General features: G+C 33.8%; 61 protein-coding genes. 50 read left to right on the forward strand and 11 right to left on the reverse strand.

The window, feature by feature from the left end:
* Nucleotides 1–70 precede the first annotated feature (70 nt).
* The 10 genes from IJ258_RS03860 to IJ258_RS03905 all read left to right on the forward strand — a co-directional run bounded on the left by IJ258_RS03860 (nucleotide 71) and on the right by IJ258_RS03905 (nucleotide 7705).
* Complete coding sequence (locus IJ258_RS03860) at nucleotides 71–1117, forward strand: hypothetical protein (protein WP_292803175.1); 1047 nt, start codon at nucleotides 71–73, stop codon at nucleotides 1115–1117.
* A gap of 218 nt (nucleotides 1118–1335) precedes the next feature.
* The gene (locus IJ258_RS03865; RefSeq protein ID WP_292803177.1) at nucleotides 1336–2565 is read left to right on the forward strand and encodes an AAA family ATPase; all 1230 of its coding nucleotides are present in this window, start codon (nucleotides 1336–1338) and stop codon (nucleotides 2563–2565) included.
* Complete coding sequence (locus IJ258_RS03870) at nucleotides 2566–3096, forward strand: DUF4276 family protein (RefSeq protein ID WP_292803180.1); 531 nt, start codon at nucleotides 2566–2568, stop codon at nucleotides 3094–3096.
* A 919-nt stretch (nucleotides 3097–4015) separates the two neighbouring features.
* Entirely contained in the window at nucleotides 4016–4252 is a 237-nt protein-coding gene (locus IJ258_RS03875) for a hypothetical protein (protein WP_292803183.1), read from the forward strand.
* Nucleotides 4236–4538 carry a type II toxin-antitoxin system RelE/ParE family toxin gene (locus IJ258_RS03880; RefSeq protein WP_292803186.1) on the forward strand — a complete coding sequence of 101 codons (303 nt, stop codon included), beginning with the start codon at nucleotides 4236–4238 and terminating at the stop codon, nucleotides 4536–4538. Before IJ258_RS03875 ends, IJ258_RS03880 begins: the two co-directional genes overlap by 17 nt.
* 485 nt (nucleotides 4539–5023) lie before the next feature.
* Nucleotides 5024–5446, forward strand: a complete 423-nt coding sequence (locus IJ258_RS03885; RefSeq protein WP_292803189.1) for a hypothetical protein — start codon at nucleotides 5024–5026, stop codon at nucleotides 5444–5446.
* 46 nt (nucleotides 5447–5492) lie between these two features.
* On the forward strand, nucleotides 5493–6212 hold the full coding sequence (locus IJ258_RS03890) for a hypothetical protein (protein WP_292803192.1): 720 nt from the start codon (nucleotides 5493–5495) through the stop codon (nucleotides 6210–6212).
* Between the two features lie 57 nt (nucleotides 6213–6269).
* Nucleotides 6270–6974 (forward strand): hypothetical protein, encoded by a 705-nt coding sequence (locus tag IJ258_RS03895; protein ID WP_292803195.1) that lies wholly within the window; start codon nucleotides 6270–6272, stop codon nucleotides 6972–6974.
* Nucleotides 6975–7083: 109 nt separating this feature from the next.
* A complete protein-coding gene (locus IJ258_RS03900; RefSeq protein ID WP_292803198.1) occupies nucleotides 7084–7551 on the forward strand; it encodes a hypothetical protein in 468 nt (155 codons plus the stop codon).
* Nucleotides 7538–7705 (forward strand): hypothetical protein, encoded by a 168-nt coding sequence (locus IJ258_RS03905; RefSeq protein WP_292803201.1) that lies wholly within the window; start codon nucleotides 7538–7540, stop codon nucleotides 7703–7705. Before IJ258_RS03900 ends, IJ258_RS03905 begins: the two co-directional genes overlap by 14 nt.
* A gap of 117 nt (nucleotides 7706–7822) precedes the next feature.
* On the opposite strand, the gene IJ258_RS03910 is transcribed toward IJ258_RS03905, so the two are convergent.
* The gene (locus IJ258_RS03910) at nucleotides 7823–8236 is read right to left on the reverse strand and encodes a DUF1232 domain-containing protein (RefSeq protein WP_292803204.1); all 414 of its coding nucleotides are present in this window, start codon (nucleotides 8234–8236) and stop codon (nucleotides 7823–7825) included.
* 82 nt (nucleotides 8237–8318) lie between these two features.
* On the opposite strand from IJ258_RS03910, the gene IJ258_RS03915 reads away from it, so the two are divergent.
* The 5 genes from IJ258_RS03915 to IJ258_RS03935 all read left to right on the forward strand — a co-directional run bounded on the left by IJ258_RS03915 (nucleotide 8319) and on the right by IJ258_RS03935 (nucleotide 13580).
* On the forward strand, nucleotides 8319–10925 hold the full coding sequence (locus tag IJ258_RS03915) for a hypothetical protein (protein WP_292803207.1): 2607 nt from the start codon (nucleotides 8319–8321) through the stop codon (nucleotides 10923–10925).
* 125 nt (nucleotides 10926–11050) lie between these two features.
* Entirely contained in the window at nucleotides 11051–12217 is a 1167-nt protein-coding gene (locus IJ258_RS03920) for a cold shock domain-containing protein (RefSeq protein ID WP_292803210.1), read from the forward strand.
* A gap of 1 nt (nucleotide 12218) precedes the next feature.
* The gene (locus IJ258_RS03925; RefSeq protein ID WP_292803213.1) at nucleotides 12219–12362 is read left to right on the forward strand and encodes a hypothetical protein; all 144 of its coding nucleotides are present in this window, start codon (nucleotides 12219–12221) and stop codon (nucleotides 12360–12362) included.
* A 10-nt stretch (nucleotides 12363–12372) separates the two neighbouring features.
* Entirely contained in the window at nucleotides 12373–13290 is a 918-nt protein-coding gene (locus tag IJ258_RS03930) for an SseB family protein (protein WP_292803216.1), read from the forward strand.
* Nucleotides 13287–13580 carry a hypothetical protein gene (locus tag IJ258_RS03935; protein WP_292803219.1) on the forward strand — a complete coding sequence of 98 codons (294 nt, stop codon included), beginning with the start codon at nucleotides 13287–13289 and terminating at the stop codon, nucleotides 13578–13580. Before IJ258_RS03930 ends, IJ258_RS03935 begins: the two co-directional genes overlap by 4 nt.
* Nucleotides 13581–13606: 26 nt before the next feature.
* Here the strand turns inward: IJ258_RS03935 and IJ258_RS03940 are convergent, their stop codons facing one another.
* Nucleotides 13607–13912: a MarR family transcriptional regulator gene (locus tag IJ258_RS03940; RefSeq protein WP_292803222.1), complete on the reverse strand. Its 306-nt coding sequence runs from the start codon at nucleotides 13910–13912 to the stop codon at nucleotides 13607–13609.
* A 134-nt stretch (nucleotides 13913–14046) separates the two neighbouring features.
* Between IJ258_RS03940 and IJ258_RS03945 the strand changes: the two genes are divergently transcribed.
* The 7 genes from IJ258_RS03945 to IJ258_RS03975 all read left to right on the forward strand — a co-directional run bounded on the left by IJ258_RS03945 (nucleotide 14047) and on the right by IJ258_RS03975 (nucleotide 21159).
* Nucleotides 14047–14928 carry an SseB family protein gene (locus IJ258_RS03945; RefSeq protein ID WP_292803224.1) on the forward strand — a complete coding sequence of 294 codons (882 nt, stop codon included), beginning with the start codon at nucleotides 14047–14049 and terminating at the stop codon, nucleotides 14926–14928.
* Between the two features lie 89 nt (nucleotides 14929–15017).
* On the forward strand, nucleotides 15018–16472 hold the full coding sequence (locus tag IJ258_RS03950) for an AAA family ATPase (protein ID WP_292803226.1): 1455 nt from the start codon (nucleotides 15018–15020) through the stop codon (nucleotides 16470–16472).
* 2 nt (nucleotides 16473–16474) lie between these two features.
* Nucleotides 16475–17458 (forward strand): hypothetical protein, encoded by a 984-nt coding sequence (locus tag IJ258_RS03955; RefSeq protein WP_292803228.1) that lies wholly within the window; start codon nucleotides 16475–16477, stop codon nucleotides 17456–17458.
* 60 nt (nucleotides 17459–17518) lie between these two features.
* Nucleotides 17519–19096, forward strand: coding sequence for a helicase C-terminal domain-containing protein (locus tag IJ258_RS03960; RefSeq protein WP_292803230.1), 1578 nt, complete (start codon nucleotides 17519–17521; stop codon nucleotides 19094–19096).
* Complete coding sequence (locus IJ258_RS03965) at nucleotides 19089–19994, forward strand: SseB family protein (protein ID WP_292803233.1); 906 nt, start codon at nucleotides 19089–19091, stop codon at nucleotides 19992–19994. Before IJ258_RS03960 ends, IJ258_RS03965 begins: the two co-directional genes overlap by 8 nt.
* Nucleotides 19995–20253: 259 nt before the next feature.
* Nucleotides 20254–20826: a hypothetical protein gene (locus tag IJ258_RS03970; protein WP_292803236.1), complete on the forward strand. Its 573-nt coding sequence runs from the start codon at nucleotides 20254–20256 to the stop codon at nucleotides 20824–20826.
* A gap of 9 nt (nucleotides 20827–20835) precedes the next feature.
* Nucleotides 20836–21159, forward strand: a complete 324-nt coding sequence (locus IJ258_RS03975; RefSeq protein WP_292803241.1) for a zinc ribbon domain-containing protein — start codon at nucleotides 20836–20838, stop codon at nucleotides 21157–21159.
* Between the two features lie 13 nt (nucleotides 21160–21172).
* Here IJ258_RS03975 and IJ258_RS03980 read toward each other — a convergent pair whose 3' ends face one another.
* Nucleotides 21173–22552, reverse strand: coding sequence for a 2,3-diphosphoglycerate synthetase (locus IJ258_RS03980; RefSeq protein WP_292803244.1), 1380 nt, complete (start codon nucleotides 22550–22552; stop codon nucleotides 21173–21175).
* A 43-nt stretch (nucleotides 22553–22595) separates the two neighbouring features.
* On the opposite strand from IJ258_RS03980, the gene IJ258_RS03985 reads away from it, so the two are divergent.
* The 12 genes from IJ258_RS03985 (at nucleotide 22596) to hdrA (IJ258_RS04040) (ending at nucleotide 36647) form a co-directional block, all read left to right on the forward strand.
* Complete coding sequence (locus tag IJ258_RS03985; protein WP_292803247.1) at nucleotides 22596–23306, forward strand: UPF0280 family protein; 711 nt, start codon at nucleotides 22596–22598, stop codon at nucleotides 23304–23306.
* Nucleotides 23307–23438: 132 nt separating this feature from the next.
* Complete coding sequence (locus IJ258_RS03990) at nucleotides 23439–23726, forward strand: UPF0058 family protein (protein WP_292803250.1); 288 nt, start codon at nucleotides 23439–23441, stop codon at nucleotides 23724–23726.
* 155 nt (nucleotides 23727–23881) lie between these two features.
* Entirely contained in the window at nucleotides 23882–24652 is a 771-nt protein-coding gene (gene comA / locus IJ258_RS03995; RefSeq protein ID WP_292803252.1) for a phosphosulfolactate synthase, read from the forward strand.
* Nucleotides 24653–24707: 55 nt separating this feature from the next.
* Nucleotides 24708–25958, forward strand: a complete 1251-nt coding sequence (locus IJ258_RS04000) for a methanogenesis marker 16 metalloprotein (protein WP_292803255.1) — start codon at nucleotides 24708–24710, stop codon at nucleotides 25956–25958.
* An 8-nt stretch (nucleotides 25959–25966) separates the two neighbouring features.
* On the forward strand, nucleotides 25967–26569 hold the full coding sequence (gene hdrC, locus IJ258_RS04005) for a ferredoxin:CoB-CoM heterodisulfide reductase subunit HdrC (protein ID WP_292803258.1): 603 nt from the start codon (nucleotides 25967–25969) through the stop codon (nucleotides 26567–26569).
* Nucleotides 26563–27507: a ferredoxin:CoB-CoM heterodisulfide reductase subunit HdrB gene (gene hdrB, locus IJ258_RS04010; RefSeq protein ID WP_292803399.1), complete on the forward strand. Its 945-nt coding sequence runs from the start codon at nucleotides 26563–26565 to the stop codon at nucleotides 27505–27507. The genes hdrC (IJ258_RS04005) and hdrB (IJ258_RS04010) overlap by 7 nt, the downstream gene beginning before the upstream one ends.
* Complete coding sequence (gene hdrA, locus IJ258_RS04015; RefSeq protein WP_292803261.1) at nucleotides 27504–29813, forward strand: ferredoxin:CoB-CoM heterodisulfide reductase subunit HdrA; 2310 nt, start codon at nucleotides 27504–27506, stop codon at nucleotides 29811–29813. Before hdrB (IJ258_RS04010) ends, hdrA (IJ258_RS04015) begins: the two co-directional genes overlap by 4 nt.
* A gap of 276 nt (nucleotides 29814–30089) precedes the next feature.
* Nucleotides 30090–31100 carry a DUF169 domain-containing protein gene (locus IJ258_RS04020; RefSeq protein ID WP_292803264.1) on the forward strand — a complete coding sequence of 337 codons (1011 nt, stop codon included), beginning with the start codon at nucleotides 30090–30092 and terminating at the stop codon, nucleotides 31098–31100.
* 422 nt (nucleotides 31101–31522) lie between these two features.
* Nucleotides 31523–32776, forward strand: a complete 1254-nt coding sequence (locus tag IJ258_RS04025; protein ID WP_292803267.1) for a methanogenesis marker 16 metalloprotein — start codon at nucleotides 31523–31525, stop codon at nucleotides 32774–32776.
* A 15-nt stretch (nucleotides 32777–32791) separates the two neighbouring features.
* A complete protein-coding gene (hdrC, locus tag IJ258_RS04030) occupies nucleotides 32792–33403 on the forward strand; it encodes a ferredoxin:CoB-CoM heterodisulfide reductase subunit HdrC (protein WP_292803270.1) in 612 nt (203 codons plus the stop codon).
* Nucleotides 33400–34341 (forward strand): ferredoxin:CoB-CoM heterodisulfide reductase subunit HdrB, encoded by a 942-nt coding sequence (gene hdrB / locus IJ258_RS04035; RefSeq protein WP_292803273.1) that lies wholly within the window; start codon nucleotides 33400–33402, stop codon nucleotides 34339–34341. The genes hdrC (IJ258_RS04030) and hdrB (IJ258_RS04035) overlap by 4 nt, the downstream gene beginning before the upstream one ends.
* Nucleotides 34338–36647, forward strand: a complete 2310-nt coding sequence (gene hdrA, locus IJ258_RS04040) for a ferredoxin:CoB-CoM heterodisulfide reductase subunit HdrA (protein WP_292803276.1) — start codon at nucleotides 34338–34340, stop codon at nucleotides 36645–36647. The genes hdrB (IJ258_RS04035) and hdrA (IJ258_RS04040) overlap by 4 nt, the downstream gene beginning before the upstream one ends.
* Before the next feature lie 306 nt (nucleotides 36648–36953).
* On the opposite strand, the gene IJ258_RS04045 is transcribed toward hdrA (IJ258_RS04040), so the two are convergent.
* The 3 genes from IJ258_RS04045 to comD form a co-directional block, all read right to left on the reverse strand.
* A complete protein-coding gene (locus IJ258_RS04045) occupies nucleotides 36954–37214 on the reverse strand; it encodes a MarR family transcriptional regulator (RefSeq protein ID WP_292803279.1) in 261 nt (86 codons plus the stop codon).
* 120 nt (nucleotides 37215–37334) lie between these two features.
* Nucleotides 37335–37874: a sulfopyruvate decarboxylase subunit beta gene (comE, locus tag IJ258_RS04050; protein WP_292803282.1), complete on the reverse strand. Its 540-nt coding sequence runs from the start codon at nucleotides 37872–37874 to the stop codon at nucleotides 37335–37337.
* Nucleotides 37875–37878: 4 nt separating this feature from the next.
* Nucleotides 37879–38370, reverse strand: a complete 492-nt coding sequence (gene comD, locus IJ258_RS04055) for a sulfopyruvate decarboxylase subunit alpha (protein ID WP_292803285.1) — start codon at nucleotides 38368–38370, stop codon at nucleotides 37879–37881.
* 184 nt (nucleotides 38371–38554) lie between these two features.
* Here comD and cofH point away from each other — a divergent pair, with 184 nt between their 5' ends.
* Both cofH and IJ258_RS04065 read left to right on the forward strand, forming a co-directional pair.
* Complete coding sequence (gene cofH / locus IJ258_RS04060) at nucleotides 38555–39697, forward strand: 5-amino-6-(D-ribitylamino)uracil--L-tyrosine 4-hydroxyphenyl transferase CofH (RefSeq protein ID WP_292803288.1); 1143 nt, start codon at nucleotides 38555–38557, stop codon at nucleotides 39695–39697.
* Nucleotides 39698–39712: 15 nt separating this feature from the next.
* Complete coding sequence (locus IJ258_RS04065; RefSeq protein WP_292803291.1) at nucleotides 39713–40288, forward strand: thymidylate kinase; 576 nt, start codon at nucleotides 39713–39715, stop codon at nucleotides 40286–40288.
* Here the strand turns inward: IJ258_RS04065 and IJ258_RS04070 are convergent.
* Together IJ258_RS04070 and priS are read right to left on the reverse strand one after the other, a co-directional pair.
* Nucleotides 40283–40540, reverse strand: a complete 258-nt coding sequence (locus tag IJ258_RS04070; RefSeq protein WP_292803294.1) for a hypothetical protein — start codon at nucleotides 40538–40540, stop codon at nucleotides 40283–40285. The genes IJ258_RS04065 and IJ258_RS04070 overlap by 6 nt on opposite strands.
* Nucleotides 40541–40543: 3 nt before the next feature.
* Complete coding sequence (gene priS / locus IJ258_RS04075; RefSeq protein WP_292803297.1) at nucleotides 40544–41521, reverse strand: DNA primase catalytic subunit PriS; 978 nt, start codon at nucleotides 41519–41521, stop codon at nucleotides 40544–40546.
* 95 nt (nucleotides 41522–41616) lie between these two features.
* Between priS and IJ258_RS04080 the strand changes: the two genes are divergently transcribed.
* Complete coding sequence (locus IJ258_RS04080; RefSeq protein WP_292803299.1) at nucleotides 41617–42132, forward strand: hypothetical protein; 516 nt, start codon at nucleotides 41617–41619, stop codon at nucleotides 42130–42132.
* Here the strand turns inward: IJ258_RS04080 and priL are convergent.
* Entirely contained in the window at nucleotides 42122–43453 is a 1332-nt protein-coding gene (gene priL, locus IJ258_RS04085) for a DNA primase large subunit PriL (protein ID WP_292803302.1), read from the reverse strand. The genes IJ258_RS04080 and priL overlap by 11 nt on opposite strands.
* A 708-nt stretch (nucleotides 43454–44161) precedes the next feature.
* Here priL and metG point away from each other — a divergent pair.
* From metG to IJ258_RS04110, 5 genes are read left to right on the forward strand one after another with little or no spacing between them, the layout of a single operon-like run.
* Nucleotides 44162–46150, forward strand: coding sequence for a methionine--tRNA ligase (gene metG / locus IJ258_RS04090; RefSeq protein ID WP_292803305.1), 1989 nt, complete (start codon nucleotides 44162–44164; stop codon nucleotides 46148–46150).
* 11 nt (nucleotides 46151–46161) lie between these two features.
* Entirely contained in the window at nucleotides 46162–47739 is a 1578-nt protein-coding gene (locus IJ258_RS04095; protein ID WP_292803308.1) for a DUF530 domain-containing protein, read from the forward strand.
* Between the two features lie 4 nt (nucleotides 47740–47743).
* Nucleotides 47744–48208 (forward strand): hypothetical protein, encoded by a 465-nt coding sequence (locus IJ258_RS04100; RefSeq protein WP_292803312.1) that lies wholly within the window; start codon nucleotides 47744–47746, stop codon nucleotides 48206–48208.
* Nucleotides 48209–48244: 36 nt separating this feature from the next.
* On the forward strand, nucleotides 48245–49258 hold the full coding sequence (locus IJ258_RS04105) for a glycosyltransferase 4 family protein (protein WP_292803315.1): 1014 nt from the start codon (nucleotides 48245–48247) through the stop codon (nucleotides 49256–49258).
* Nucleotides 49259–49266: 8 nt separating this feature from the next.
* Complete coding sequence (locus IJ258_RS04110) at nucleotides 49267–49938, forward strand: 2,5-diamino-6-(ribosylamino)-4(3H)-pyrimidinone 5'-phosphate reductase (RefSeq protein WP_292803318.1); 672 nt, start codon at nucleotides 49267–49269, stop codon at nucleotides 49936–49938.
* Here IJ258_RS04110 and IJ258_RS04115 read toward each other — a convergent pair.
* A complete protein-coding gene (locus IJ258_RS04115) occupies nucleotides 49917–50810 on the reverse strand; it encodes a hypothetical protein (protein WP_292803321.1) in 894 nt (297 codons plus the stop codon). The two genes, IJ258_RS04110 and IJ258_RS04115, sit on opposite strands and share 22 nt — an antisense overlap.
* Nucleotides 50811–50842: 32 nt before the next feature.
* Here IJ258_RS04115 and IJ258_RS04120 point away from each other — a divergent pair, with 32 nt between their 5' ends.
* From IJ258_RS04120 to IJ258_RS04145, 6 genes are all read left to right on the forward strand, one after another.
* A complete protein-coding gene (locus IJ258_RS04120; RefSeq protein WP_292803324.1) occupies nucleotides 50843–51421 on the forward strand; it encodes a flavin reductase family protein in 579 nt (192 codons plus the stop codon).
* A 52-nt stretch (nucleotides 51422–51473) separates the two neighbouring features.
* Nucleotides 51474–51815 (forward strand): hypothetical protein, encoded by a 342-nt coding sequence (locus tag IJ258_RS04125; RefSeq protein WP_292803327.1) that lies wholly within the window; start codon nucleotides 51474–51476, stop codon nucleotides 51813–51815.
* Between the two features lie 98 nt (nucleotides 51816–51913).
* A complete protein-coding gene (locus IJ258_RS04130) occupies nucleotides 51914–52363 on the forward strand; it encodes a flavodoxin (RefSeq protein WP_292803330.1) in 450 nt (149 codons plus the stop codon).
* Nucleotides 52364–52369: 6 nt separating this feature from the next.
* Nucleotides 52370–52843, forward strand: coding sequence for a MarR family winged helix-turn-helix transcriptional regulator (locus tag IJ258_RS04135; protein ID WP_292803333.1), 474 nt, complete (start codon nucleotides 52370–52372; stop codon nucleotides 52841–52843).
* Nucleotides 52836–54227, forward strand: a complete 1392-nt coding sequence (locus IJ258_RS04140) for an MATE family efflux transporter (protein ID WP_292803336.1) — start codon at nucleotides 52836–52838, stop codon at nucleotides 54225–54227. Before IJ258_RS04135 ends, IJ258_RS04140 begins: the two co-directional genes overlap by 8 nt.
* Before the next feature lie 46 nt (nucleotides 54228–54273).
* On the forward strand, nucleotides 54274–54714 hold the full coding sequence (locus IJ258_RS04145) for a hypothetical protein (protein ID WP_292803339.1): 441 nt from the start codon (nucleotides 54274–54276) through the stop codon (nucleotides 54712–54714).
* On the opposite strand, the gene IJ258_RS04150 is transcribed toward IJ258_RS04145, so the two are convergent.
* Complete coding sequence (locus IJ258_RS04150; RefSeq protein WP_292803343.1) at nucleotides 54711–55757, reverse strand: tRNA-dihydrouridine synthase; 1047 nt, start codon at nucleotides 55755–55757, stop codon at nucleotides 54711–54713. The two genes, IJ258_RS04145 and IJ258_RS04150, sit on opposite strands and share 4 nt — an antisense overlap.
* A gap of 40 nt (nucleotides 55758–55797) precedes the next feature.
* Here IJ258_RS04150 and IJ258_RS04155 point away from each other — a divergent pair, with 40 nt between their 5' ends.
* A complete protein-coding gene (locus tag IJ258_RS04155; RefSeq protein WP_292803346.1) occupies nucleotides 55798–56274 on the forward strand; it encodes a GNAT family N-acetyltransferase in 477 nt (158 codons plus the stop codon).
* A 369-nt stretch (nucleotides 56275–56643) separates the two neighbouring features.
* Entirely contained in the window at nucleotides 56644–57198 is a 555-nt protein-coding gene (locus IJ258_RS04160) for a manganese efflux pump MntP family protein (RefSeq protein ID WP_292803349.1), read from the forward strand.
* The last annotated feature ends 473 nt before the right edge of the window (nucleotides 57199–57671 follow it).

The following is a 57671-nucleotide window of genomic DNA, read 5'->3' on the forward strand; positions in this document are numbered from 1 at the left end:
TCTTCATTCATTTTTATTTTTAATTTAAATCATCTGTTTTTATTAATATCTTGTTTTAAATATTTTTATCATGTATGGTGAAGATTTAGTTTTAATTAGTTCGTTTCATAGGTTTATGGGTCATTCCAGAAATTCCGTTAAGGCATATAATAGTGCATTTAACAAGTACAGGTCTTTTCACAATATGTCTTTGACATCTCTTCTGGCGGAGGCAATCAAAGAGCAGGATGATCATGTTCCTCAAAATCGATTGAAGTTGTATGATCGTTTGATGGGTTTTAGACAGTTTTTGATTGACAATCACACTGGAAAAACCATATCTTCGAATTTGTCTAAAATCAAGACTTTTTATAAGTATAATCATGTGAAATTGCCGGTTATTCCTCCAATCAATACTAAAAATATCCGTAAGAATCCTTGCATTTCATATGATGACCTGTTAACCAAATCTGAAATTAAAAAGGCTTTAAAGGTTGCTGATGATAATGTTGGCATGTGGATTTATGTCATGCTTTCAAGCGGATCATCCAGAAGTGAATCCAAAGGACTGACAAATAAAACATTTTATGAGGGTACATTCGAATACCATAAAAAGGACAGTTTCAGGGATGCTTTGAGGTTTCTTTCAAAAAAGGATAATGTAGTTTGCACCTGTAGTTTGATTCGAAAAAAGACCGGCAGGCCATTTTATACTTTTCTTGGTCCTGAAGCGGTGCAGTTCATCTCAAAAGTCAAACTAAAAAATAAGGATTTTAATTTGGATAATTCTTTGCTTGAGGGCAGTTTGGATTATGTTGGTCGTAAGTTCCGTTTCATCAATGATTATCTGGATTTGGGTTATGCCGGTGGCTACAGACGGTTCCGTCCCCATATGCTTAGGAAGTTCAATGCAACATACCTGAATCATGAAGGGGTTAAATCTGATCTGCTTGATATGGAAAGCGTTGACACTTTGCATGGAAGGGGCAAGGACTCGACAAGGGAGTCCTATTTTAAGGACAATCCGAATGTTTTGAAATTATCATACATAAAGTGCATGAGCAATGTTTCACTTTATCATAAATACTCTTGGGAAATTGTTGGCGGTGAAGTTATCGTTTACTCACAGAAACTGTAAAGTAAATGAATATATAAATTGAAACTATTAATTTTAATTTAATCTCTTTTTATTTTTTTTAATAGTATTTTCTAATAATGGTTATATTTTTGTAATTGATATACAGGAAAATATTGCTTTTGAGTGTGTAAAATTGTTTTCATTTGCAACTGAAATTATTTAAATGATAAGATTCAAATTGTTTAATTGATTGTTAAGATTATTATTTTCATTATTTTATGGTTTTGATTGAAATGTATGTGTCTAAAATTAGAGTAAAAAATTTTAAAACATTTGATGATGTTTGTTTGGATTTAAATAAATTCAATGTTTTAATAGGAGCTTGTGGTTCTGGTAAAACAAATTTCATTCAAGTATTTGAATTGTTAAATGACATATCATATGATTTTCATGATGCTATTAAAAAGCATGGTGGAGGATATGTGAAAAACTTTAATTTACTTGAAAACAATCTTGAATCCTGTATTGAAGTACAATTCTCAAACATCAACAAATCAATCAATTTAGGTTCAAATAAAGACATTTTACTTTCATTTAACAATGTGGATTATGAAATATGTTTCAATTTTTACCATGACGAGTGCAATGTTGGAAATGAGATTGTCAAATTAACTTGCAATGTTGAATATGAAAATAAGCAAATTGAGGACAATGAAATCATTATCAAAAACAATAATGGAGAGATTAAAGTTGAATTTCTAAATGATTTAGAGGATTTGGAAATATCTGAAATAATTCCAGATACTTTAGCAGATATTGTTTCACAAAACTTCAAAAAGGACAATACTCCAATTATAAATTCAGCATTGGCCACAATACCTGTTAAATGGGGTGATTTTTTTAAAAACATTTCCTCTTATGATTTTGATCCGAAATTCTGCAAAAACATCAACACCACAGGCAATGAAAAGTTAACAAAATATGGTGGAAACCTACCAATCGTTTTAAAAAACATTTTAAATGATGAAAATCGCAAAAAAGAGTTTCTAATATACTACACCAACCTGCTGCCTTACATTAAAGAAGTGTCTGTTGAAAAAGTATTGGATGAGGAACGTATTTTCATGATTATTGAAAAGTATAATGATGTTAAAATCCCTGCACCATTTATTTCAGATGGAACCAGCTCAATAATGGCAATTTTAATTGCACTTTACTTCCAAGACGGTGAAATCATATTGATTGAAGAACCTGAAAGACATATTCATCCTTCACTAATTAATCAACTGATGTTGATGATGGAATCAGTAGACAAACAGGTAATCGTAACAACACACTCTCCGGAACTTTTAAAATACTCTGAATTAGAAGATATATTATTCATATCCCGTGATGACAATGGATTTTCAAACATTAAAAGAATCATTGATAGTGATGTTGTAAAACCGTTCATTGATGAGTTGGGTGTTGATAGTGTTTTCGTTAATGACTATTTGGGGCTTGAATAAATGAAGAATCTTTTTGTATTTGTTGAAGGAAAAGAGGACATCATGTTTGTTAAAAATGTTTTATATAACATATTTATCAAACGTTCCATTAATATTATTCCAATACCTTATCAAAGAACAAGAAATCATGAGGTTAAAAATCATATTAAAGCATCTAAGGCGGGTAATCATGATTATGTCTTGTTAAGCGATATGGATAGTCATAAATATGAATGCATCACTTCCAGAAAAAATCAACGTATTAAGGAGGTGGATGGTGAAATTACTCCTGATAAGATTATAATTGTTGTTGAAGAGCTTGAAAGCTGGTGTTTGGCAGGTATTGATGAGAGTATTGAGGAATATGCTGATTTTATCGTTCCTGAAAACACAGATAATATCACAAAGGAAGATTTTGATGAAATTCTTTCAAATACTTCATTTAATAAAAATAAAATCTTTAATTATTTAAGCTTTAATTTTAATGTAGATTTGGCTGTCAAAAGAAATAAATCATTCAAATACTTCTTAGAAAAATATGATATAATCTAAAAATAGTTGTTTTCTATTTTTTTTATGTATTCATCTGTTTTTCAAAAAAAGGGGAATTGGGAAAAATTATTTATTTCCCAATCATGCTTTTAAGGCTGTCAATGTCAAACTTAAGTCTGTCAAGTTCTAGCATCAGTTCGTTTTTCTCGTTTTCTATTTTGATAAATTCCGCTGATTTGACGTGGAGTTTTTTGACTTCAGTGTTGATGGTTACATCAAATAAATGTTCAATGTATGTGTATTTTAAATCTTCAGGGTTGATTATGAAGTATGCTTAATCAGTCTTGTTTTGGCATTACTCATAATAATTTTTTTTAATGAATGGGTTCATTTCTTATCTTAATATTGGTAACTGCTCATTTTTTAAGATTTATAAAACTTTTTCATAAAATTTGCTTTGGATGGTAAATTACTATTTGTATTACCAAAGGTACTGTAATTACTATTTTGACTGTCATTCATAATCAATTTCCACAGTCAAGTTGATAAGTTTATGGGAATTTTTTATAGGATTTATTTTTTCTTCATTTCGTAAGTAGGGTGGTATCACCAGTTTCCCGCACAAGGCATCGTATAGATGTCTTTGCTTATTTTTTCTTTTTTTTTAATAATTTAAGTTTTATTTTATTGATATATTATTTTTAAGTATATTTATTCAAAATTATGTTTAATTTATCAGTTTTGTTTCTTTTAGGATATTTTTATCAAGTTATTTTTTTTATTTTTGTGGTGTGTTTTTGTGTAAAATCGCACTTCCAAAAATTTCATTATTTTAGAAAATAATATTCTTAATTAGAATTTCTCTTAAGTTTTTCATTTCCAAGAATGATATTAAATATATTTAATTACAATAATTATAAATAATATATTCAATATAACTGGTGTATATAATTAACTTCAATGTATTGGAGGATTCGCTATGGCAATGAAAACAATTCGTGTAACTGAAGAAATTCATACAAAACTAGCTCACTTGGGTTTAAAATCCGAAACATACAATGATATTATAGCTAGATTAATTGAGGTGTATGAAAGAATGTATTTTGATGAATTAAGTGATGAAGACGCAGATTACTATAATGAAAGGATTAGGCATTTTGAAAGCGGCGACTACAGCGGCACCAGAAAAGTTGATTTAAATGCCCTCAGAAAATAATTCTGAAGTGAATTATGAACTTTTTGAAGATAGAAAGGCAATTAAATTCATGGATAAAAATTCTGATGATGAAAAATTGATAAAGAGGATACATGGCAAATATTATCAATTGGCTGTTGACCCATATAAAGAGGCAGAAAGTTCATTTAAAAGCAGAAAATGTCCTAAATGTAAAAAAACAAGGGTGGGAGATTATAGGATTATATATTTCATCAATGAATCAACTAAAGAGGTTGAGATAATTGATATTAGTCCTAGAAGGTCCATCTATAAAAAATGGAATTAATTTTTAAAAGTAGGGTGGTTCCACCCTTTTCCCGCACAAGGAATCGTATAGATTTCCTTGTTTCTTTTTTCTTTTTTTAAGGTATTATTTGGCACATGTTGTCTCATTGTTGAAAAAATGCCAAATGATTTTTTTAGACATATTTTTATATGTAAATACTCATTTTTTAGGAATTATGAAACTTTTCATTTAAATTCTATTTTTTTAAGATTTATTTTGAATGGTAAATTTACTATTTACAAAATTACACCCAAAGTGAGATTCATCCTCGACTTCTACAAAGTCGGTAGTTCAATTTTAAAAAATCACAAATTTTTAGTGTAGAATATTTCACAAATTTCCAAAAAGCATTAAAATCGAATTAATCGCCATATTAACTACAAATTGATGGAATTAGCAATCCAATATTCATCACAAAAAAGCTAAATTATCTATCTTTTAGCAGTTGCTCTAAACTTAAATATTTTCAAAAACAATATATTACCATGAATTTCATGAATAGTGATGCAAACATTAAACAGTTTCAGTTGTTAAGGTTCATTAATGAAAACTCAAGTGACGACCATGTCGTATCAAGCATTTCAATTGTGCTTCGCCGGGACAAAATCGAAGCTCCTTATTATATGGTATCAAAGATTAAACTCTCTTCATGTATTGACAGGCCGGAAAACGGACTTGTACATGCAATGGATCTTTTGAATCATCACAGAAGATATAATTTGGATGAAGACAAATACAATGAAATCAGGTCGTTGATTGTTGAGGATAGTGGCTCTGATTTGGTGAAAATCACTGAAAACGAAAATCAGCTTAAGATCGTTTTGATGTCCAGAAATGATGAGGAGTTCAATAATATTTTTAATGCCTATGAGGCACTCTTTGATGCGATTGACAATTTAACTGACTAAAAGACTAGTTCAATATAAAACGAAAATTCATTATTGGAGAAATCAGATGGACAAATTAAAGTGTGCTTTAGATGAGCTGAACGCTTCTATTAGGGATTTGGAAAATCAGATAGAAAATGCAAGACTTGAAGCTGAAGGCAATATCGAACCCTTAAAGCATGAGCTAAATCAAATCCGTGAGGATAAGCGCAGATTTGCATCTCACAATGATTTTGAGTCTGTTCAGACCTGCAGAAGACGTGAAGACAATCTCAAATTCAAAATCGAAGCCCATTGGAATCATCACTCAATGCTTAAAGGGGAACTTGTCAAACTGAAAAATGAAAGAACTGATTTGGGAAATAAAATCCAGCTTAAAAAAGACCAGATTAAAAGAAATGAAGAGATTTTAGCTCAAATAAACATTGTCTTAACTAACTATAAAAAGACCCAAAATCTCAAGAAGGCTGCAATTGATTCTAAAATCGACCCTGAACATGTCAGCCAATGGTTTGAATGGGGCAAAAGCAATTTCAACGAAACATATTCATATTTCTACACACAAATACTTGAAATAGATGATTACTTTAAAAACATGGAAGCCTTAAAGCTTAAAGGTCAGATGGACAGTGTCATTGAAGCATATAAAAGGACTAATTCGCTAAAGGAGGCTTCCAGAATCGCAGGTGTCAGTTACGATACAGTTCAGTACTGGCAGGAATGGGGATCAAGAGGCTTTGGTGAGGAAAACACTTATTTTTACCGGAAACTTGAATCATTAAAATAATCTTTTTTACTGTTTGTTAGTAGTTAAATATTTACCCTCAAAATACAAACTATACTTATGGGATTGAAAGATTTTTTCACAAATTCTTCAAATGAAACCTATAGGCATAATATGGATTTGCTGGAGGATTATGATTTGATTAATCCTATGGGTTCTCCAAATAAACTATTTTTAAAATTCCTCAAATCAAAAGGCCTTGAAATCAAAGATGATGAAATAACAACCGATTTGATTGATGAATTTGAAGACTCTATTGATTCCATAAATCTTAAAATGGCTAAAAACCAAAGGGAAAAGGAACTGATTTTTAAAAACAGAGGTGTCTGGGTCAACATCAAAGAAGGTGACGAGTGGAGGGGAAGCGATTTGCTTTTAGACCATGATTCTCTTACAATCAAACTCACCGGTGATAAAATCATTTACCGGGACATAATAGACATTGAAATCGATGAGGGAAGCTGGTCGAAAAAAGCTTTTACAATAATCACTGGAGATGACGAATACTCATTTGAAATCAACGAGGCAAAAGCAATACCGTTAAAGGAAATCATTGAGGATAATGTCTCAAATCAGACTCATGATGAAATCGATGACTTGCTGGAGCTTTATTCACTCTTTGATGAAGGTAAAATTTCATCCGAAGAGCTTGAAGTTAGAAAAGCACTGATTTACAGTGATGATAGGTACTGTACCAACTGCGGTGAAAAATTGGATTTCGATGCAGAGTTCTGCTCAAGCTGCGGCGAAAAGGTTGAGGATTAAATCAAAAATTATATAAACAACCTGCCAACAATAATTATATTACCAAATATTTTTTAGGAGTTGATAACCATGACCAGATTTGTAGTTAACCACTTAAGGAGTGTTGACTGTGATATGTGCTAGCTGTGGAGGTACTATACATGTCAATGAGTCCTGCAAAGATTGTGGCATTGAATTCAAGAGGATGCTAAACGATATAAGCCATGGTGAAATGAAGCGGCTTTTCAAAAGAATCGATGAAAACAACAGCCGAAATATTGATCTTGAAGCTTCGCTGATGGCATGTGAGCTTTTGAATTCTTCCCTGATACTTCCCGCATGCATTGAAAATGATAGATTGGGGATTGTGCAATTGCCGGGAATTAAAAACAGGAAATTCATTGCTGTTGTAACAGATATGGATGAGTTCAATAAGGGTTTTAAGTCACTGACACCTCTTACAAACTCATGGCAGAGACTTCTTGACCTGCTCGATGATGATGTTGAAGGCTTTGTAATCAACCCATTTGGGGAATGCTGCTATTTGGGACGTGACTTTTTAAATCCGTATTTTGAGGTGAACAATGATAACCTGTAATGTTTGCGGACATCTCAACAGTCCCAACAGGGTGACATGTGAGGAATGCGGTTCAGACTTGTCAGACAGTCAGGATTTGGAAATTTATGATGATGATTTAAACTTTGATGAGACTGACGAGTTTGGATATGTCGAAGATGACTTTTTTGAATAGAGGTAATAATATGTGGGAATGTCCAAATTGCGGCGAAATAAACGATGATGATGTAGAGGACTGTGAATTCTGCGGCTGCTCACCGGATGTAAACTACGGTTGGGTAGGCGAAAACTGCTAGAGCCCGATATATTCAACAATGCTTCTGATTTCGTCTTCACTGAGTATTTCCAAAGATTTCTTTTCGCATTCTTTGATTATACTTTCGATTTCGTCATCGAAGTATTGTTGGAGGAATTCATATCCGTGATGGGATGCTACCATTTTCAGGACATGGCTTGAAAGGTAAATGTCGTCTATATAACCGTATGGACCGTAAACCTGCTCGGAGATTATGTCATCAGGTGTTACATAGTATGCTATCGCTCCGCAGATAGGCAATTTGAGGGACCTGTCAACATCACTGTTCAGCAAGTCACATAACAGCTTGAACAGATTTGGTCCGTAATCGATAAATGATTCGTATTCTCCAGTGTAGGTTTCTAAATTTTCAATTAAAGTGTCGTAGAAATCTTTGAAGGTAGCTTCCATTAATCCTCACCTATTATACATTTAAGATTTTCAAACTATTTAAATATGATTTAAACACAATATTAAAACAGAGGTGTAAAGAGTGTCTAATTTTGATTTTTTAAAAGACTTTGATAGCAAGTTATACAAGCTAGGAAACCGTATTGAAAAGCAGGTAAATACTTCTCCTTCCGGTGTAAAAGCAGATGCTACTACATTTCTAGAGCACATCTTAAAGGAATTGCTCAGCCAGGCAGGGTTGAAATACAACTCTAGAAAACCATTCACCGACCAGGTAGATGCAGTATTCAGATCAAATCTGAAGATGTCAAATGCCTACAGAGAACGTATCAAAAGCGCATACAACTACAGAAACAAGATCCATGATGATTTTGATGAGATAGAAAAGCATGAATTTGAAGATGCTGTGCAGCTGCATGAAAAGCTGTTCTACATTGCCCGTAAATTCTACAGGGATTACAATGATGACTATGATGAATATAAGGGAGTGCCGGACTTCAGGCCATTGGAGCTGGATTTTTCAGATGATGAGCTTGAAATGGTCAAAGTAAAAGACTTCAATGAGATAGTTGACGTGAAATTTGACTATTGTATAGTCTGTGGTCAGCCTAACCATTTGAACTATTCGATATACTGTCATAAGTGCTCCCGTAAGCTTGACAATGCAAACAATTTCATTTCCGTCAGAAACGCATTCGGAAAGGATGCAAGGTTTACCAAGGAGGATCTCATTGAGTTCGGCATGCCTGAAGGATATGTAAACCAGTTCATCAACTCGATGGTGAGGGAAAACATGCTTAAGGTTGCAGGAAGATTCATCACCTTCAACAACATGTATATTGATGAATATCTGAATCGTATCGACAACTATATTGCAGTGGGGGAGCTTATCACACGTTTCAAGGAGGATAAGATTTCACCGGCAGATATCAGACAGTCCCGTGAGTACAAGCTTGGGAAAATCAGACATGAACCTTTCTACCAGTTCTATAAGATTGTCAATCGTGAAATCCGCAAAAAATTCGAAAAGGATTTGCTTGCCACTGAAGACATCTGGCAAAGCATAGACTACACAACAATTACAAATAAGGAACTTGAAAGATGGTATAATATAAACCTAGGTTACTATAAAAAAGGTCAGTTTAATGAATCATTCAATGTATTTAATGATTTGCTCATTGAAGACTATTTGAAATTGAAAAGCGAAGGTATAGTGGAAGATGAAATAAGAAAAACTTTAAATGTTTCCGATGAAATCTATGATTTCTGGTGCGATTACAAGCCGGCATTCTTAAATGACCTGAAACAAATCAAGCTTGATTTGATTACACAGGCAATAAATGAAGGCAGGACTCGTGAAGAAATTATAAAGTTCGCAGGAGTCTCATCCAAGGAATATGATGACATCTTCAAGGTTGCTGACCGCAAAGGTGATGAAATATCTGTCCTTAGAAATCAGGAAATAGAATCAAGGAAAAAGGAATTTGTCAAATACCTTCTTAACTTCGATTTGAAAATATCCTGTATGAAGGCAAAAATAACACTCAAGGACTTCTACAGATACTTCGAGCAGGCGGACGTGAACTCAACATTCTATGTAAAGACAACACAGATACTGATGGACAAGTACCTGCTTCAGAGATCTCGTGGAAAAACAAAGGAGCTTGCACTTCAAATCACAGGCATTAAGGAGGAGTATCTGAACCGCTGGCTTTCAAGATCCGCTTACCGTGATTTCAAGGACCGTGACCTGAAAGTAACTGTTGGGTTGATTTTGAAAGGATTCAAGCAACAAAAGACATTGTCCGAGATAGCTCAAATCACAGGAGTCAACGAAAAGACCATAAAATCATATGTCAGACTCGGTGAGAGAGGTTCAGAAATATACCGTCCTTTGTTTGAGTATTATGAAGAAAAAATCATTCCAAAAAGACTGGAGAAGTTTTTATATGGTAATCAAACAAAATCAGTCAAAAGGGCATTGGATTCATCTAAATTAAGTGAAGATGAATTAAACAAATATTATGAATTGGGAAAATCAGGTGATAAAAGATTTGCTGAGTTTTATAATAAGTTTTTTGAAATTAAAAAAGGAACCTATGTCTACCAGAGAGACAGGGGAAAATCTCACAAGATTGCACTTAAGGAATCACATCTCACCAGGCAGGAATATGAGGAGTCTAAAGAGCAGCTGGAAAAATTGAGAATATTAAATAAGTTTCGCATAATTCTTGATACCATTTCAAATAAACAAACAAGCAATGTTGCAGCAAGCAAGGCTGGTTGTAGCGTAGAGGATATCTATGAATGGTATTTTAAAGGAAGAGATGGTGAAGAAGGTTATATTAAATTTTATGAGGCCTTCCATAAGGGTTATGTAAATGCCAGCGTTGTGCCTATGCAGGAAAAAATTGACAATGAAAACGCTAAACTGAACACACTCATTAAAAGCAACAAGGATAAGTTCACCAAAAAGGATGTTGAAATTTGGATAAAGCATGGCCTTTTGAATCCCCGTTTAAATATCGAATCCCACAATGATAAGGACGAAAATGAGGAAGACGATGATTTGAAAAAGATTAATCTGGGCAAGATTAATAAATCAACAAGCAATCGATCCACTCTTGGAAGGGTTATCGACAGGGATTATGATGTTGAAAAGCTTAAAAAAGAAATTCTTAATGAATGATTTATTTTGCTTTTCACTCCAAAAACCGAAAACTATTTATATAAATAAATGACATAAATATTAAGTAACCGTTAAAAAATCAATCGCCTTTATACAAACGCCACTTTATTTAAGGAAATCACCATATGAATAGTGAATTTAAAAAAGATTTAGTCAATGCTAGCGAACTTAAGACTGTCGGAAAAAATAAAGAAGCTTTAACATATTTTGAAAAAGCCTACAACCAGAATCCAGAAGCTTTTACAATCAATCAGAAAATTGATTACGCATGGACAATGTTTCATGTCAAAATCAAAAACTTCAAAAGTGAAGATGAGCTGATTTCATCAGCAGATTTCATAACTGAAATGCTTGTGCAAAAAGATCTAAACACCAACCGCAGCTGTGTTTACACATCATCTGTTTTTAAAGTGTTAAAATACCTTAGAGATCAGCAGGATTACTACGGAATGATTCACTGGCTTGAAAAGTTAAACCCTGATTTGCTGGATGAAAAGACATACAGAAATTACGGTAGGCTTCAGAAATCCAAAAAGGAAAAATATTATGATTGGGCAACTATTGCATATTTGAAGTCAATGGAATTTGAAAAATGCATAGATACATCAAAAAAGGCTCTAAATACCTTCAAGACATTCCTTGATGATGGAGATGCATGGTACAAATGGAGAATTGCAAAATCCCTATTGGAATTGAACCGCCTGGAAGATGCCCTTGCCTACTATCTGGAAGTGATTGAGGTAAAGCATGAATGGTACATGTACAGGGACATTGCAGAAATCTATTACAATTTAAACAAACCATTTGAAGCATTGAAATATCTCTGCCCTGCAGTATTGTCAAAAACACCACTGTCAAATAAAATCAATGTATACTATCTGTGTTATAAGGTTTTCAAATCATTCAATCCTCCAATGGCCATAAAACATGCAGAGCTTTTCTGTCTTGTGAAAACTCAAAATGGTCATGCACTGCCTTATGAAATAGAGCAGCTCGATATTGACACTGCAGGTCTGAACTTTAAGGAATTGACAAGTGAAATCACTGGCCTTTGGATTCAGTACAAATACAAGGACCAAAAGCGAGGGCATGGAACAGTGATCAATTTCATCAATGACAAAAACTTCGGATTTATTAAAACCGATGAGGGTGATGAGATATTTTTCCATAAAAATGAATTTCAGGGAAGTGACATCTATATAGGTCAGCTTGTTTCATTTTACACTGAAAAGAGTTTTGATAATGTGAAAAACAAGCAGTCAGTTAAGGCTGTTAATGTGAGAGGTGAATAGCATGAGTCAGAAAAGAGTAGAGAAATTCAAAACCACACCAATCAGAATGACTTATGATAATGGAATTGCTGTTGGTGAAGGAATGAGCGTAACCGGTGTAAAACAGAAAAAAGGAGCTCACAGACCATTTCTATATAAATATTAGGAGGGATTACATGAGAAAATCATTCATAAAGCATGAAAACTTAAAAAGGTCTTTGGAAGAAATGTACGATAATGAATTGACCGAGGATATGATAGACAGATTTGCCAATGAGTTAAGGCATTCAAATCTCATTCTTGCAGCTGACATCTCAGAAAGTGAAGTCGGCCTTGCAATGGCTGAAATCGATGGCGAAAATTACGGATTTCTCTTCACCGACATGGATGAGTTTCGAAAAACATTCAGTGATGAGGAATGCGGATCCCAATTCTACGATTTTGATGTTTATCAACAAGTTATTGAGGATTTGGGAATTAATGGTTTTATCATTAATCCCAGCACCGTCGGATTTATGCTCAAAAAGGAAATGATACTTGCATTGGATAATCTGCCAGATCATGAATTTTCTTCTGATGATGTATATTCTGCAGGTGAGCTGAAAAATCTCAAGGACTCCATTGACAATAGTGATTTGGAGGATTTCATTAAAGATTCGGGAAATATCGGAAGGTATGATGAGCTGTTTGATAAAATTTCAAGCTCAACCATGCTGACACTGATGATTTCGGTGGAGGATTTGACAGATTATCTTGAAGACGGTGTGATCTGCCTTCAAAAGACAGGTCCTTTGGGATTTCTCTATCTTGATGAGGTGGGAGGTGAGTATGCCACAGTCTACACATCCGAAGATAAAATCAGCAATGTGAAAACTACAATGAACAAGTATTGCCAGATTGTCAATTTCTCCCAGATGACCAGTTTCATTTTGAATGATGATATGGACGGGATTATAATCAATCCGAATTCAGACCATATTCTATTGACACGTGATGTGCTTATGGAGTACTATCCGTTGCTTGAAAAGACTTGCAATGACACCAGATTAAATACTGCAATATTTCACATGTTTTCAATTGGAGGTGAATCATGAGTGAAGTAAAAATTCAGTTAAGCATTCAGGAAATGGTAAAGGATTTTGAAGAATTGAACCGCTATGATGAAAGGTTAGGGGTGCTTTTTGATTTGCAAAAAGCGACAGACAAGCAAATCAGTGATTTCTATCATTACATGTACTTCTTAATCAAGAAATACATTCCAACTTTTGAAAAACATGTAAGCGATGAATTCTATTCAGATTCCTCTACAGAATATGACAGGGCACTGATATTGTATCAGATGCTTTATGAAAATTTTAAGGAAATTTTCTACAATTTGGTTTAGTGATGGTAATGCAAATGATAGGTGACCTAAGGGTCATTTTTATCATTCATTAAATAATCATTAACCATTTTAAAGCTTTCTTTACCTAAAGAGGTTGCGTGGTAAATTCTGCCTTTTTTCGCTTTCTCGTTCATGCATTTGATCAGTTTCTTTTCTTTCAAATCATGCAATGCAAGAGATACTTGCGCAGGTTTTAAGTTGGTTCTTTTGACAATATCGGATGGTATTAGATATTCTGTTACTAGTGCTTCGAGAGTTTTATAGCGAGTTGATGAAATTCTGAGGAATCCAACCAAGTTCCACAATTCATCTTCGTCCGTATTACTTACCATGTTTTATTCATTTATTTGGCATGTAAAAACCTTTTATTTATATTTTTATTTTCATTTACTTTACATTTTATTTTTATTTTATTGGTTTTATTAACAAGATTTTATATAAATAATTCAAATACATATATTATACTATGCAAATAACGAATAGTCATCTAAAAACAATTATTGGTCAGGCAAGTAATTTCCTTTTAAACGGTACTGCATTACCTGAAGACTTGGCATTTAATTTTGTTGAAGAATTGAAGGTGTCAAATTTAATCATTCCGGCTAATGTGCATGATGAGGGTATCAATTTCCCTCAGGTAGTGGGAAATAACGATTTGATTTTACTTCCATTATTCACGGACAATGAGGAATTTTCAAAAAAATACACTGATGAGTTTGAACCTCTTTCCAATGAGCTGGCTTATTATGTCAACATAATAAATGATTTGGATTTTGACGGTATTATTATCAACAGTGAAAGTGATGAGTTTTTCATTGATAAATACCTGTTGAATCAGATTACACCATTTAGCAGAAACAATACCGGAAAATATGATGCCTTAAAGCTAAAGGAAATCGCTGAAAATGTTTCAAATGATTTGCTAAAGGATATTATCCATAAAGGAGAGTATGAAGGGGATGTTTTAGGAATGCTTGGAGATTGCATTCTGCTTAATGTAGTTTCAAGCAATGATGTATGTGAGGATGGAATTTTATACCGTCATACTGCCCGTGACTTTAAGTTCACCACAGTCAAAAAGGGCATAAATGAATACGGAGTCCTGTTTACAGGCATCGACGAAATCAAAAAATCCAGTTATAATCAGGACAATTATTATTTCCAGATTACAAACTATTTTGAAGTATTCAAGTATATTTTGATGAATGATTTGGATGGTGTGATTGTCAATCCTGGTCTTGAGGAATTTTACATTGAAAGGCATGTGCTGATTAGAATATATGAGGATGAAAGATTGGAAAATCCTGATTTGGCAAATTCAATTGATTATGCATTTAGGATTGAATGATTTTAATCAAAATTCATTTTTCGTGAAATGGGAAACATTAAACACAAGTTATATAATCTTTCAGGTCTAATGTATTTTTAGGTAAGATTATGTTGGAATGGACTATTTGTACAAACTGCGGTAAAGTTTTAGATAATTCAAAAACAACTTGTCCGGCTTGTAATAAAAAAACAGATAAATTGGATATTGATTTTTTAAAAAATCATTTGACAAATTTAACTTTTATAATCAAAACATTGGATATTCAGCTGGTTAAGGATAGCTGTCCCCAAATCAAGGCTCAAAATGCGCCACTTGAAGTGCTTATTCTGGACGATTTATTTAAGTATTTCAGCTTTTTGGGTCTGGGTGATGGAAAAATAACAGATAATGAACTGGATTTTATAAACGAACTGCTTCAAACAAGCTACACATCCCAAGACATATTGAACCTCACAGATGATGAACTCGGGAAGGTGCCGGTATCATTTGAATGCCTGCATGAACTGGATGTGTTTGCACAGGAATTTGACATGACTGGTGTCAAGTCCTGCAATGAACTTTTTGAATCATACAAATTCCTGGGCAAGTTTTTCATAACCGTGGATGGAAAACTGGACTCGGAAGTGCTTGAAAAATACAATCATTATATCGCCGGACTGGAAGAGGAGCTGGGAGACTATTTATTTGATGACTATGAAATCAACTATACTTTTGATAAACCTGAAAAGGAAGAAGTTGAGGAAGAAAAACACAGTCTGGATGAGTATATGGATGAGCTAAACAAACTGATAGGCTTAAGCAAGGTTAAAAAGGATGTCAACTCATTGATAAATCTTGTGCAGATTAGAAAACTAAGAAAAGAACGTGGCATAACTCAACCGCCGATGAGCCTGCATTTGGTGTTCAGCGGAAATCCCGGAACCGGAAAAACCACAGTTGCAAGACTGCTTTCAAAAATATATCATGAAATCGGTCTTTTGTCAAAGGGACATCTTATAGAAACCGACAGGTCAGGGCTTGTCGGAGGTTATGTGGGTCAAACTGCAATAAAAACAAAAGATGTAATCTCACAGGCAATGGGAGGCATATTATTCATTGATGAAGCTTATTCTCTTGCATCAACATCAGAAAATGATTACGGTCAGGAGGCAATTGACACAATTTTAAAGGCAATGGAAGATAATCGTGACGATTTGATTGTGATAGTAGCAGGATATCCTCAGTTGATGGACAGGTTCCTGCATTCAAATCCCGGTTTGGAGTCAAGATTCAACAAGTTCATATATTTTGAAGACTATAACGCAGAAGAGTTGTATGAAATATTCTGGCTCATGTGTGATGAGGCAAACCTGACACTCGATTCTGCAGGGGATGAATATATAAAACAGTACTTCGCCAATTTATATGAACACAAATCCCCAAACTTTGCAAATGGAAGGGCTGTAAGAAACTTCTTTGAAGAGGTCATAACCGCTCAGGCAAATAGGCTGGCTCCAAAGGAAAACATAACAGATGAAGAGTTGAATACATTAACCTATGAGGACTTTTTAATTGAGGAATAATCATGTCAAATAAGTTAGCTTTAAAAAAGGACAGTGATCTGGTTCATAAACTGTTCTACTGGTCATATCCTACAGGCAGTGTCCTTTCAAAATCAAAGGTTGCAGCAGTTTGTGTTTTTTTATATCTTTTTATAGTCTGGATATCAGCAGGTTTAAATCCTGTAATCATATTCATTTTATCCCTTTTCTTTGCAGGCATAACATTTCTGGTAGGCTTTCTTTTTCATCTGATTCTGTCAAAGCCATCACAAAATAAAATAAGAAACAATGATTATGGACTTGTTGAGGACATTAAGCATCTTGCATTTTACTGGCAGGACAGAAACGGTAACTACATTTTATCCAAAACCAAAATAATCTCATTTGTGATATTTGTAGTGATGTATATAGTGGGATTATTTAATGTAGAGTTATTATCAGTTTTAACATCAATACTCTTTGCTTTGATATTTGAAGTTCCGGCATTTATAATAGGCTCTGCAATTCATAAACTAACTTTCAAGGATTTGCCTAAAAAGGAGATACCGTCAGAAAAAGTAAAACCTGCATCTGTTGAAAAGGTTTTTGAAATTCCCCAAAAACCGGAAATTATACCTGAATATCTTGATTATCAAATTCAGCTTGACAGCTTAAATTCCAAATTTACGAAAAAGGAAAAATCCACAAGGACACTGATTGAAAAGAGATTCCAGCCGCCACAATTGACATATACTCGTTTTATAAGTGGTGTAGATAAATCCTCACAGCTGTTTAAAAGAAACATCGAATCCGCTTTTACAATGATCAGTCTGGCAGATGAGTATTCACCGAGAATTGCCGGTGAAATAGAATCTAAAATCAAAATCCTAAACGCAATTATGGATAAACTGGATGATTTATCTAATGAACTTGTATTGAATGAAGATTTGTCCAAAAAAGAGGATGTTGATAATCTGATAAATGAAATGGATGATTTGATTCAATCAGTTAAAAAATATGATTCATGATTACTTTTCAAATGCTCTCTGGTTAATTTAAATATGTATTAAATATTTAAATATTATTTAATGTGGCAGTATAGTAACTATTCAAAAATAAGTCCTGAAGTTGAAAGGCATTTTCCATTTAAAAATCCCAGAAAAGACCAATTGGAGACAATTTCAGAAATCGTCTATGCAATCGATAAGGGTTACAGATACATAGTTCTGGAAGCGGGGACAGGTACAGGAAAATCTGCCATTGCTGCAACATTATCATCAATTTATGAATCATCGTACATTTTAACCGTCACCAAACAACTGCAGGACCAGTATATGGATGATTTTTCAAATCTGAGCCTTGTAAAAGGAAGGAAAAATTTCCGATGCAGAAGGGATTTGGATTTGACATGTGATGAAGGAAAATGCATACTTGAAGCTGATGCATGTGAAAATCCAAAAACAGACTGCGATTATTATATTCAAAAGTTTCAGGCATTAAACTCCAAAACAGTCATTTCCAATTATCACTACATGTTTTTGGAACTTAATTATGTTGGAGATTTTACCAAAAGGCAATTACTGATTTGTGATGAGGCCCATAATCTTGAAAATACGATAATGGGTCAGCTGAAACTTGAATTTTTAATGGATGATTTAAGGGATTATCTCAAGTTTGATGTAACCGATGAGATTCTCTATGAATTGGAAAACGGGGATTATGACACATGGATTTTATTTATACAGGAGGTAAAAAACCTGTATGAAAAGGAATTGGATAAAATTGCCAATGTCAATAAGCCACATCTGATTGAAAAGATATCATTCATTAAAAAGGAAATAAGCGACTGTAATCGTTTCATTGAAAACATTACCTATGATCCCTACAGTTGGGTGTTCGATTATGATTCGGATTATGAGGTAATTGAATTTAAACCATTGAAAATTGATAACTATGCAAAAAACACCTTGCTTCGCTATGGTGATGTATGTATTTTTATGAGTGCAACAATCCTTGACTATAAATTCTTTTCCAGATGTCTGGGTTTAAATGATGATGAAGTATATCCGATAAGACGTAAATCTCCCTTTGATTTGACAAGAAATCCTATAAAACAAGTGGATGAATTCAATCTGTCACATAAAACAATCAGGCAAAATGCTCCAAAAACTGTGGAAGTGGTTAAATCCATTTTAAAAAAACATGAAAATGAAAAAGGAATTATCCATACTGTAAGCGGTCAGTGCAGGGATTATCTGATTGATAATCTCTTAGATTCCCGTTTGATAGAACACAACACCCAAAATCGTGTAGAGCAGCTTGAGAAATTCAAGAATTCAAATGATGCCAGCGTTTTGATTTCGCCGTCAATGAATGAGGGTGTGGATTTGCCAGGTGATTTGTGTCGTTTTCAGATATTGTATAAATTGCCATATCCTGACCTGGCAGATAAGCAAATACGCTTAAGGGCAAATGCTGATGAGGATTGGTATAATTATAAAACGGCATTGAGCCTGATTCAAACTTATGGAAGGGGAATGAGGTCACATGATGATTATTGCGTAACCTATTTCATCGATTCAAGGATTAGGGAATTTATTAAAAAGGATAAATTCCTACCAGATTCATTTAAATATCTTTTAAAACAAAATACTCTTGATGACTAATCACAAACACTTAAGAGTAGTTATAGAAGATATCTACGCAAATAACAATGAACTGACCGAAGAGCTGACATTAAGACTAATTAATGAATTCAGGTATTCAAACTTGTATATTCCAGCTAAAAGGGATGAATTTACATTAAATTTCATAATTTATGAGGATGACAATGGCCTGAAACTCACTCCTCTTTTTACAGATCCTGATGAGTTCAATAAATTCTTTAAGGGTGAGGAGGATATCGAGCTGATGCAGAACTCTTTTGAGTTATACCAGAATGTTCTGATGACAAGTGACATTGATGGATATATCCTAAATCCTGCAACTGAAAAGTATGTATTCAGCAAAGAGTTCATTTTGGATATTAAAAACATACCTAAAACCAATTTTTACTCTACAAACACATATTCCATTGATGAGCTAAAGGCATTAAAGGATTCAAGAAATGAAGATTTGGAAGATTTCATCAAAAACCCTCAAAATGTAGGCAATTATGAGGCGCTATTTGAAAAGATGTCCCAATCCAATCTGTTGACTTTGATGGTCAGTGATGTTGATTTGTCCTTGAAGGCTAAGGATGGTGTCATTTCCATGATGGATTCCGGTCCTTTAGCACAGATGTTTACAGATAATGTCGGAGGAGTTTATGCAACAGTCTTTTCAAGTGAGGACAAGCTCAAAGAAGTAAGCACTGATAAATTCACATATTCTCAGGTTATAAATCTTTCAATGCTTGTTAATTTTGTTTTATCAGAGGATATGGATGGAATTGTTTTAAACCCTGACAGTGACAATGTCTTGATTCCAAGGGTCACATTGCTCAGATATTCTTTGGGATTTGAGAAATTTGCCAATGATGAAAAGTTATCAAATTCAATATATTACATGTTTTTAATGCAGTAATATCAATTTTAATATAGTATTGTTAAGTTATATTCAATTTGCAATATTGTACTAGCTTTATATCAAAAAATATATATTCTATGATGTTCATAGTAGTAAATGGGATTGCTTATTGGCAATCTCAATTATTTGGTGATGGTTGGAGGAATCCCATCAGTTCATTTATTTTGTACTATTTTTTCTTTAACTGTGTTGTGTCAATCTGATGGGGTTCTTCATTTAAAAAATTTTAATAAATAGCTTTTTCATATTAATTATTATGTCTGAATTATCTGAGTTAATTAGAATTAATAAAAATATTGAGAATCAAAACAAGGAAATTATTCGTCTTTTAAAGATTATCGCCGGTGAAAGTACTTTTGTTGACAAGTCAGGTTATGTATATCCTGAATTTTTTGATGAGGAAGAAGAGCCTGAGGATGTTTCACAGAATTTCACTTCACTTTTGGACAATGAGCTTGATGTTGGTGAGGTGTATTTCATTGACCAGGACATATTCAGATTGTCCATTCAAAATAATGAAAAGGTCATCGAGAATCTGATGGGTGATGATGAAAGTACTAATTTTAATATTGCAGAAATCATATCTGATGAATCTGTCAGAAGAAACCAAAGTTTGGATGACTCTACAGTTATACTCACGGATTCAAGTAAGGGTAATTTGCCAAAAACTTTGGAGCTGTGCCACCAGCAGGATGCAAAAAAAGTATATATTCCATGGGATCAGATGCTTGAACTTGTAGGGGCACCGGACACTCTTCAAAGAGTACTGAAACTCAATTTCTACAGAAAATCGGAAGAGCTAATAGAAAAACTGTTTAAATCAGAATAAGGGAATAACATGTCAAAATTTTGTAAAAACTGTGGAGAGGAATTGGTAGACTCAGCTAAGTTTTGCAAGAACTGCGGAATAAACCTCGAAACTATGGAAGACAATCCGTATGTGAAAAATGTCAATCAGTTTAAGGTTGAAAGCGGTGAAAATAAACATTCATTTGCAGTGATAATAGGTTATGTATGTGCTGTTATAATGCCGTTGATAGGTTTGATAATTTCAATCTATCTTTTAACCAGAGATTCTGAAAATGCCAAAAAACATGGAAAATATGTGCTGATAGTAACTTTAATTGTATGGGTTTTGTCAGTTCTCTCAATTTTCCACTAAAAAAAGAAAAAAATTATGATGATTGGTTAAAATCATCAATTGCAGAATCCACCAAATTAATAACAGATTCAGATAAATCAGGATATGAATCGCTGATTGCAACAGGAATGTTATCACAGTAGACCACTTCAAGGCCATGTGCTATTGCATCCTGTGTTGCAACATCAACAGCAGCCGCTTTAAGCTCGGTCAGCATGACATCTGCCTTGTCCATATATTTTTGCATATCCTCACGAAGCAGAGGTCTGTTGGACAGGTGAGCGGTTGTGCCTACAACTTCACAGTTGTAATTGTTTTCAAGATATTCTACAAGCTTGTCCTTTACGTCTTCAGGAGCTGTGGTTGCAAATAAAACCTTTTTGCCTTCAATATTGTCTAATGGTTTAGGTCTAAACACAGTTGAAATCACTGTTGCGTCAGGGTTTATTTCACTTACAAACTCTTCTATTTCTCGTATCTTGCTTTCACTGCACATTGGCTCTTCACACATTGTCAGAATAACCAGATCACCTAAAGCAACACGATATGGTCCGAAATATGTGGTCAGGTTTTCTATTGGTTGGTTTGCGCCAATCAGAGCTATCTTTTTGTTGGTTTTTATTGGAGGTATTGCAGCACCGCTTCCTTCAAAAATTGCAAATTTGGAGTCAACTTCATTGGCAAGGTGTGCTCCTTTTTTCATATTGGTTAAAAACACTTCACCGGCCATTCCTCCTCCGCAACGTCTGCAGCCAATTGTTAAAATTCTGCTCATCAGTGCATCTTCCCAGTGATCACTTGCAGCATGAACTCCCTTTTCAGACTGTTCGAGTAAAAATTCTGCATTGATTTCCAATTCTTCTCCATGAACGATTTCAGGTTCTTCAGGTCCTCCTCTTCCCATTGCAATTACGCACGGTTCATAACCGTTTTTGTCAATGAGACGTGCAACGAAACCGGAAACTGCAGTTTTTCCTATTCTTTTACCGGTTCCAAGAATGGTGATTGAAGGTTTTTCCATAATCTCATATTGTGAAGTCGGATCGAATTTAAAGTCAGGTCCTTCATATGATATTCCCTCATTCAGGACTTTGCAGGCTATCTTGAATCTTTTGGGATAGTCGAGAATAGGTTCGTCACTTAAATCAAAGACAGTATCAATATCATACTTTCTTATCATTTCAACAATGATGTCGTATGGTATGTCCTTGTCTTTTGCAAACTGAACAGGTATTCCGAGCTTTTCAGAATAGGACTCTTCAGAATCGTCCCTCAGTTTTTCTGTCCCTCCTATGAATACTGCGCCCCTGATATCAATGTGTTCTAAATTGTTTAATGTATCTATTGCCTCTTGAGTAACTGGCAGATAATGTTCACCATCAACCAGACAGAGCATTTTGCTTAACGATTTCATAATTATAGTATAACTTTAATAAATAAAAGTTTAATTATATAATATGGAAATTGACATTGGCGAAACTCATATAAGACTGAAAAGTGACTTGGAAAATCATAATTTAAAGGAGTATATATCATCCATTAGAGTCGATTTAAAACGCTACATTGCTCATAATCAGGATTTTTTACTTTCTATGGATGCAATTGAAAACGAAGATGATGATTTGCCCTTAATCATTCAAAAAATGTATGAATCTTCTTATTTGGCTGATGTGGGGCCTATGGCCTGTGTTGCAGGTACGATTTCTGAGTTGTCTCTTGATTATTTAATTCGTCATCATTCAAAAAATTCTATTGTAGAAAATGGCGGTGACATTGCACTTATAAATGACCGAAAAATTTTATGTGGTATTTATTCCAATAATCAGATTTTGGGCAATAATATAGCTTTTGAAATAAAAAAAAGAAATCATCCTCTGGGAATTTGCACTTCATCCGGGAAAATTGGCCATTCCATCAGTTTAGGCATGTCAGATAGCGTTACTGTACTGTCACATTCACCTTCTATTGCCGATGGGCTTGCAACACGCATTGCCAATGAAGCTTCAGGCGAGTCTGGTGAGGTGAAAGTTTCTAATGCCCTTGAGTGTGCGGATAACTATCGTGAGTTTTTTGATGGTGTTTTGATTATATGCGATGATAATGTCGGAACTGTCGGAAGACTTCCCAAAATTGTGGAAACCTCTAAATTTGAATTTAATCAAATTTAGTTTAACATTTAATTTGGGTAACATATTTTTGAATGCAAACTTTAAATATGATTAATTTATAATATTAAAGTATATAATAAAGGAGTTAAATTTTAACTAACTGAAATTAGTTAATTAATGGGTTAGATATCTATGTATAAAGACGAAATGATACAAATGCACCAATTTTTAGTATATGTTTTAAAGTATTTAGCAGAAGATGACCAAATTTCAAATGACTGTAGTGAATATATCTCCCTGAAAATAAGTCCCCATCACATTCATAAGACAAAAGCCGAACATAAACATGCTATTTTTGTTCTATGTAAGATTATTTCTGAAATAATTGCTGATAGGGAAGATAATCCTATTCCTGAAAATGTTCGCAATTCATTATCTGACCTGGTTGTCAGATCACAAAATGAACTTCATGCGTCCTAAACTTTTTTTCTATTTTTTTTATAAGACCCGTTATTCTTTTTTTGATTTTGTATAACACCCTTTTATTACCTTTTAAATGCAAAGTGTTAAAAAGATTTATGTACAATTAATTAATATTTATTATTTGAAAATTGAAATTAACACGTGTGATTATTTTGAAAGCTTTTGAATTTTTATCTAAAAAAAGAGAAGAAAAACCAAGAAAATCCGGAATAACCATGGTTCTTGACAAAGGACTGGGCCTTGAAACAGCAAGCAGTCTGATGGATATTTCCGGTGAATACGTAGACTATCTGAAATTCGGATGGGGAACATCAATCATTCACGATGAAGAAATAATAAAAGCAAAAGTCAGGATGTACAAGTCCCATCAGATTACTCCATATACAGGAGGAACATTATTTGAACTTGCATATATGAATGATAAGTTGGATGAATTTTTCAGCCGTGCACAGGAATTGGGCTTTGAGGCAATTGAAATATCAGACGGGTCCATACCTCTGCCACATGAAGAAAAGCTGAACTGCATAAAACTTGCAAGGAAAAACGGATTTGAAGTTTTATCAGAAGTGGGCAAAAAAGACCCTAATCTTGACAAGGAACTGTCACTTGACGACAGAATAGAATATATGCAAAAGGAATTAGACTCAGGATCATCATTAATCATTGTAGAAGCCAGAGAAGGTGGAAAAAATATCGGAATCTTTGATAAATCGGGCAATGCAAAGGAAGATGAAATAGACTATATACTGGATAACTTCGACGGAAGCAAACTTTTATGGGAAGCGCCAAACAAGGACCAGCAAGTCTTTTTCATACTCAAGCTTGGAAACACAGTAAACTTGGGCAATGTTTCCAGTGATGATATAACTTCTCTTGAAACCTTAAGACAGGGTTTAAGAGGAGATACTGTTGGTAAAATATAATTAAAACTTAGTATTAACTGAGCGTTGGCAATTAAATAATTAGGGGAGTAATAAATTGACAACTAGAAGTATCGGCCATATCAATCAAAAGATTGAAAACGGCGAAGCTAACATATATACGGCAGAAGAGTTTAAAAAACTCATAAATAAAGGTGACACACCAAGTTTCGATGAGGTTGATGTTGTAACTGCAGGAACATGCGGAGTAATGAGTGGTACAGCAGCGATACTTAACTTCATCGTATCACAACCTGGAGAATTCATAAGGGCCCGTGAAGTATTCCTTAACGGAATTCCGGCATATGCAGGACCATGTCCGAATGAATGGCTTGGGGCATTGGATGTAATTCTTCATGGAACAACACATTCAATAGATGACGATAACTATGGTGGTGGATTCCTTCTCAAGGAACTGCTTGAAGGAAAACCAATCGATGTGCGTGTTGAAAGTGTTGAAGGAAAAACTATCGAAAATACGATTACAATTGATGATATTGGAAGAGGTCAAATAATCGGAACACGTATGGCATTTAAAAACTACACTGCATTTGTAAATTCATATAATGATCCTATAAGCTCAATATTTTCAGGAATTCCTCTTGAAGGTAAATTATCAGGTATGACATTTTCAGGATGCGGTGCACTAAACCCTCTTCAAAATGATGTACCTCACAATGTGATTAAAGAAGGATGCAGATTCCTGTTAAATGGTGCTGAAGGTTATATTTTAGGGGATGGAACACGTTCCAGTGCTGAAAAACCAAACCTTATGCTGACAGCTGACTATAAACAGATGGATCCGTATTACATTGGAGGATATAAGACAGGGCAGGGCGGAGAAGTCTATGATACTGTTGCAATACCTATTCCTGTTATAAATGAGGAAGTCTACAATAACTTGCTCATAACGGATGAGGATGTGAAATTGCCTGTAGCTGAAATCAAGGGTCGTCACTTGCCGGTCGGTGAAACAAACTATTATGAAATGTGGAAGGATTATGATTTAAGACCTCAATATGACAGAACTGCATGTTCAAAGTGTGACACATGTACAGTGGAAAGAGTATGCCCTACAAATGCGTTTAAGGATGAAAGACTTAACCCCGCATTATGTTTCGGCTGCGGATTATGTGCACATTACTGCAGGCATGATGCCTTTGAGATGAACACCGGAGAAGTGGAACTTGAAATCAACGGCAAAAATGTCAATATTCCGATTGTTTGCAGACAGTCAGACAGACTTAGAGGAAATAAATTGTCCTTGAAACTTAAGAAATTAATTGAAAATAATGAGTTTAAATTATAGGTGGTTATATGACTGCTCAACAGAAGATTACAGACTCACCAATTGATTTTGCAGAAGACATAATCGGGGATGTTAAAAATTCAAGAGATGACGGAGTTCTGAAGTGCGTTCAGTGTGGAATGTGCACATCAACATGTCCTGCTGCAAGACACTCTGATTATAATCCTCGTGAAATAATCGAAAGAGTACTGGATGGTGATGTATCCATCATTGAAGATGACAATATCTGGAACTGTTTTTACTGTTATACCTGTCACAGTGTATGTCCTGTTGGAAACAGCGTATGTGAAGTCAACCAGATATTAAAGCAGTTTGCAATAGCTCACAATATTGGTTTTGATAAGTTATATGAATACATGGGATTTGCAGACTCATACTTCACAGCGGCAATTGGAGCAATACCTGAAATATTCTTTGAAGACATTGACCGAGACGTGCCGGGATGGTGGGATTTCAGACAGAATCTGGATGAAATCCGTGACGAATTGGAACTTGACCCACCTTTGATGCCTCCTGAGGATGTTATTGATGAGGTCAGTAAAATATTGACAATCACCGGTTTTAAATCAAAAATCGAAAGAATAAGAGCTTCACAGGAGGATGAATCATGAAAAATGTTCCAGATAATGATTTGCTTTTGTTTAGAAGCTGTCTTGTGAGCGTTGAATATCCTGGTGTTGAAGCATCAACAAAATATGTATTTGAAAAACTGGGAATTGATTATGCAATTTCAGACAAACAGACATGCTGCACAGGACTTGGCCATTACTCAGATGTGTTCTCACAGTTGGATACAACAGCCATCGGAGCACGTAACTTCCGTCTTGCACGTGAAATGGGAAGGCCTAATCTGGTTATGATGTGTGCAACATGCTATGCAATAAACAAGAAATCAGTTAAACTGTTAAATAAAAAGGATGATTTGAGATGCAAAATCAATCAGCTGTTTGATGAGAACGGTTTAAGTCATCTGAAATATGAAAAGGATGACCTCAAACCGACTGAAAACATTTTCCATGTTGTGGATATATTATACGGTAAAAAGGATGAGATTAAAAATCATATCAAATATGATTTAAGTGAATACAAGATAGCAACTCACCATGGATGCCATTACTGCAAGGTGCATTATGAAGATACAATTGGTGGTGTAAGAGATCCGAATATCATTGATGAGCTGATTGAGGAATGTGGCTGTGAAACTATCGGATGGTATGACCATAAAAGGGCAACCTGCGGAACAGGATTCAGACAAAGATATTCAAATCCTGAGCTGTCTTTTACAGCAACAGCTGATAAAATGAATGCAATAGCTGATGAGGATGTTGATATTCTTGTTCATTTATGTCCGAACTGCCATATACAGTTTGACAGGTATCAACACTTAATAAGTAAAAGAGAGGGTAGGAATTTCAGAGCAATACATTTGAATATTGCTCAGTTCATTGCACTTGCAATGGGTGGTGACTTTGATAGGGTAATAGGTGTTAAGGCACATACAACTCCAATTGATTCTGTAATTAAGGATTTAAAGGAGGTTGAAAAATGAGAGATGATTTGAAAGTTGGCGTGTTTTTATGTGAATGTGGAGGAAATATTTCGGATATTGTTGATGTGGATAAGGTCCGTGAAGAGTTGGATGTTGAATTTGTTGGGCAGTTCGAGAACCTGTGCTCACTTAATGGGCGTAAAATAATTCGTGATGCAATTTTTGACCATGATTTGGATAGGGTAGTTGTGGCTGCCTGCTCGCCGATTTCACATGAAAAAACATTTCAGGATTATGTAAAACCTCTAAACCCTTACCTGATGGATATGGCAAATATCCGTGAGCAATGCTCATGGGTGCATGACAATACTGATAAGGCTACTCATAAGGCAATTACATTAATCAACGCTTCAATTGAAAAGGTAAAGCAGTCTGATGCTGTGAATCCAATTTACTGTCAGACACCAGATGAAGTGGCTGTGATTGGTGGAGGAATAGCTGGAATGAATGCGGCATTGTCTCTTGCAAAGCAGGGAACAAAAGTGACTCTTATTGAACAGTCTCCTTCAATCGGAGGGCACATGGCAAAAATAGGTAAGGTTTTTTCACCTGTTAAGATTGCTGAAGAGTGTGGAATGTGTCTTTTAAACCCTATATTGAATGAACTTGTTTGGAATGAAAACATTGAAGTTTTAACTAATACTAAAGTCATTGAAGCAGAAAGGAGAGCCGGAACATATAATTTAATATTGGAAAAGTCTCCAAGATATGTTGATACTGAAAAATGTATAGCCTGCGGCAAATGTGCGGAAGTATGTGAAGTTGAAGTTCCAAATGACTGGAATGACAATCTTTCAATGCGTAAGGCAATTTACAGACCATTCGGACAATCCTATCCTGAAGCATATGTTATTGATATGGATAACTGTTCAAAATGTGGGGACTGTTTTAGAGCATGCAGCATGAGAGCCATTAAATTAAGGGGTAAAAGTGAAAAATTCCCTCTTCAAGTTGGTTCTGTTGTTGTTGCTACGGGTCATAAATTATTTGATATGGAAAAACGTCCGGAATACGGTTATACAAGATATGATGATGTAATAACACAATCAGAATTAGGCCGTATTACTGGAGTTAATGGTCCAACTAAAGGTAAGCTTTTAAAATCTAATGGTGAAGTGCCTAAAAGGGTTGTTATGATTCAATGTGTGGGGTCACGTGATGAAAAGCCTGACGGTCACAGGTACTGTTCCAAAATATGCTGTACCGTTGCACTCAAAAATGCCAATATCATCAAGCATAAATATCCTGATACTGATGTCTTGATATGCTATACTGATGTACGTACGCCTGGAATGTTTGAAAAATACTATAAGCACACTCAGGAAAATGAAGTAAGATTCCTTCGCGGAAGACCGGGTGAAGTAGTTAAAAAAGGAGATAACTTTATAGTTAGAACCGAAGATACTTTAAAAGGGGAATTTATTGAAATTGAAGCAGACATGGTAGTGTTGTCTACTGCTATGGAGCCGTCAGAGGGTACTAAGGAAATTGCAGATATTTTAAATGTTGGTACTACTGAAGATGGATTCATTAAGGAATCACATCCTAAAATCAAGCCTGTGGCAACTGATGTTCAGGGTATATTTGTTTGCGGTACTGCTCATGAGCCTAAAGACATTACTGATTCAATCATGCAGGCAACAGCTGCTGCATCAAAAGTGAATGAGTATAATTATGGTGGTGTTGAAATAGAACCGTTTATCGCAGAAATTGATCATGATAAATGCAGTTTATGTGGTGAATGTATTAGCCGATGTAAATATAAATCAATGAGTATTCAGGATGATCAAATATATATTGATCCTATGAGCTGTACAGGTTGTGGAAAATGTTTGGTTGGTTGTAATCAGAGGGCTATTACTGTTAATGGTAATATTGATGAGAAGATTATGGCCACTATTAAAGGAGCATTATCTAAAAAACAGCCTAATCAGCGTATGATATTGGTTTTCCTTGATAATATTGGTTATACTGCAGCGGATAATATTGGGGTCAACAGATTATCCTATCCTGAATCCATTCATATTATTAAGGTAATTTCTGTGAATCGTGTAAGGCCGAAACATATTCGTTATGCATTGGATAATGGTGCTGATGGAGTGTTTATCGGAGAGTTCCCAGGTGATTTAATGTATGATGAGGTGGAACGTAAAGTTCAAAGAGTTAAGGACAGGATTGCAGAGATGGGTGAAAATCCTGACAGGGTTACTTTTTCAAAAGTTTATATTCCTTACTTCTCAGGTCTTGCTCGTAAATTTAATGATTTTGATTTAAAAATTAAAGAATTGGATGAAATCGAATCTTAATTCTTTAATTATTTTTTTAATTAAATTTTTTTTGTTAATTAAATTAACAATTGTTATAAATGTTTATTTTTTCTATTTACAAAATTTAACATTGTATAATTAAAATTTAACTAATTATATTTATTTATTATTAAATATTGTTAAAATTAAAATATCTATTATTTTTTGTAATTTTTTTTAAACAATTTTTTGAATTTATCAATACTTTTAAATATATTGAAAACAAGATTATGTCTAGCACACCAAAAACTTTATTGAATAATGGAGGTTGATTTAATGTCATCTTTAGATTACACTTCTAAAATATTAAATCAAATTTTCACTGAAAAAAACTTTTCAATAAATACACAAAGATTATATCATAGATGCGTAGATAATTTTGAAGAAAAAACACAGGCAAAACTAGGTGAATTAATAACTATTTCACTTGTTGAAGGAAATAACAATGTTGATTGGACAAATACTACATTATTCACTAATCTAATTTGCTATAAAAAATATATTGATGAAATCTATAAAAATCAATCAGATATATATTTAAATCCAATACTTGCTATCTTTGAATATTTCGGTATTGAAATTCCAGCTTTAACTGACTCATCATTATACTCATATGAGTTTTTAGTTGAAAATCAAAGATATAGTGAAGTCATTGAAGAAAAAATTAATTTGGATTCAAAACCAGTTGCAATTAAATTAATAGATTCAGAAGATGAGATTCCTGAAGATGTTAAATTGATTGATGAGAAAATCAGACATTGTGAAATGGTTAGAAAGGCATCACTTGGAGAAAAATTTTACTCTACCTTAAAAGAACAGTTATGTCTTGGTGGAGCTGGCGCAATAGGTCTTCGTGATATGCCTGAAATGCTTGCAAGTGGGGAAAAATATTATTCACTCGGCAGATTTAAAGATAAGGATACAGCAAAAGATTTAACATCTGAACTTTCTATTGTTGAGGATAAACATTGGGGAATAATTTATGCCCCATTAGATAAAGCTAATTTTGAACCGGATGTAATTGAAATTATAACTGAACCTGTCGGCGGAATGAAATTGGCTCAAAGTATTGTTTATTTCACTGGTGATAAAATTGAATCATCATTTGCAGGAATTCAATCCTTATGTGGTGATGCATTTGCTGAACCATATGTTGAAAAGAATGTTAATTTCACATTAGGATGTGACGGATCTAGAAAAGCTGCTGATATAAAAGATGATGAAATGACTGTAGGTATTAGTAAAGAAAAAATTGATGATGTTATTCTAGGTTTGGAATCCATTTAATTTTTATTTATTAATTTATTTTCAGTTAGATTAGTTTTTAGAAATATTATAGCCGTTATTTTTTTAAAATTAATTATAACGGCCTTATATATTAGTTAAAAAATTAAATTTAATAAATATTTAAATACTAGAAAATTGTAATTCATTTTAAGGAAAAATATAACTATTGTGATAAAAATATATTAAAAATCAAAAAATCAGACTCCTCTTAAATCATCGTAAAATCAAAAAGAAGGTGAAAATAATATCTATTTGATAAAATCGGGCTAAAAAATAAGATGAAAATTTTTTCATCAACTATGAAACACAAAAATCGGGCAAAAGTTTCTAGTTATGATATTACATTTCTTAAGACTATTGTGGAAGTCTTCGAGGAGAACAACTGTATTTTACAGAAAAAGAGATAAAAGAAGGTATGTAAATTGAGTAATTATAGAACTATTGACCAAATCAATCAAAAGATTGAAAATGGTGATGCAAACATCTACACTGCAAATGAGTTCAAAAAGCTCATTAAAAAAGGAGATGCACCAAGTTTTGATGAAGTGGATGTAGTTACAACCGGAACTTGCGGAGTAATGAGCGGTACAGCTGCTATCCTAAACTTTATTGTTTCAGGGCCTGGTGAATTTATAAGGGCAGAAGAAGTATATCTGAATGGTGTTCCAGCACATGCAGGACCATGTCCGAATGAATGGTTAGGAGCTATTGATGTAATACTTCATGGAACAACCCATTCAATAGATGATCATAATTATGGAGGAGGATTTGTTTTAAAAGAACTCCTTGAAGGAAATCCTATTGATGTAAGAATTGAGAGTGTCGAGGGTAAAACCATAGAAAATACCATTACAATTGATGATATTGGAAGAGGTCAAATTGTAGGAACCCGTATGGCATTCAAAAACTACACTGCATTTGTAAACACCTATAATGAACCAATAAGTTCAATATTTTCAGCAATACCATTGGATGGAAACTGTTCAGGTTTAACATTTTCAGGTTGTGGAGCATTAAATCCATTACAAAATGATATTCCGCATAATGTGATAAAAACCGGTACAAGATTCTTATTTAACGGAGCTGAAGGTTATATTTTAGGTGATGGTACAAGATCAAGTGCTGAAAAACCAAACTTGATGCTGACTGCAGACTACAAACAAATGGATCCGTTTTATCTTGGTGGTTATAAAACCGGTCAAGGTGGAGAAGTTTATGATACTGTAGCAATTCCAATTCCAGTATTAAATGAGGAAATTTATAATAATTTACTTATAACAGATGAAGATGTCAAATTACCATTAGCTGAGATAAAAGGACGTCACTTGCCATTAGGTGAAACAAACTACAAAGAAATGTGGGACGGATATGATTTAAGACCTAAATTTGACAAATCAAAATGTCACACATGTAACAACTGTACCATTCAGGAAATATGTCCAACTAATGCATTTAAAAATAAACAAATTAACCTTGAACAATGTTTCGGTTGCGGATTATGTGCCAATTACTGTGCATATGATGCATTTGACATGAATGTTGGAGATGTTGATTTAAAAATAAAAGGTGAAGACATAAATGTTCCAATTGTCTGCAGACAATCTGATAGATTAAGAGGAAATAAACTATCAAAACAATTAAAAGACTTAATTGAAACACAGGAATTCACTTTATAATAGGGTGTGGTTTAAATGACTACTCAACAAAAATTATCAGATTCACCTAATGACTTTTTAGATGATATAATAAAAAATGTGAAAAACACTAAAGATGATGGTGTTTTAAAATGTGTCCAATGTGGATTATGCACATCAACCTGTCCGGCAGCACGTCACTCTGAATACAATCCTCGTGAAATAATTGAAAGAGTATTGGAAGGTGATGAAACAATAATGGAAGAGGATTATTTATGGAATTGTTTTTATTGTTACACCTGCCATAGTGTATGCCCAGTGGGAAATAGTGTATGTGAAGTAAATCAAATTTTAAAACAGTTTGCAATTAATCGTGGTATTGGTTGGGATAAACTATATGAATACTTAGGATTTGCAGATAGTTATTTTGATGCAGCTATTGGTGCAATTCCAGAAATCTTTTTTGATGACATTGCAAAAGATGTTCCAGGTTGGGAAGAAATAAGATTTGATAAATTAGATGAAAATAGGGAAAAATTAAATCTTTATCCTCCATTAATGCCTCCGGAAGATGTGATTGATGAAGTGAGTTTAATACTTACAATTACAGGATTTAAGGAAAGAATGGAAAAAATTAGAAAATCACAAGAAGCAGAGGTGAAAGAATGAAAAATATTCCGGATAAAAATCTCCTCTTATTTAGAAGTTGTCTTGTAAGTGTTGAATATCCAGGCATTGAATCTTCAACAAAATATGTATTTGAAAAACTGGGAATTGACTATGGAATTTCTGAAAAACAAACTTGCTGTACTGGATTAGGACATTATTCAGATGTTTTCGATCAAGTTTCAACATCAGCAATAGGAGCACGTAATTTCAAAGTGGCACAGAATCTTGGAAGACCTAATCTTGTAATGATGTGTGCAACATGTTATGCAATTAATAAAAAATCCGTAAAATTACTTAATAATAAAGATGATTTACGTGAACACATTAATGAATTATTTGAAGAAAATGGTTTAGAACATTTAAAATATGAGAAAAATGATTTAACACCTACAGAAAATATTTTCCATTTTGTAGATATTTTGTATGGCAAAAAGGATGAAATTAAAAATCATATCAAATATGATTTAAGTGAATATAAGATTGCAACTCACCATGGCTGTCATTACTGTAAAGTACATTATGAAGACACAATTGCAGGTGTAAGGGATCCGAATATTATAGATGAACTTATAGAGGCATGCGGTTGTAAAACTATAGGATGGTATGATCACAAACGTGCTTCATGCGGTACTGGTTTTAGACAAAGATATTCAAATCCTGATTTGTCATTTACAGCAACTGCAGATAAAATGAATTCTCTTAAAGATGAGGATGTTGAAATATTAGTCCATTTATGTCCTAATTGTCATATACAATTTGACAGGTATCAGCCTTTAATCTCTGAAAGAGAAGGTAGAGAATTTAAAGCTATACATTTAAACATTTCTCAATTCATTGCTATAGCAATGGGTGCAGATTGGGAAAGCGTTGTAGGTGTACAGGCACACACTTCTAAAATAGATTCTGTAATAAAAGAATTAAAGGAGGTTGAATCATGACTGATAATTTAAAAATTGGAGTATTTCTATGTGAATGCGGTGGAAATATTTCTGATATTGTCGACCTTGATGAAGTTCGAAAAGCTTTGAATGTGGAAGTTATTGAACAATTTGAAAACCTCTGTTCTTTAAATGGACGTAAACTCATACGTGATGCAATTATTGAACGTCATTTGGATAGGGTTGTTGTAGCGGCTTGTTCACCAATTAGTCATGAAAGAACATTTCAGGATTATGTCAAACCATTAAACCCATACTTAATGGATATGGCTAATATTAGGGAACAATGTTCTTGGGTTCATGATGATAAAGAAAAAGCAACTAAAAAAGCAATTACATTAATTAAGGCATCTATTGAAAAAGTAAAACAATCCGATGAAGTTAATCCAATATATTGTCCAATTCCAGAAGATGTGGCAGTTATTGGTGGCGGAATTGCAGGAATGAATGCTGCATTATCATTGGCAAAACAAGGAAAAAAAGTAACTATAATTGAACAGTCTCCATCTCTTGGAGGATACATGGCTAAAATTGGTAAAGTATTTTCACCAGTTAAAATTGCTGAAGAATGTGGAATGTGTCTTTTAAATCCAATTTTAAATGATTTGGTATGGAATGACAATATAACTGTTTTAACTAATTCAAAAGTAGTTGAAGCAGACCGTCATGCAGGTACCTATAATTTAATTGTTGAAAAATCTCCAAGATTTGTTGATCCGGATAAATGTATTGCATGTGGAAAATGTGTTGACGTTTGTGATATTGAAGTTCCAGATGATTGGAATGAAGGATTATCTAAAAGAAAAGCAATTTATCGACCATTTGGACAGTCATATCCTGAAGCTTATGTTATTGATCCTGATGCATGTACTAAATGTGGGGACTGTAAACGTCAGTGTATGATGGATGCAATCACTTTAAAACAGAAACCTGTAAAATTCCCATTGCAAGTTGGTTCAATTATTGTTGCAACAGGTCATCAGTTAATAAATCCTGATAAAAGACCGGATTATTCATACTCAAGACATCCAGATATCATTACTCAAATGGAACTTGGACGTATTACTGGTGTAAATGGTCCAACAAAAGGAGAACTATTAAAATCTAATGGAGAAGTACCTAAAAGAGTTGTAATGATTCAATGTGTTGGTTCAAGAGATGAAAAACCTGATGGTCACAGATATTGTTCTAAAATTTGCTGCTCTGTTGCTTCAAAAAATGCGAATATTATTAAACATAAATACCCTGACACTGATGTTGTTGTATGTTATACGGATGTCAGAACTCCGGGAATGTTTGAAAAATATTACAAACACACTCAGGAAAACGGTGTAAGATTTTTAAGAGGCCGTCCTGGTGAAGTAGCAGTTAAGGGAGATGACTTAATAGTCCGTGTTGAAAATACAATTAAAGGTGAATTTGAAGAAATTGAAGCGGATATGGTTGTATTGTCAACAGCAATGGAACCGTCAGAAGGTACCAAGGAGATTGCAGAAATATTGAATATAGGAACAACAGAAGACCATTTCATTAAAGAGTCACATCCGAAAATTAAACCTGTAACAACAGATGTTCAGGGAGTATTTGTTTGTGGTACTGCACAGGATCCAAAAGATATTACAGATTCCATCATGCAGGCAACTTCCGCTGCATCTAAAGTTGCAGAATATAATTATGGCGGGGTTGAAATTGAACCATTTATTGCTGACATTGATCCTGAAAAATGTCAGTTATGTGGGGATTGTTTAGAAAAATGCAAATTCAAGGCATTAAGTATAGTTGATGCATATGTTGTTTTAGACCCTATGAGTTGTGATGGTTGTGGAAAATGTTTAACTGTCTGTCAACATGGTGCTATTAATATTAACGGTAATATTGATGAGAAGATTTCAGCAACCATTGATGGTATTTTATCTGAAAAACAGGAAGGTGAACGTACTATTCTAGTTTTCCTTGATACAATAGGTTATACTGCAGCAGATAATATTGGAGTTAACAGGATTTCATATCCTGAATCTATCCATATTATTAAAGTACATTCAGTCAATAGGATAAGGCCAAATCATATTAAGCATGCACTTGAAAATGGTGCTGATGGAGTATTCATTGGTGAATTCCCGGGTGACCTGATGTATGAGGAAGTTGAACGTAAAATCCAAAGGGTTAGAGAGGAAATAAGTGATTTTGGTGAAAATCCTGAAAGATTGGCATTTTCTAAAGTCTACATTCCGTACTTCGAAGGACTGGCCCGTAAATTGAATGATTTTGATGATAAGATTGCACAATTGGATGGGACTGAAAATTAAATTAGAACATGACTTTAAAGATTATTCAGTGTAAAACCAATTCCAAAGGTAATGCAACATTTAGATAAAAAAGGAACATATAATGCAGTACTTAATTATAATGGTACAAGTCTTTACAAAAATATGTTCAAAAAAAGTCAAAATTAAAGTAAGATAGTAAATACATACATCCTATGTGTATTTACTTTTTATATTTTTTTAATTATATTTGAAATATTCAATATTGCATTGATATTTTAACAGGTTATATTGTTAAGCTAATGAATTATTGATGAACTTTTTAAAATTATTTAACTTATATTCGGTTCATATTTTTTCCAGTATCTGCAATCCGAGGGGAGTGCATTTGTACAGTCTTCCCTTTCTGACTTCCTCATTAACACACAAAACAAGATTTTTCTTTTTCAAATCAATAAGTGCTGCTGATACCTGACTGGTTTTTAAATTGTTTTCACGTGCAATTTCTGATGGCATTTTCAATGTGTTTCCTATTGACTTTAAAGTGTTTGTCCTGTAAGGAGAAATTTTGACAAAACCTAAAATAAGAAAAAATTCTTTTTCATCCATATATTTAATTGATTAGTTAACAGATTAATCTTTATATATAAAATAAATAGTTTTAAATCTGTTTTTTAATAAGTTGTACATAATTAACAAACAAAATAATAAAAAAAGTGTGAAGTTCAATTATCTAATTGAACTCATAAATCTTTCTTTGATGGTGATTGGGTCAAGGTCAATTATCGGTGCTGTAGAATTGCCTGCTTCGGTTTTATAAACAATAAAACTTGCATCATCACTTTTGATAATGTCTTTTAAGTTAATGTTGTCAAAATAATGACTGTTTTTAAACCCTACACTTTTAGCAATTTCAACCAAATCAATCTTTTGTGCATAAGTGTCCTGGTTACCTGTGGAACCATAAGCGCCATTGTCAATTACAATCCATGTCAGATTGGACGGATTGTTTGCAAATACGGTTACAAGTGAACCCATGTTCATCAGAAGTGAACCGTCCCCATCAATTACCACAATATCCTCATGAGGTTTTGCAAGACTTAGTCCCAGACCTATTGATGAGGCAAGACCCATTGATCCAATCATGTAGAAGTTTTTGGAACGGTCTTCAATTTCATACAGTTCTCTTGACGGAAATCCTATATTGCAGATTACCAACTCTTCATCGATATATTCCATTATTTCATAAATCGCTTCATATCTTGCCATATTATCACCAATACTTAATCTCAAGCAATATGCTAACCGGTTTTCCTTCCTCTTCGGATAAATCCCATGACAGTCTTATGTCATCATATGCCGCTTCAGGTGTTGCAGGTTTGAAAAACTTAAAGTCCATTCCTTCAAGTATTCTTGTTGTGGATTCACCCATAGGAACCTGTCCACATATATTTTCACCTTCAGTACCTCTATGACTCATTATCATTATTAATGGAAATTCATACAATTCCATCAGGGATTTGAGAGCATTTATGGAGTTTCCAAGTCCTGAATTCTGCATTAGAATTGCTGTTCTTTTACCGCCAAGGTATGCTCCGGCACATATTCCGATTCCTTCCTCTTCACGTGTAACAGGAATGTGTGTTATTTCAGGGTCATCATCAATCATATTTAGTAATTTTGATAGGTTGACACATGGAACACTTACGATAAAGTCTATTTCTGCATCTTTAAGTCCATTATAAATAGCTTCACTACTATCCATATTATCACTTTTTTTGTTGATAATAATTTTATGTAAAAATTAGTATAAAAAGGTATTTAATTCAATTAATTTTAATTTTTTATGAATAATATTATTATTTTTCAATTTTTATTAAGGTACATTTTCATACAATTGGTTTAATTAATAGAAACCTTTTTATTTAACTTAAAACTTATATATTAGCATGTTTGATAAACTACCAATTTCTTCTGAAACAGAAAAAATCCTGACCAAATCATTGGATGAGCAGATTACTGTTGAAGAAGCAAATCACTTAATGAATATTAAAGGATCAGATTTATATCCTTTACTAGCAACAGCAGACTATTTAAGACACGAAATCGTTGGAGACAACGTGACATTCATTAATAACTGTAATATTAACTTTACCAATATATGTACAGTTAGATGTGGTTTCTGTGCATTCGGTAAGGATGCCGATGACCCTGAAGCATATATTCTAAATGATGAGCAGATACTTGCAAAGGCTCAAGGTGCCGTTGAAAAGGGAGCTCATGAATTTTGTGTAATGGGTGGAGTATTGCCTGATGCAGATATTGAATATTATGAGCATTTATTACAATTATTAAAAGGGGAATATCCAAATGTATTGATACATGGATTTTCACCAACAATGATTAGGGATGCATGTTTGGTATCCGGAATTGATTTGGCAGAAGGTTGTGAAAGATTGCGTGATGCAGGTCTTGATACATTGCCTGGAACCGCCGCTGAAATCCTAACTGACAGGTCAAGAGAAATAATCTGTCCTGAAAAGGTCAGTGTGGCAGAATGGGTGGACACAGTCAGAACTGCACATGAAGTGGGCATACCTGGTTCAGCAACAATCATGTACGGCCATGTAGAAACTTTAGAAGAAAGGGTAGAGCATATTGATGTTATTAGACAATTGCAGGAAGAAACTCATGGTTTCACTGAATTTATTCCAATGACATTTATGCATGAATACTCTCCAATATTTTTGGAAGGTCAAACCAATCTTGGTGCTACCGGAACAGAGGATTTAAAATTATATGCAGTTTCAAGACTGATGCTTAGAGATTTAATTCCAAATATTCAGGTTTCATGGGTAAAAATGGGATTCAGATTCGCACAGGTTTCACTAACTGCCGGTGCAAATGATTTAGGTGGAACTTTAGGTGGAGATGAATTGTCTGCAGCTTCAGGTGCACCTGATGGTGTTGATGCATCAATCGATACTTTAGGAAGCATCGTCAAAAACCTTGGAAGAAATCCTATTGAGAGAAATTCCAAATACACTGAATTTTACCCTATTAAAAACTTAATAGAGATGCCTTCAAAATAATTATTTTGTGATTTTATGAAGAAATTTATTGTCATAGATGGCCTGGATGGGTCTGGAAAGGATACACAAGTGAACCTGCTTGCTGAAATGTATAAAAAGCAGGGAAAAAGTGTTATTGTAAGGTCTCATCCATGTAATGACAATAAGTTTGGTAGAAGATCCAAACAGGCTCTTCTTAAAACAGGTAAATTAAACCATATTCTTGCAACCCTTAATTTTGGACTGGATGCAATCAGATCTGTTCATATGTATTATTATAACCGTGATGTTGACGTTTTGATATTTTCAAGATATATTCTGGCTGTAATGTATCTTCCGAATGTCATTAACACTATTGTTTATAAGGTTGTGGCGTTTGTTCTTCCGACATCCGACTGCATGTTCTTTTTGGATATTTCACCAGAAGAATCACTTAGAAGAATAGGTTCTAGGGATGAGGAAACTGAAATGTTTGAAAATATTGATTCCTTGAGGCAAAATCGCTTAAGGTCTCAGAAGTTCACATATAACTGGAATGTGGTTCCGGCTGACGGGTCTCCAGAAGAGATTTCACAGATTATAAAAGCGAAATGTCTGGAATCAGATTCATAATACTTCTTTTATTCCGTCTGATGTTATTATCATAAGTGAGTTCAGATTTTCCAGAACTAATGAAACTATCGGATGGGTTTGTATATCCTTGTGCATGAATATTATTTCCTTTTCAACTATGTCTATCCAGTTAACGTGATATACGACTACACCATTGACAACCAAACCTAAATACTCTGGCACGAATCTGTTTTCATTAATCTCTTCAAAGTATGGGCTTTTTCTAAAAATATCTCTTAAAATTTTATCCATAATTTAAACTCCTTTTCTTTCATATACAAATTTAGGGACCGCCTTATCAAGTGGATCGAATGTTTCACGGTTTTTGACTTCCATACATTTCATGCTTACTTTGGAGTGAAGTGAGGAAGGCAGTCTAAGTATCCTTTTAAGGTCGATTGAAACTTTAGCATCAATTGTTGCAAGGTTTACTCTTGCCATGGCTTCAACAAGATTTTTGTATCTTCTAGGGCCGATGTCCCTTTTGAATAATCCCCATTCATCATTTTCCAGGTGATGTCTTGAGGCCATAATGTCCTTCATCAGTTTTGGATTGATTCCGTCAAGCTTTTCTTTGCCGGTCAGGTGTTGAATGTTGAATTTCACACGGTCAGTGAATATTTTCTGATATCCGATAGGTATGGAGAAGTGTTCAAAGTTAAAGCTCTGGTTGGATACTTCTGAGTTTATAAACTGTGATTTTGGAACTTCAGCGCCAGCGGCATATTTTAAAACTTCAGACCTTAGCTCGCTTCCGGCAAGCATCATTTCTTCATCAAGAATTCTTATGTGGTATCCTCTGCCTGAATAGATAAGATGGATATTTTTTAAACCCAAATCAGATTCCAATGTATCTATTAATGTATTGACTATTTCTAAAGCTTCGCCAAGACAAATTTCACACACTCCGTTGCATTGACATGATCTGATAGGTATATCCTTTGCGTCAACATCAAAGATGTATTCTGCTTTCAGCCAATCTTCCCTGCGGCGAGGATTGTTGTAAAAAGCTACTGAGATATAGGCTGCAAACGGTGCCTTATATCTTAGGAATTTACGTAATGATTCTGTTCCGCTGAAGACCTTGTATCTGTCATTTGGTCCGGTTCCTTTATGGTCAAAACCGAACTCTCTTTTTTTGATATCCTTTGAAATGAAATCCGGCAGGTCTTTCGGGTCCCATTCCTCACGATAGTATTGCCTTCGCTCTTTGATTGTCGCTTTAGAAAACATGATAATAAATTTATTTTTAAAGTATTTATGTTTTAAGTAAGTGTGCTTTTGTGTTTTTGCACACTTATATTAATTATAATATACAAAATATTTTTATGGAAGATATTGTTGAAGTTATTGGTGTCGAACATCTTAAGACAGTCTTATCCGGCCTAACTCCTGAAGACATTGTCAAACCGGCTTATGACAGTTGGATGGGAGGTATTAAAACAGGTCATACTATTTTGAATTTGGAAACTGGTAATGTTTATGGTTTAAGTATTGAATTGAATCAGATTCCTTTGGTTCATGAGATTTATATTGAATTGTACACTATTAAATCGGATGAAAATCCTATTGATGAAAAGGATTTCTTTTCACCAAGAGAATATGAGGAATTTCTTGAATTCAGCAGTGATGATCCATGTGAGTATATACCGGATATCATAACTGATTTTTGTGAAAAAAATGATATTGATGAATATGAAAGGACAATTGGTGTTTTAGCCTATAATTTTGAAAAGGACTATCAGTACAATTATAATATGTGGGAGTCCAAGATTTTAAACAAATATTATGATGCCATTTATGAGGACCATAATCCATTTAAGTTTTCACAGTCTAGTCTTTAGGAGCTTCCTTGTCCAGCTGGAATTTCTTGCGTCCGTAGCATGACAACGGATTGTTTATTCCTTTACAGGATTTGTCTGGATGGCATAGGTTAGGCAAGTGTATTTTAATTTTTTCACAGCTCATTGGTGTGTACCATTTGGTTTCGCCTTCGTGGTTGATATCTACCCTGTCATGCATTCCGAATCCGAGCTTTGATATGATGTTTATTTTTTCCTGTGGCTGATCATCGAATAATGGTGGTGTACAGTTGTCAGCCGCATCAAAAATCAAAGGTAAAATCTCATTTTCAGTTATTGTAAGGTCAGGATCCATATCTGATACTTTCACTGTTTCATCTGAAGCAAATATTCTAGGGTATAGTCTTGCATAAGATGCAAATGATGTTAATAAAAGTACGATTGCATCGTTACGCCCACCTGAAGAAATTCCTTCTACTGTTGCTTTTATGCATGGTGGGAAAGCGTCAGGATTTAGTTTTCCGGCCTGAACTGTTCCGTATATTCCTCCGCTTCCAGCATAGTATTGGTTGTATTTGCTGATTTCATCAGGTATGAATTCTTTTAGCTCTTCGCCTATTTTTATTATTGCCGGATGTATTTCAATTCTAGCAGACATTTCCTTGATTCTTGCAATGTATTCTTCGGTTTTTTGCATTATCAATCTTGAAAGGATTTGTTCTTTTACGCTGTCACCGATCAGTATATTGTACATTCTCTCAGGGCTTCTGTCGATAAATTCATCGCCGAATCGGTATAGGAAATCATCCTGCTGAAGAACAATATCTCCTTCATCAATGAGAATGTCAGTTAGTTTGAGCTTTTTGGTTGCTATTATGTCTCTTAGTGATTTCCAGTGAATTGCACCATCCACTTTTACCTCATCAAGAACTTCATCTATTATTTCTGCCCTTGACATTGGCGGGATTTTTGCAAGCTTTTCCAGAATCAGTGTTCCCTGGGATTCGATAAACAGTCTGGTTTCACGTGATCCCAGATTGAACTGTATTGCAATGGCCTGGCATAGAATATGGAAGGTAACAACATCCTGAGCGAAAATATCTTCATTTGTCAGATATTCGAATTCCGCTTGGGTAAAATTCTTATTGTTCTTTTTTTCTATTGCCCATTGCATTCGTTTCATGCATAAATCGGAATATGATTTAGGAATCAGACTGTCATCTGAGATTCTTTGGTTTGGAGTGTGTATGCAGGTTTCCATGAGTGTTTCATCATGGTCAAATATCTGATTTAAATCTCCGTACTCTCGTATGATTTGTCTTCCTTCATCGGATAATGGATTTATAAATGAAACTTCTGCCATGCTTTTTAATTTTTATTTTATATTTTAAATAGGTAACTCATTTTTGAAATCAATTTTGTTTTTTGTTTGTTGATGTGGTGATGGTTGGGTGTTTATATTCACCCTAAAGAAAATTCATCTCAAATCAATCAATTATATCATTAATTAAAATTCCACTTCATTGCTTCTTTTTCATCGAAAACTCAATTTGAAAACTATAACCTATATTCATTTTTTTGAAACTTCATTTCAATAGCAGCACTCTACTGTATAAGGAAATACCAGTAGTAAGTAATGGCTAAAAAAATAATGCCATCGAATAATACTGCAACCAAGTCCACACCTCCTTAAGAGGAAAAATAATACATGTTGATAAATCATTTAAATGCCTCGTTTTTTATTTTAAAAATTTTTATCAATTCTAGACTACTATCTATTATTACTTATATTATAAAAAGTATTACTATTATAATTATTTAAAAAAATTTATATAAGTTAAATTAAATAATTTAAATTACATGTTGTAAATCGTTTAAGTCGATTTTTTAATAAATAGGGTTGATTTTTAAATTATCTGCCCTTTTTATTAAGTTTTTATTTGCTTTTTTTAGATATTATTAAATTTTAGAATTTCAATTTTATTCATATAACGCCGTTAAAAAATAATACTTTATTATATATTAATTACATAATTATTATATGTTTAAAATAATTGAGGAGATAAGTTAAATGTCAAAAATATTTATTTCATGTGCACTTCCTTATGCAAACGGACCATGTCATTTAGGCCATATCCGTTCCACATACTTGCCTGCAGATATTTATGCAAGATACAATAGGATGATAGGCAATGATGTGCTGATGGTTTGTGCTACTGATGAACATGGAACTCCAATTGCAGTTAAAGCCGATAAGGAAAATAAAAAACCGATAGAAATTTCAAAAAGATATCATGATATGATTGTTCGTGATGTGGAATCAATGAACATATCATTGGATAATTTTACAAGAACCACTGATGAAGCACACTATGAGCTTGCTTCCAATTTCTTCAAGTCATTGTACGACAAGGGATTCATCTACAGGGAAGACATCCAGCAATTGTACTGTCCGAACTGTAAAAAGTTCCTGCCGGACAGGTATGTTGAAGGATTATGTCCTGTTTGCGGTGCAGAAGCTAGAGGAGATCACTGTGAAAAATGTGGTAAGGCTCTAAATCCAACAGAACTTGATGAGCCACACTGTATCACTTGTGGAACCACTCCTATAATCAAGGACACTTTCCAGTATGCATTCAAGTTGTCAGAATTGGAGGATGATTTGAAAGAATACATTTCATCCAATGAAAACTTGCCTGCAAACGTTAAAAACTATGCAACAAACTGGCTTAAAGAAGGATTGACCGATTGGATTTTAACCCGTGATATGGATTGGGGAATACCTGTACCATTGGATGAGGCAAAAGGTAAAGTATTGTACGTATGGATTGAAGCATTCCTTGGTTACATCTCATCCGCAAGCCAATGGTCAAAGCAATCAGGAAAGAAATGGGAGGAATACTGGAACGATTATGTGGTGCATTTCATCGGAAAAGACATCATCTACCACCATTCAATATTCTGGCCTGGACTTTTAAAGGCATACGGATGCAAATTGCCGGACATGATATATGCTGGTGAATTCTTATCTCTTGAAGGAGAAAAAATGTCAACAAGTAAAAATTGGGTCATATGGATAGCTGATTTCGTAAAAGATTATGATCCTGATCTTTTAAGATACTACCTGGCAATCAACGCTCCTTTAAACAAAGACTCTGACTTCTCATGGGATGATTTCCAGAGAAGAAACAACGATGAACTGGCGGATGTTGTTGGAAACTTCCTGCACAGGACATTTGTCTTTACCAAAAAGCAGTTCGACAGCAAAATACCTGAATACACAAATCCTACTTCAGAAGATGAGGAATTCAGAATTGCAATAGAAGAGTTACCTGACAAAGTAGGAGAATACATTGCTAATTATGAATTCAGAGAAGCACTTCTTGAAATATTCAAGGTAGCCAAAAAAGGAAACAAATATTTCAACGATGCAGAACCATGGAAAGCAATTAAAGAAAATCCACAAAAAGCTTCCAACTGTTTATACTTATCTAATCAATTGGCAAAAACATTAGCTTACATGTTAAAACCGTTCCTTCCAACAAAAGCAGATAAAATAGCTGAAATAATGAACATTGATTCACTTGAAAATTGGGAGGATGCAAAAATTGCATTGCCTGTTGGCCATGAAATAAATAAAGCTAAACCGTTATTCAAAAAGATTGAAGATAAAGAAATTGAAGCTCAAAAAGCTAAATTAAAAGAAAACTTAACTGAAAATGAGGATGAAAATATGAGTGATTTAGTAACAATAGATCAATTTGATGAATTTGTAATAAAAATAGGTGAAGTGAAAGAAGCGGAAAAAATTGAAAAATCCGATAAATTATTGAAATTACAGGTTGACCTTGGTGAGGAAAAACCTAGACAAATCGTTGCAGGACTTGCTAAATTCTACGATGCAGAAGAGCTAATCGGAAGAAAAGTATGTGTAGTTGCAAACCTCCAGCCTGCAAAATTATTCGGAACTTTATCAGAAGGTATGATTTTAGCAACCGGTGCATCAGGAGCATTGCTCAGCCCAGATGAAAACGCTGAAGTCGGTGAAAGAATCCAATAGATTAGATTAAAATGCCTGAATCTGTCCTAGTCAATAAAGCTGAAAGCTTTTTAAAAGAAATTTCAAATGATTCAATCAGCTTAGATAATATTGAAGATTTTGATGAATTCAAAAGCCTATACTTTAAACTAGATGACAGATTAAACTATTTATTAAAATTAAAGGATGATATGGATGTACAGGGATACACCACACCTTTTACATCCCTAAACAAATACGGAACCAAAACAGTTGCTGAAGTTGCAGCTGATGAAATACGTGAAAACAGTCGCCATAACCAGATATTCAGAATGAAAGCCAATGCCAAAAAGAATATTCTGGACCGTGTGAAATCCGCTATTGACTCACATAAAATTGCACTTGGAAATCTAGAACAGTTCGGTTATGTTAAATGCAACTCCTGCTATAAGAAATATTCAATGGATGAATATAAACAGAATGGTGGTGTTTGCAGCTGCAAAAGCACAGCTTTTACATTTAAAGTCAATAAGGACCTGACTCATCGCCTTGAAATCATACCATATTTGCCTTTATCAGGTAATTATATGGTTTTAATGAGTGAATTGTCACAGTATGCAAGAGAATCATTTAAACAGGTTTTAAACATTTTAAAACAGGAACGTAAAGGTGTAGTTAAGACAATTTCTCTGGTAATTAAGTTCAGGGATAAGAATAACCGTATGATTAGAAAGAGTGTGACTCTTGACAGTGAATATGTTGACAACTATGAGGAAGAGGTAAGAAAAAGATATGGTCGAAATGTAAGAATTGAGGCTTTAAGATTTCACAGGACAAAACCAGCAATTATTGATGACAAGCATGCACGAACAGCACTTGCACTGGCTTATGTTGGATATTCACAGGAAATCATCACTGAAATTAAAGATGAAATACTGAAAAGAAGACTGACTGATTTTAAAAGAATCAACAAATATGATGAAATCATCAAGGAATTTGAAAACCAGAGTCCTGATTTCATTGATAAGTATGATCTGGATGCTATTGAGGCATGGAGAAAGGCACAAATAAAAAATAAATTTAAAAATCTCAATTATATGGATAAATTCGGCAATATGACAAGATCTCTTAAAAGGGATTTGAAGATTCGCGAAAGCATCTATAAAAACACCTTTAAAAATATTGCATCCACTTTAATTATTTGGGACATGTTCAGGTATTATCTTACAACCTCAAACAATGCCCGTAAAATTAATATCGGACCGTTTCCATATATTCGTGTTGAACTGGACCGTGAACAGAGAAAGGTTTTCCAGACCACATATAATAAGGTAATTGATACGCTAAATGCTTTTACTGATTTAAAAATTATTCCTATTCCTGAAATGGACTTGCTTTTGTATGAAAAGTTTAAGTTTGAAAAACAGATGAGAAATTCAAACATCAAATTCAACCATGTTGCATTGGGTGCTGGATTGATACATTTAAACTCAGACATTGAACTTGAAAGAATCAGCAATGCATTCAACATTAATGAATCAAGAGTTAAAAAGGAACTTAAACACATTGACCAAATCAAGAATCCTAAAACGGACAAGTCCAAAAAATTCCTGGATTTAATTAAAAAGTGATAATATGGATGAAGAGCTCACCACAATTCATATTACAAAGGCATTGTCTTCTTCAATGATTGTTGAATTAATCGATAAATATCCCAATCTCGAAGAGATTACCTGTTCTCCCAGTGTTTATAATAGAACCTCTAAAACTTATATCGATGCTTTAAGCCAGTTGGATATTGAAGTAAGGCAGAAGTATAATTGGGGTGCCAAATCCAAAAGCAATGGGATAGAGTATTATGTTCAAAAACTGTCCAATGAAGGTTTGACTGCACGTCAAATATCACAAAAACTTGATATTTCTCTTAACAGGGTTTATTATCTGCTTAAAAAAAGCAATACTTCTTTTGACAATAGAAAACGTAAACATGATTATTCTGAAATTAAACAACTTCAAAAAGAGGGCTTGTCAGCTAAAGAGATTTCAGAAAAATTGGATATGCCACAAAGAAGTGTTTATTATATTTTAAATAAAAAATAACTACTTATTTTAATAATGATTGTCATATATTTAAATATGATGATTTTACCTCAACTTCCATTATATGCAATAGCAATAATCTGCGGCTTATTGTCTTTTGCAGTCACTAGGCTGACAATGCCTAGGATTATACGTAAACTTGAAGCGGCGGATATTGTTGGAAAAGATATTCACAAATCCTGGAAGCCTGTTGTGGCTGAAATGGGTGGGTTTGGAATATTGTTCGGATTTATTATTGGAATGTTTTCCGGAATATACATGCATGATATACTTACATTTCCGCTGGTAATCGTTTTAGTTGTGATTTTGCTTGTCGGAATCATTGGAATTGCAGATGATTTGCTGGCTTTGTCTTCAAAAGAGAAATTCTTTTTGCTTTTTCTTGCAGGTTTGCCATTGATTTGGGCGGCACCTCCTAATGTGGGATTATTATATCTGATTACAATTCCTATTGCATTGTCAATCGGTTCTAACTTAACCAATATGCTTGCCGGTTTAAATGGTATTGAATCAGGTCTTGGAATTATTTCAATGGCATCACTTACCATTGCCTGTATAATTTTAGGAAAGTATGATGTAACAATCATTTCTATGAGTATGCTCGGTGCTTTAATTGCATTTTTATACTTTAACAGATATCCAGCTAAGATTTTTCCGGGAGATACAGGAACATTAATTATTGGGGCTGCAGTGGTTTGTATTGCATTTATTGGTAGGGTGAAATTGATTGCATTTATCGTGCTGATGCCGAATATTATAGATGCTGCTTTAAAATTCTACTCTGCTGGGGTAATGAATCGCCAACAGCAAAAGCCGACACAGTTAAATGATGAAGGAAAACTTGTAAGGCCAGAAGTTGGATTTAAGTCATTAATCAGGTTGGTTTTAAGAAAGCCGATTGCTGAAAAGGATGCTGTTAAAATAATCTGGGCAATTGGAATATTTTTCGGTGCAATTGGTATTATAGTTGCATTGATAATGCCTGGAATGCTTGAAAACCAAACACTGGTTAATTTCCTGCATGTCAAGGAAATGTTCTATCATATATAGGTGATTAGATGAGGCCATATGTAATATTGAATGCTGCAATGACATTGGACGGTAAAATTGCAACCCAAACGGGAAGCTCCAATATATCAGGTAGGGAGGATCTTGAAAGGGTTCATGAGATAAGAAAGGATTGTGATGCTATAATGGTGGGTATCGGAACGGTACTGGCTGATGATCCAAGACTGACAGTTCACAAAATTGATGCAAAACCTGAGGATAATCCTGTAAGGGTTGTTGTTGACAGCAAATGCAGAACTCCGGTTGATGCAAGAATAACTAATGGTGATGCAAAAACTATCATTGCCGGAGCCAATGAATATAAATGGGACTTTAAGGAATCTGATAAATATAAAACTCTAACGGATAAGGGTGTCAAATTCTATTTTTCAGGTGATAAGCGAGTGGACCTTAAAGCATTGATGAGTTATCTGCATGAGGAAGGAATTGAAAAACTGATGCTTGAGGGAGGTTCCACATTAAACTTTTCCATGATTAAGGCAGGACTGATTGATGAGATAAGCATTTGCATAGCTCCGATGGTTGTCGGAGGGGTTAATGCCAAAACATTTTTTGATGGAGATGGTTTTGATTTAATGGATGAAGCAGTTAGATTAGAATTAACTGACTCATACAGTCTCGGTAAAGACTTGATTTTACATTACAAAGTCTTAAATGACTGATTGGTTAATATTTTATACCAAATGAAATCATCGCCTGCATATAAGCTTATCAGTATTGAAGTTAGTGAAATCAATACGAAAATGATGAATACATTCACAGGCATCAAAGCGAAAAACAATACTAATAAAATTATTTCCAATATAATGAATGTTTTTAATGGATTTTTGACTTTTATATAGCTTAAGGCACCTAGAAGTATCGGTGTGAGTATTATAGCCAAAATATAAAGTATTGAATCTATGAGGCCTGTCATGTTGTATATTGGAAGGTTAAGTATATTCACAAACAGATACATTTCAAGCACGGTCAAAAAGAATCCCTGTACTCCTCCGCTGATTGCCTGGGAGAGTGTATGTTTTTTAAGAAGCACTCTGGACCATATTAAAATCGGATATAGTATGGCAAATAATGCTCCAATTGGTCCTAAAAGTAATATCAATGCAGCTACAGGTCCGGATAATCCTGTGGTATGTACACTTATTTTCCATTTTGTTGTAAAAAGCAAAACAACACCAGTATTTATTGAATAACATAAAAGAAGGCATGTTAAAAAGTTATCCAGATGAAATATAAATGATACTAGAAATCCTATGAAATATGATATGATTCCAACAATCAGTGGCATGTATCTGTCTGACCTGTTGGATATGTCCTTGTCTGTGCCTAATTTTTTTGCCCAAAATAAGATAATTGCCATAGGCAATATGGATGCAAAAATTAAAGAAACCAGCTCCAATATAACAAACTTATTAAAATTAAAATTTGCTCCATTAAAAGATAGGATGATACAAATAATTAAAAATAATGGAATGCATATTATCGGAGGATTAGTGAATGTTGAAATGTGTTTTGCTGTCTTTAACCTGTTCATGTTTATATTATATGATTTTATAATATATAATTATGAAAGTCAATGTAAAAAATCATACAATGATGTATCCCGCACCGGCAGTGGTTGCAAGCGCATATGATGAGGACGGAAACGCAGATGCATGCACACTGGCATTTGCAACAATGTGTTCACATCATCCTCCTGCAGTAATGATTGCAATCAACTCAACACTTAAAAGAAAAACCCTGAAAAGCATATTGCAGAGAGAAGAATTTTGTCTGGCTTTTCCAAGTGCTGAACAGGTAGCAGAAGTTGATTATCTTGGAATTGAAACAGGTTACAGACAGGATAAGATTTCAAAAATTAACTACACTCCAATCAAGGCTCAAAAAGTCAATGCACCAATCATCGATGAGTTCAAATTGTCTGTTGAATGTAAGGTTATGCATATTGCAGAAGTGGGATCACACACTCAAATCACCGGTGAAATAGTCAACGTTCAGGCAGATGAAAGTATTGTTGATGATAAAGGTAAAATTATTTTTGAAAAATTGAATCCTTTGGCATATGATGATATTACACATTCATATTTTGAAATGGGTGATAAAATCGCTGATGCATTTAAAGAGGGTTTAAAATTTAGAAAATAATTTAAATGACAAGTAATAAATATATCACTAATTATATTGAGGGGAATTATTTATGAAAATGGAAATTGAATTAACTGATGAACAAGCAGAAAAGATTGAAATCTTAAAAGAAAATGATATTAGTGTTGGTGAAGCTATTGAAATGCTTTTTGAAGTCAATAACACTTTTGTCGAAAATAGAATCATAAAAGCTAATGAAGAAAAAGCAGAACTTGAAGAAAAATTATCAAAAATCTATGAAGAAATCTCATTATTCACCCAATTAAAAGACAGTACTTTAGATACCACTCAAAAACAGAAAATCGTTGAAAAGGAATACGGTACTATTGACAAGACTTTTGATGAGACTGTCCAGGATGCTAAACACAAATTCAAATGGACCCGTCTTTTATAATTTTTTTTACCCTTCCATCACTTTAATTTTTTAATTGTTGCAATGTCAATAGTTGTCAATGCAACAGTTTATATACTATAAGAATATAATATTATGGTATGAAATCTTTAGTAGTTTATTATTCAAGAAGCAATATTACAAAAAAACTGGCTGAAAATATCGCAGATAAAATAAATGCGGACATTGAAGAAATCATACCAAAAGTTAACTATCAGGGAAAAATCGGCTACGCTCGTGGCGGCAAGGATGCCATGAGAGAGAAAATCATAGACTTGGAAAACTTGAAATACGACCCGAAAAACTATGATGTGGTTTACATTGGAGGTCCGGTTTGGGCTGGAAAAGCTGCTAATCCAGTGATTTCATATTTAAAGCAAAACGAAGGAAACTTCAAAAACATAAAATTCTTTTTGACTGCCGGAAGCAGTGGATTTGAAAACAGTTTCAAGCAGATGGAAAACTATTCAATAAAACCATCTAAAACATTGCAATTAACCACAAAAGAAGTCAAAAAAGAAGATTATAATCTAGATTCTTTTTTAGAGTAAGATAAAATGTCACTTGAAGAGTTTAAGGTAATTGATGCTTCAGCTCTTCCCATTGGTAAATTAATTACTATGATTGCAAGGGGCCATACCATATATCTGAATCATCATCTGGAAGATTTTGGAATAAATGCCTCCCAACTGCACTTGCTTTTTGAAATATCCCATCAAAAAAACATCAACCAGGAAAAAATTGCTACAAGATGCAACATCAACAAAGGTGCAGTTGCAAGATCAATTAAAAAATTGGAAGAAAAAGAACTTGTCATACGGGAAATTGATGATGAAAACCGAAGACAGAACAAGGTTTCATTAACATCAAAAGGCGAGGAAATCCTAAAGGAAAGTATAAATTTGCTTAATATCTGGGAAGACGAAGTTTTCAGTGAAGAGATAATAGAAAAAAAATTGTTACAACAAGTATTAAAGGAAATAGCTATTAAAACGATAGAGTTAAATCGAGAGGGGAGTAAAAATGGCTAATAATAAGAATAAAAATATTGAAATGATTACCGGAGATCCTAAAAAGGCAATAGTCAAACTGGCTATTCCAATGATGGTTTCCATGTTATTAATTATGTTATACAATATTGCGGACAGTATCTGGGTAGCTGGACTGGGTGCCGATGCTCTGGCCGCTGTCGGATTCATCACACCGTTATTTATGGTTTTGGTCGGATTGGGAAATGGTATTGGAGCAGGTGCAAACTCATTAATTGCAAGATACATCGGAGCAGAAAATTACAAACAGGCAAACAATGCAGGTTTGCATGGAATTGTACTGTCAATCATAGTTTCAGTTATTTTCACTATTTTAATTGAAGCGTTTATGGTTCCTATTCTTCAGTTTATGGGTGCCGGTGAAACAATACAGTATGCAATGGACTACAGTTATATAATCTTTGGATTTTTACTGGTGTTTGTATACTCTGGTGTTGCATCAGCAATATTTAGATCAGAAGGGGATATGAGAAGAGCAACAATAGCAATTGCAGTAACAGCTATAATGAATATTATTTTGGACCCGATTTTCATTTACATTTTAAACCTGGGAATTGCTGGTGCAGCATGGGCAACAGTTTTATCAGCAATATTGTCCTGTGTTGTTATGAGTTACTGGATATGGGGTAAAAAAGACTTATACTTGGATTTATCTCCTAAAAACTTTAATTATCAGTCAAGTATGATGCTGGATACTTTACAGGTTGCAATTCCATCCACATTAGAAACAATAGTCTTTTCAGCATTGGCAATCATTATCAATTCAATGCTTGTAATGGCTTCAGGAACAACCGCAGTAGCAGTGTATACCGCTTCAATGAGAATTGTACAATTGGCAATGATTCCATTAATAGGTCTTGGAACAGCTGTATTGACCGTTTCAGGTGTAGCATATGGAGCCCATAATCATGTAAACTTAAAGACTGCCCATTCCTATTCAATCAAGTTGGGCTTTGCAATATCAATTTTATTAGGTGCAGTAATGTTTATTTTCTCATCTCCAATTGCTACAATGTTTTCATATACTGAAGCAAGCGCTGCATTATCTCCACAGATTGCAACTGCAATATCCGTTCTAAGCCTGTTTGTATTGGCTATTCCGCATGGTATGATGTCCTCAATGATGTTTCAGGGAGTTGGAAAAGGAACATATTCCCTGCTTATTACACTTCTAAGATCACTGATTCTTGAAAGTGTATTTGCATACATTTTCTGCTTTATCTTCGGATGGGGATTACCTGGAATTTATGGTGGAGTGGTATTCGGCTGTTTTGTTGGAGGAACCGTCGGATACATCTGGGCTAAATTCTTCATAAGAAAATTCACCCAAATATCCATTAAAAAATATACACCACAGGAAAACTAGTTATCCAATAACTAGTTTTTTATACTTTTTTTAACTATAATTAATTATGGAATTCATAGTCAACAACAGAAAATATTCAATTCTAAACCATGAACTGTTCATTAATTATCTTATGGTAAACGAATATTTCAGGCAATATTCCAAATATGACTATGACATTCATTATGATTTTCTCGATTCAGTATTATCTAAGGAAAATATCGATTTTGATGATATATTGGAAGGAACTAAGTATTTGGAAGAACTGATTGAAAAAAATGAGATTGAATTTATACCTGCCGGTTTAATAATTGACCAGCATCTGAACGAGAATTTCAAGATAACATATCAGACACTTGAATTTAAAAATGTAAGGGTTGGAGAGGCAATTCCCTTGCTAATAGCACTGACCAGTCTTTTAAATCACAAGCCAATCATCACATTGTACCAGATTGATGAGGAATTGCACTATTTTTTAGAAAGATTTAGAAGTTATGGTAATGGCTAGATTTCATCTTCTGTATATCTTGGATTCAATGTGGAGCATGGTTTGATGTGACAGGTGCTTGTTTTTTTCCAATAGCAGTTGTTGCATGTTATGCATCTGCTCTCGCCGTTTCCTTCAAGCTGCCAGTCAACCAAAAAGCTAGGGTCATTTACAAATGGCCTTTGCATTGAAACAAAATCTATGTCTGTTTCGTTGATGAGTTCATTTATCTGATTTTGACTTTGTGCACCTCCACCAAGTATGACCGGAATACTAACGTTTTTGATAATTTCTTCTGTTGCTTCAATTAAAGGATTTTTTTCATGGTTTTCACGTGTGAAAAATGTTGGTGAACGTGGACGGGTTATCTGAAGTGAATCAACACCGTAGTTTTCAAGTATTTTACATACCTCAATTGTTTCTGATAATGTCATTCCATTGGTTGTGCCGTCAAATGCATTCAAACGGCAATTTATATGGAGCTTTGTGTTTTCCTTTATGACTTTAATCATCTCCAGAACAATTTTTAAACGGTTGAGTGTGCTGCCGCCATATCTGTCTTCACGTGAGTTAAAAGTAGGGTTAATGAACCTTGATAAAAAGTAATAGTTCCCAAGACCTAACTGAATACCGTCAAAACCTGCATAATCGAATTTTTGAGCTGCGATAATCATGTCAGTCTGGATTTTGCGAATATCCTCAACTGTAACGTCATCAACCTTGATGTTCTGTTCAGTTCTTTTGTTATATTGGACAAAACCTAACTGGGCAAAAATCGGCACATCATAGATATGCACAAGATCTGTCAGGTCACGGGCTTCACGTACAAATTGCTTGTAGTTGACGGTATTAGTGTATTTTGAAAAGACATCTCTTGGATAAAGAGAGTACAACTCAGTAATGATTAATCCGACACCGCTTGCAGCAATATTTTCATAACGGTTATATATCTCAGGAGTGAAGTTTCCGGTCTTTTCCCTTTCGGATTCCCAAAGGCCGGTTCTAACAATTCTGCTGTTAAGTTTCAAATCCCCAAATTCACAAAAATCAAATAAATCTTTCATAGTTAATATTTAAATCTATTACATATAAATATATTATTTGATGATTCTAAGACAATATCAACATGATGACTTGAAAAGCATGGTTGAAATATGGAATGAAATAGTTCGTGAAGGCAATGCATTTCCGCAGGAAGAGGAATTGGATTTGGTGAGTGGAAATGAATTTTTCAAATCACAAACATATGCCGGAGTGGCTGTTATGGATGGTGAGGTTGTCGGATTATATATTCTTCATCCAAACAATGTAGGAAGATGTGGGCATATAGCTAATGCAAGCTATGCTGTTTCATCTAAATGGAGGGGATGCGGAATAGGTGAAAAGCTAGTATCCGATTCAATCAAACAGGCTAAAAATTTGAATTTTACTATATTGCAGTTCAATGCAGTTGTCGAAACAAATCCTGCAAGACACTTGTATGAAAGATTGGGATTTAAGCAATTGGGAGTTATTCCAAAAGGATTCAGATTAAAAAACGGTGAATATGAAAATATCTGTCCGTACTATATTGAGCTTTAATGTATTTTTTCAAAAACATGATTTTAATTTTATGATTATTTTTTTAAGCTGAAGATAATCAACACTTTCTTTTTTGTGTTCAGACATATTTTAAATTTTCATTGAATTTTGATTTATTTGCTTTATTTGATTAATAAAATATGTATTTTAACGAATTGTCTGAGTTTGAAATATTGCTTTCGTTTTGAAAAATTGTAAGAATTTAAAACTGCTTATTTTAAATATAAGGAATGTACAATAATTTAATTAGGGAATAACTTAATTGTTATTTCCTACGACCGTCAAAGCGAATGATTAAGTGGGTGAAATTCCCATTTAATCATCCTCCAAGGCAATATATTTATAAAATAATTTACAGAAATTTAATTAATGTCTTTTAATGTAATATCTACTTTTTTAATAGCCGTTGCCCTTGCAATGGATGCATTCAGCGTATCAATGACAAAGGGCTTTACGCAAAAACACCTGACCAAATACCAAATATTATATTATGGACTGTTTTTTGGCGGATTTCAGTTTATCATGCCGGTTTTCGGATACTTCTGCGGAAATGTAATTGCAAGTATCGTTGAATCATTAGCACCAATAGTTGGTTTTATACTTCTTTTGATAATAGGATTGAACATGATTCGTGAAAGCCTAACTGGAGATGAGGAAGAAATTACTGATTACTTTTCTTTTAAAGAGGTAACTTTGCTTGCAATAGCAACAAGTATCGATGCATTTGCAGTTGGAATAACAATAGCTCTTCTCAACGATCCTCTATTGATTTCATCTACAATAATAGGTATTGTAGCATTTGCATTCAGCATTGCAGGGATTTTTATCGGAAAGAAATTGGGAGATTATGTTGGAGACAAGTTCCAAATCCTTGGTGGTGTCATATTGATTTTAATTGGCATTAAGATACTTCTTGGATTTTAATTATGGGTGGTATTATCCAGTGAATCTTTTCTCACACAACTAACTTTTTTTATATTCAAAATCTATTCTATGTGAGTATTTATTTAATTTTTTAATTGAATATTGTCGATTGTCTGAGTTTGAAATATTGCTTTCGTTTTGAAAAATTGTAGGGATTTAAAACTGCTTATTTTAAATATAACTAACTACTAATAATCTATATGGAAAATAAATTTAATTTATTTTCTTAAATTATAAAAAAAGATTGCTGATGCAATATTGATTTTAAATTAATATTAAAACAGGTATGATGGTGCATTGGTAATCAACTTGTATTCAGCACCTCCTAAATAATTCAACGGAGGTGATAATATGCTAATAATTATTGTAAATATAAATATTAATTTACTTTTAATGTTATTAATATTAAAAATACAACAAAAAAAGCATTATTATCAGTTGAATACAAGTAAACAATGATGAATCTATAATGA

Origin of the sequence: Methanobrevibacter sp. (assembly GCF_017468685.1) — an archaeon.
Lineage (GTDB): Archaea > Methanobacteriota > Methanobacteria > Methanobacteriales > Methanobacteriaceae > Methanocatella.

Coding starts and splice junctions, on each gene's coding strand:
- IJ258_RS04105 (WP_292803315.1), top strand. CDS start 48,245: ATGATGATTTTACCTCAACTTCCATTATATGCAATAGCAATAATCTGC.
- IJ258_RS03860 (WP_292803175.1), top strand. CDS start 71: ATGTATGGTGAAGATTTAGTTTTAATTAGTTCGTTTCATAGGTTTATG.
- IJ258_RS03950 (WP_292803226.1), top strand. CDS start 15,018: ATGTTGGAATGGACTATTTGTACAAACTGCGGTAAAGTTTTAGATAAT.
- IJ258_RS04130 (WP_292803330.1), top strand. CDS start 51,914: ATGAAATCTTTAGTAGTTTATTATTCAAGAAGCAATATTACAAAAAAA.
- IJ258_RS03945 (WP_292803224.1), top strand. CDS start 14,047: ATGCAAATAACGAATAGTCATCTAAAAACAATTATTGGTCAGGCAAGT.
- cofH (WP_292803288.1), top strand. CDS start 38,555: ATGTTTGATAAACTACCAATTTCTTCTGAAACAGAAAAAATCCTGACC.
- IJ258_RS04045 (WP_292803279.1), bottom strand. CDS start 37,214: ATGGATGAAAAAGAATTTTTTCTTATTTTAGGTTTTGTCAAAATTTCT.
- IJ258_RS03960 (WP_292803230.1), top strand. CDS start 17,519: ATGTGGCAGTATAGTAACTATTCAAAAATAAGTCCTGAAGTTGAAAGG.
- IJ258_RS03925 (WP_292803213.1), top strand. CDS start 12,219: ATGAGTCAGAAAAGAGTAGAGAAATTCAAAACCACACCAATCAGAATG.
- IJ258_RS04150 (WP_292803343.1), bottom strand. CDS start 55,757: ATGAAAGATTTATTTGATTTTTGTGAATTTGGGGATTTGAAACTTAAC.
- comE (WP_292803282.1), bottom strand. CDS start 37,874: ATGGCAAGATATGAAGCGATTTATGAAATAATGGAATATATCGATGAA.
- IJ258_RS04120 (WP_292803324.1), top strand. CDS start 50,843: ATGAAAGTCAATGTAAAAAATCATACAATGATGTATCCCGCACCGGCA.
- IJ258_RS04115 (WP_292803321.1), bottom strand. CDS start 50,810: ATGAACAGGTTAAAGACAGCAAAACACATTTCAACATTCACTAATCCT.
- IJ258_RS04100 (WP_292803312.1), top strand. CDS start 47,744: ATGGATGAAGAGCTCACCACAATTCATATTACAAAGGCATTGTCTTCT.
- IJ258_RS03920 (WP_292803210.1), top strand. CDS start 11,051: ATGAATAGTGAATTTAAAAAAGATTTAGTCAATGCTAGCGAACTTAAG.
- IJ258_RS04135 (WP_292803333.1), top strand. CDS start 52,370: ATGTCACTTGAAGAGTTTAAGGTAATTGATGCTTCAGCTCTTCCCATT.
- IJ258_RS03965 (WP_292803233.1), top strand. CDS start 19,089: ATGACTAATCACAAACACTTAAGAGTAGTTATAGAAGATATCTACGCA.
- IJ258_RS03980 (WP_292803244.1), bottom strand. CDS start 22,552: ATGAAATCGTTAAGCAAAATGCTCTGTCTGGTTGATGGTGAACATTAT.
- IJ258_RS04070 (WP_292803294.1), bottom strand. CDS start 40,540: ATGGATAAAATTTTAAGAGATATTTTTAGAAAAAGCCCATACTTTGAA.
- hdrB (WP_292803273.1), top strand. CDS start 33,400: ATGAAAAATATTCCGGATAAAAATCTCCTCTTATTTAGAAGTTGTCTT.
- metG (WP_292803305.1), top strand. CDS start 44,162: ATGTCAAAAATATTTATTTCATGTGCACTTCCTTATGCAAACGGACCA.
- hdrC (WP_292803270.1), top strand. CDS start 32,792: ATGACTACTCAACAAAAATTATCAGATTCACCTAATGACTTTTTAGAT.
- IJ258_RS03990 (WP_292803250.1), top strand. CDS start 23,439: ATGTATAAAGACGAAATGATACAAATGCACCAATTTTTAGTATATGTT.
- IJ258_RS03910 (WP_292803204.1), bottom strand. CDS start 8,236: ATGGAAGCTACCTTCAAAGATTTCTACGACACTTTAATTGAAAATTTA.
- IJ258_RS03940 (WP_292803222.1), bottom strand. CDS start 13,912: ATGGTAAGTAATACGGACGAAGATGAATTGTGGAACTTGGTTGGATTC.
- IJ258_RS03955 (WP_292803228.1), top strand. CDS start 16,475: ATGTCAAATAAGTTAGCTTTAAAAAAGGACAGTGATCTGGTTCATAAA.
- comD (WP_292803285.1), bottom strand. CDS start 38,370: ATGGATAGTAGTGAAGCTATTTATAATGGACTTAAAGATGCAGAAATA.
- IJ258_RS04110 (WP_292803318.1), top strand. CDS start 49,267: ATGAGGCCATATGTAATATTGAATGCTGCAATGACATTGGACGGTAAA.
- IJ258_RS03880 (WP_292803186.1), top strand. CDS start 4,236: ATGCCCTCAGAAAATAATTCTGAAGTGAATTATGAACTTTTTGAAGAT.
- IJ258_RS04160 (WP_292803349.1), top strand. CDS start 56,644: ATGTCTTTTAATGTAATATCTACTTTTTTAATAGCCGTTGCCCTTGCA.
- IJ258_RS04095 (WP_292803308.1), top strand. CDS start 46,162: ATGCCTGAATCTGTCCTAGTCAATAAAGCTGAAAGCTTTTTAAAAGAA.
- IJ258_RS03885 (WP_292803189.1), top strand. CDS start 5,024: ATGAATTTCATGAATAGTGATGCAAACATTAAACAGTTTCAGTTGTTA.
- IJ258_RS04125 (WP_292803327.1), top strand. CDS start 51,474: ATGAAAATGGAAATTGAATTAACTGATGAACAAGCAGAAAAGATTGAA.
- priL (WP_292803302.1), bottom strand. CDS start 43,453: ATGGCAGAAGTTTCATTTATAAATCCATTATCCGATGAAGGAAGACAA.
- hdrA (WP_292803261.1), top strand. CDS start 27,504: ATGAGAGATGATTTGAAAGTTGGCGTGTTTTTATGTGAATGTGGAGGA.
- IJ258_RS04145 (WP_292803339.1), top strand. CDS start 54,274: ATGGAATTCATAGTCAACAACAGAAAATATTCAATTCTAAACCATGAA.
- IJ258_RS03870 (WP_292803180.1), top strand. CDS start 2,566: ATGAAGAATCTTTTTGTATTTGTTGAAGGAAAAGAGGACATCATGTTT.
- IJ258_RS04065 (WP_292803291.1), top strand. CDS start 39,713: ATGAAGAAATTTATTGTCATAGATGGCCTGGATGGGTCTGGAAAGGAT.
- IJ258_RS03985 (WP_292803247.1), top strand. CDS start 22,596: ATGGAAATTGACATTGGCGAAACTCATATAAGACTGAAAAGTGACTTG.
- IJ258_RS04140 (WP_292803336.1), top strand. CDS start 52,836: ATGGCTAATAATAAGAATAAAAATATTGAAATGATTACCGGAGATCCT.
- IJ258_RS03890 (WP_292803192.1), top strand. CDS start 5,493: ATGGACAAATTAAAGTGTGCTTTAGATGAGCTGAACGCTTCTATTAGG.
- IJ258_RS03875 (WP_292803183.1), top strand. CDS start 4,016: ATGGCAATGAAAACAATTCGTGTAACTGAAGAAATTCATACAAAACTA.
- priS (WP_292803297.1), bottom strand. CDS start 41,521: ATGTTTTCTAAAGCGACAATCAAAGAGCGAAGGCAATACTATCGTGAG.
- IJ258_RS03975 (WP_292803241.1), top strand. CDS start 20,836: ATGTCAAAATTTTGTAAAAACTGTGGAGAGGAATTGGTAGACTCAGCT.
- IJ258_RS04020 (WP_292803264.1), top strand. CDS start 30,090: ATGTCATCTTTAGATTACACTTCTAAAATATTAAATCAAATTTTCACT.
- IJ258_RS03865 (WP_292803177.1), top strand. CDS start 1,336: ATGGTTTTGATTGAAATGTATGTGTCTAAAATTAGAGTAAAAAATTTT.
- IJ258_RS03970 (WP_292803236.1), top strand. CDS start 20,254: ATGTCTGAATTATCTGAGTTAATTAGAATTAATAAAAATATTGAGAAT.
- IJ258_RS03930 (WP_292803216.1), top strand. CDS start 12,373: ATGAGAAAATCATTCATAAAGCATGAAAACTTAAAAAGGTCTTTGGAA.
- IJ258_RS04080 (WP_292803299.1), top strand. CDS start 41,617: ATGGAAGATATTGTTGAAGTTATTGGTGTCGAACATCTTAAGACAGTC.
- IJ258_RS03905 (WP_292803201.1), top strand. CDS start 7,538: ATGATAACCTGTAATGTTTGCGGACATCTCAACAGTCCCAACAGGGTG.
- hdrA (WP_292803276.1), top strand. CDS start 34,338: ATGACTGATAATTTAAAAATTGGAGTATTTCTATGTGAATGCGGTGGA.
- IJ258_RS03935 (WP_292803219.1), top strand. CDS start 13,287: ATGAGTGAAGTAAAAATTCAGTTAAGCATTCAGGAAATGGTAAAGGAT.
- hdrC (WP_292803258.1), top strand. CDS start 25,967: ATGACTGCTCAACAGAAGATTACAGACTCACCAATTGATTTTGCAGAA.
- IJ258_RS03895 (WP_292803195.1), top strand. CDS start 6,270: ATGGGATTGAAAGATTTTTTCACAAATTCTTCAAATGAAACCTATAGG.
- IJ258_RS04155 (WP_292803346.1), top strand. CDS start 55,798: ATGATTCTAAGACAATATCAACATGATGACTTGAAAAGCATGGTTGAA.